The sequence below is a fragment of the Allorhizobium borbori genome (genome assembly GCF_014196535.1).
In the GTDB taxonomy this organism is placed as follows: domain Bacteria; phylum Pseudomonadota; class Alphaproteobacteria; order Rhizobiales; family Rhizobiaceae; genus Ectorhizobium; species Ectorhizobium borbori.
The window spans coordinates 1-55,820 of the sequence record NZ_JACIDU010000011.1 but is presented as its reverse complement, the minus strand read 5'-3'; the positions used below and the strand labels follow the sequence as shown (position 1 = coordinate 55,820).

Genomic DNA, 55,820 nt, shown 5'->3' with positions numbered 1-55,820 from the left:
CGACAATCAAAAGGGCGGAGGCCGCCGGTCTCTGGACCGAAAGCGGCACACGCAGAGGACCAGCAGGAAACACAAGACCATTGCCCACGCCGCGCCGGGCATCCGCGACAATCAACGCGTAATCGATGGCGATGCGGGCGCTCTGGAAGCCGTCATCCATGAGAATGAGGTCGACCCCCCGCTCGGCAAGCAGGCGTGCACCTTCCACCCGGGTGCGGGAGATGGCCGTCAGCGCGACACCGGCCAGAAGCAGGGGTTCATCTCCCACATCCGCTGCCGTGTAGCGGGCGGAATCGACCAGAACCGCCGTACCGATGCTTCCGCCATAACCGCGCGACAGAAAGCCGGGGGTGAGGCCCATGGCCTTCGCGGCCTTGGCGAGCGCCAGCGCCGTCGGCGTCTTGCCAGCGCCGCCAAGCGTGAAATTACCGATGCAGAGAACCGGAACGGCAGCCGGAAAACCGCGCGCCTGGCGCACGCGGTAACCGGAGACGAGGCCGTAAATGGCAGCGATGGGAGCAAGGCACAGGGCCTGCCAGCCGGGTTTCGTCCACCAGAATGACGGAGGTGCGGCCATCATCGGCGTTGGCTCCCTCCAGAAACGCCCGCTTTCCCGGCAAAGCCGCTCACTGGGCGGCAGCCCTCGGCTCCAGCCGCGCTTTCATCGCCAGCGGGTTGACGTGGGGTTCCAGCGCCCGCAGCGTGGCAGACAAAGCACCGCGCATATCCTGCACCGTGGCCTGCCCTGCATCGATCATCCGCAAGCGGGCGATATCATTGGTGAGAAGGTAATGCACTGCCTTCGCCAGCACTTCCACATCCTTGACGATGCGGGCGCCGCCATTGCGTACCAGCTTCTGATAGGCATCGCGGAAATTCTCGACATGAGGGCCGGAAAGAACGGCGCAACCGATGCTTGCCGGTTCCATCGGGTTCTGGCCGCCCGTTTCCGTCAGCAGCGAGCGACCGGCGAAGGCGAGATCGGTGAGGCGAAGGTAAAGGCCCATTTCGCCGATCGTGTCGCCGAGGAAAATATCCGTTTCCGGCGTTATGGCATCACCACGGCTGCGGCGCGCCACCTTCAGGTCCTTTTCCAGCAGCATCGCTTCGATTTCGTCGCTCCGTTCGGGGTGACGCGGTACGATGATGGTAAGCTGGTCGTTATGGGCCTTCAGCGCGCGATGCACCATGGCGGCGGCCTTTTCCTCACCATCGAAGGTGGAAATCGCCGCCCAGGTCTTGCGGCTGCCAATCTGCTGGCGATAGCGGGTCAGCTCGGCCTGATTGACAGGCAAAGGCTCGGCATCCCCCTTGAGATTACCGGAGACGACGACAGGCCACGCGCCCAGATCGCGGTAACGCTCGCCATCGATGTCCGATTGCGCCACGACCAGTGAAAGCTTGGAAAACAGAAGCTCGGCCATGGACTGATAGCGCATCCAGCGGCCAAACGAACGATCCGACATGCGGGCATTGACCCGCACCTGCGCAATATGGCGGGCCTGAAGCTCCACCATGGTCGTCGGCCAGATTTCCGATTCCGCCATCACCGCCACATCCGGACGCCAGTAATCGAGGAAGCGGCCGACGGCCGGCTTCAGATCGAGGGGCATGTATTGATGGATGACGTCGGCACCAAGCCGCTCGGCCGCCACCTGCGCCGAGGTGACCGTGCCCGTGGTGAGAAGAACCGCGATATCGAGGCGACGAAGCTCACGCACCAGCGCAATCACGGAAAGCATTTCGCCGACGCTTGCTGCATGAATCCAGATCAGCGGTCCCTGCGGACGGGCCGCTCCGGCATAACCGAACCGCTCGGCCTTGCGCTTGCGGTCTTCCTTGCCCTTGGCGGTTCGCCAGAGCAGGTAGAACGAGGCCAGCGGGTAGGCGCAGACACCAAGGCCGCGATAGGTCATCAACGCGAGACGGGCCATGGCATTGCTCATGACTGTCGCTCCCGACGGGCCAGACCCGTCATTCCAGATGCCCGTCGATCCGCCTTTAAGGGCGTTGCTGCTGCCACCGCAATATCCTTATTTTCTCCACTCGCCCTTTCGCGAAGAGCGCGTGTTGATGACCCCGGAATGCGTCGAAATTTAAGCGGCGGAGCCTTCGGCCCGCTCGCTTTTTCGTGATGTTACGGCGCCAGAAGCTTGTGCATGTGAACGATGAAGTAACGCATGTGGGCGTTGTCCACCGTCTGCTGGGCCTTGCCCTTCCAGGCGACAAGCGCGCTGGCGTAATCCGGGAAGATACCGACGATGTCGAGCTTGCTCAGATCCTTGAACTGGACGTCTTCGAGATGTTCCAGTTCGCCGCCGAACACCAGATGCAGCAGTTGCTTGTTCTTGTCGCTATCCGTCATCTTACAGTCTCTTCCATTGTCTGACTTCGTTCATTCATCTGCTGGATTCCGGGCCAAACGTCAACCTTTGCCGGGCCAGGAAAAGTGCCGCAGGAGAGGCTCCTGAAGGGGTTTGGCCACCGCGCACAGAAAGCCGTGCGAAACCACCGGGCGATTGTAGGCTACCGGCTTTGCGTTGCAATCCGAAAGAACCCCGCCAGCGCATTCAAGCACAAGTTCTGCAGCCGCAATGTCCCAGTCATGGGCGTTGGGCTTCACCAGCGTCGCATCCAGCCGTCCGTCGGCCACCATGGCGAGCCGATAGGCGAGCGATGGCACATGCGGCGCGCGCTCGACCCGGGCTGCAAACCCTGAGTCGAAGTGGCCGAGCATGTCCTTGGCACAGGCGATTTTCAGCTTTGCCGCAGGCTCGGCACCCTTCACGGTGATCTGCTTGCCGTTCTTCAACGCCATGCCATCCGCCACCGCCGAGAACTCCTCGTCCATGACCGGCGCATAAAGCACGCCCGCCACCGGACGCCCGCGATGGACGACGGCGACACTGACGACCCAGGTCGGTTCGCCGGCGATGAAGGCGCGGGTTCCATCGATGGGATCGATCACGAACAGCGTCTCGCAATCCAGCCGCGCCGGATCGTCGTCGCTTTCTTCCGAAAGCCAGCCATAGCCGGGGCGCGCGGCCCGCAGGCGTTCGTCCAGAAGCCGGTTGGCGGCGAAATCGGCCTCGGTTACCGGCGAATGGCCGCCATTCTTCCAGGTGACTTCCGGCTCCTTGCGAAAATAGCCCATCGCCACCTCGCCCGCCGCCCGTGCAGCCTGCGAAAGCAGCGCCAGATCGTCGTCCCAGGGGCCCGGATTTGTCGCGTGGAGCCGGGTCATGTTCATCGGCCCGCCAGCGTCATGCCTTCGATGGCAAGCGTCGGCGCGGCAACGCCGAAGGAGCGGTCGATATCGTTCGCCGGCGTCACCCGCAGGAACATTTCCTTGAGATTGGAGGCAATAGTGATTTCCGACACGGGAACCGTGAGTTCGCCGTTCTCGATCAGGAAGCCGGAAGCGCCGCGGCTATATTCACCCGTCAGCATGTCGACGCCGTGGCCGATCAGTTCCGTGACGTAGACACCCTTGCCGACCGAGCGGATCAGATCCTCCGGCGAAACGTCACCCGGCTCCAGCGCCAGGTTGGTGGAGGCGGGCGACACCTGATTGCCGCCGCGCACGCCGCGTCCGTTGGTGACGAGGCCGAGTTCGCGGGCGGTGGAGGTGGAGAGGAACCAGTGCTTCAGCACGCCGTCCTCGATCATCGTCAGCTTTTCGCCCTTCACGCCTTCGCCATCGAAGGGGCGCGAGGAGGAGCCGCGGCGGATCAGCGGATCGTCGGTGATCGAGAGGCCGGATTTCAGCACCTGCTCACCCATGCGGTCACGCAGGAAGGATGTCTTGCGGGCGACGGATGCGCCATTGATGGCGCCGGCAATGTGGCCGACGAAGCCGCGCGCCACGCGCGGATCGAAGACGACGGTCACATTGGCCTGCGTATCGAGCCGCTGCGGGTTGAGGCGCTTCACCGCGCGCTCGCCGGCAAGGCGGCCGATTTCGGCGCTGCCGCGCAGATCGGCGAAATAGAGCGTGGAATCATAGTCGTAGTCACGCTCCATGCCCGTGCCTTCGCCAGCAATGGCGCTGACGGAGCGGCTGAAACGGCTTGCCATGTAGCTGCCGGAAAAGCCGTGCGAGGTGACGAGCACGAGACCGCCCATGCCGGCACCGGCGGAAGCGCCGCCGCTGTTCGACACCCCCTTGACGGCGAGGGCTGCGGCTTCGGCCTCAAGCGCCGCCTCGGTCAGTTCCTCCGCCGAAACGGTGGTGCCGTCGAAGAGGTCGAGATCGGGAATGTCACGGGCGAGCATCGCCTCGTCGGCAAGCGTCGCGAAGGGATCTTCCGGCGAAACCTTGGCCATGGCGACGGCGCGTTCAGCGAGCGCCTTGAGATCGAAGCCGGGATTGGCGGAAACGCTGGCCACCCTGTTGCCGACGAAGACACGCAGCGAGAAATCGTCGCTTTCCGACGATTCCGTGCCCTCCACCTTGCCCAGCCGGACGCTGACGCCCGTGGAGCGGGAGCGCACGATGACGGCGTCGGCCCGGTCGGCGCCAGCCTTGCGGGCAAGATCGACCAGTTCGCCGGCACGGTCGGCAAGCGTCGCGGATTGAATCGTATCGGTCATGAAATCGGCCTTTCGTTGCCTTTCATTTATTGCCCGAGAATGGCCGCATCAAGCCCGAAAGCGGATGATTGTGCAATGCAGCATCACGCTTTCGCATGGGCTTCGAATGCGCGGTCCAGTTCGCGCTTCAACTCGTCGCGAACGCTGGCGGTCGCATCCAGCACTTCGCCAACCTTGAGGAAGTCCAGGACGCGGAACCGGTTGACCGGCGGACGCAGGAAAATATGCGGCGGCGCGATCTTCAGTTTCAGGGCCACATTGGCCTGCATCATGAGCTGGCTTGCCCCGAAAAGGCTGTCGAGCCGGTTGGGAACATGCGTTCCGTCGCCTTCCGGCGCACCGACCACATCGACGCCGATGACGATATCGGCCTTGTCCATCAACGGCTCATAGGGAATCGGGTTGAAAACGCCGCCATCGATCAGCACCCTTCCGTCGATCCTCACCGGCATGAACAGCGCCGGCAGCGCCGCAGAAGCGGCAATCGCCTTGCGCAGCGGCCCGCTTTCGATCAGCGCCTCGCACTGGCCGTAATAATCGGTGGCGGCGATGATAAGCGGCAGCACGAGTTCGTCGAAATCGGCGGGAATACGGTCCGGCAGAAAGGCCTTGAGAACACGCTCGAGATTGAACTGGCCGAGCCGGAAGCCACCCAGCGTCTCGCGCATGGTGTTGGGACGGATACTCCAGAGCTTGGCGAGAACGAGCCCGCTATTGCCGAGCGTTTCCACGGTGAACTCGCGGATCTCCCGCCCGCTCATGCCGGCGGCAAGGCCCGCCCCCATGATGGCGCCGATGGAGGCACCGGAGACAGCCACCGGTTTCAGGCCCAGCTCATCCAGCACCTCGATGACGTGGATATGCGCAAGCCCGCGCGCACCGCCGCCGCCAAAGGCAACGGCAATGCTGGGTGTGGAGGTGTCAGACATGGCAGGCAGCGCGTTCATCGTCATGGCCCGCCCTCGCCTTACGCCGGCGTATAGCGATAGAAGTGCATCTTCGTGTCGCCGAAGGCGCGGGTTTCGAGCCACTTGAAGGCCGTATAGACCTGCGGCTCGACATCGGCGCTTTCTTCCAGAATGGCCAGCGCCCCCGGCTCCAGCCAGCCGCCTTCATGGGCTGCCCTGAGCGCCTGTTCGCCAAGACCCTTGCCATAGGGCGGATCAGCGAAAATCAGGTGGAAGGGTTCCAGCGCGCCGATGGCGCCCAACCGGGTTGCATCGCGCCTGAGAATGCGGGTGCGCCCGTGCAGGCCGAGCGTATCGATGTTTTCCCACAAAAGCGCCCGGCCTTCGACGCCGTTTTCCACGAAAAGCGCATTGCGGCAGCCGCGCGACAGGGCTTCCAGCCCCACCGCACCGGTGCCGGCGAACACATCCATCATGCGGGTGCCATCCAGCGCTTCCGGATAGGCGTGCATGAGAATGTTGAACAGGCTTTCGCGCGTCCGGTCGATGGTCGGCCGGATGGCGCTGGATTTCGGGGTCGCCAGCGCGCGCCCCCGGAAGTCTCCACCTACGATCCGCACGATGCCTTACCCCTTCCTGCCACGACCACCGGCGGGCTTGCCGCCGCCTGCGCCGCGCGGCTTGCCGGAAAACGGCTTGCCACCGCCACCCGCGCCACGCGGACCACCGAAGGACTTGCCACCCTCACCACGCGGTTTTCCACCGAAGGATTTTCCGCCCCGGGGCTTGTCACCGAAGGGCCGATCACCGCCAGCGCGCTCGGGACGGCCCTCGCGGGGCTCGAACGAACGTCCTTCACCACGAGGCTTGTCACCGAATGCGCGCTCTCCCCGCGGCTTGTCGCCAAAAGGCCGGTCGCTACGCGGTTTGTCACCAAAGGAGCGCTCACCACGCGGGGCGCGTTCGGGGCGGCCTTCGCGGTCGCCGCGCGGCTTGTCGCCGAAATCGCGCTTGCCGCCGCCAAAACCCTTGCGCGCCGGACGATCGTCGTCGTCACGCGAACGGCGGGCGGGCGCGGCCTCGCTGGCGCTGATCCACTCGTTCTCCTCGCCGCTGCGGCGAATGGTGGAGGCGACCGAGGGCATGTCCGACACTGGACGATAGGGCGCGGCTTCCGCACGCGGACGCTCCCCCTTGGCGGCCTTCTTCGCGCCAACCGGACGGGCGCCTGGCGCCATCCAGATGTTCGCCGTGCGGCTTGCGCCCGGCTTCGGGCGCTTCGGACGGTCGTCGTCCTGATCGGCATCGCGGCGGGGCTTGTCGAAACCGCCACGGGCAGGCTTTGCGCCCTTGTCGAACCTGTCGCCCTTGTCGAAGGGCTTGCGCTCGCCGCGCGGCCCGGCCTTGGCCTCATCGCTGCGGCGGGCGGGCTTGGCGGGTGCCTCGTCCTCGTCCTCATCCACCGAAGTGGTGAAGATGGGCGCATCGAAATTGGCGCCGGATTCCTCGATAAGACGGGGGCCGAGCTGATCGCGCAATGTGCGGCCGCGCACTTCGAGGACAGCCCCTTCCGGCAGTTCCCCAAGCTGGAACGGTCCGTAGGACAGGCGGATGAGGCGGTTCACCTCAAGGCCGAGCGACCCCAGCACGTTTTTGACTTCGCGGTTCTTGCCTTCACGAAACGCCATGGTGATCCAGACATTGCCGCCCTGCACACGGTCGAGCGTCGCCTCGATGCCGCCATAGAGCACGCCATTGACGGCAATACCGTCCTTCAGCGTGTCGAGATCGGACTGTTCCACCTTGCCATGGGCGCGCACGCGGTAGCGGCGCAGCCAGCCGTTCTTCGGCAACTCCAGCGTACGGGCAAGGCCGCCATCGTTGGTCAGCAGCAGAAGGCCTTCGGTGTTGATATCGAGACGACCGACCGACAGCACGCGCGGCAGTTCTGCCGGCAGGTTGTCGAACACGGTCGGGCGGCCTTCCGGATCGGAATTGGTCGTCACCAGACCGGCGGGCTTGTGATAAAGCCAAAGGCGCGTGCGCTCCGGCCCGCGGATCGGCTTGCCGTCCACTTCGATCGTATCGGCGAAGGTGGCGTTGAGAACCGGCGTCTCCAGCACCTTGCCGTTAACGCTGACACGGCCTTCCATGATCATGCGCTCGACATCGCGGCGCGATGCCACACCGGCACGGGCCAGCAGCTTGGAAATGCGTTCCGGTTCGCCCGGCGCGCCTTCGGCAGCAGGCTTCGGACGGGGCGTCTTCGCCGCGAAACTGCGGGCGGGCGCATCATCGCGCTGAACGCGGTCACGGGTCGGCTTGCCTTCAAAGCGGCTCTTGCCATCGCGCGGACCATCCTTCGGCCCGCCCTTGTTGAAGCCGCCCTTCGCAGGGCCGCCCTTGGCAAACTTGCCCGGCCCGCCGGCCGGCTTGCCACCCTTGAACGTCTTGCCACTGCCGGGACGCTTGTCGCCGGATTTTCCAGATTTATCGTTGAAGCTCATATAACCATTTTGCCTGAAGCTGGCGACGATGGACAGGACAAGATCGCCCGCGCCCGAAACCGCATCGCACTTTTTGGAGACATGCTCTATCAGGTGAGGCGTTCGGGGTTAAGGGGCATATCGGAGGAAATTGCCGCATGGACGGTCAAAATCGCTATATGGCAGCCGCTCTTGAGGAAGCAGAGGCCGCCGCACGGCGCGGAGAGGTGCCTGTGGGGGCCGTTATCGTGCGCGATGGCGCGATTCTGGCGCGGGCCGGCAATCGCACGCGCGAGCTTTGCGACATTACCGCCCATGCCGAAATCCTGGCCATTCGCGCCGCCTCGGCCGAACTGGGCGACGAGCGCCTGACGGGCGCCGACCTTTATGTAACGCTGGAACCCTGTGCCATGTGCGCTGCCGCCATTTCCTTTGCCCGCATCCGCCGGCTCTACTACGGCGCGGAAGACCCGAAGGGCGGCGGCGTCGATCATGGCGGGCGGTTTTATGCACAGCCCACCTGCCACCACGCACCGGAGGTCTATTCGGGGATCGCCGAGGTGGAAGCCGCGCGCATTCTGACGGATTTTTTTAAGGGGCGACGGTAGGGCAAGGCGGGAAATCCCGATCTCGCCGCGGTTTCGTGGCAAGGGTACGCCTCCGGCATTCCCCCTCGCCTACGAAAAACCCCGGACACGTCGCCGTTCCGGGGTTTTCGAAGATGCTGTCAGACCTGCCTCAGTCGAAGGGGTTCCACCAGTTGGACCCCTTGCCGCTGGCGGCCTGGGCTTCCTTGCGGCGGCGCTTTTCCTTCTTGTCCTCGCTTTCGCCAAGCTCATCGGCATTGGCGGTGGCGGCGGGCTGGCGGAATTCCGGTGGCGGATCGGAGAGATAGCGGCGGCGCTGCAGAGCGGCGGCCGGGCTCATTTCAGCCTTGGCCTTGCGGAATTCTTCCCACTTCTGCTGTTCCGTCAGCGTTCCGGCCTGACCGCGACCGGCCAGAAGCGGCGAGCGGTAGTTGGGATTATCGGCATTCGCATCGGCTTCCAGCTTCAGGCGATCGCGCATTTCCTCGGGTGTTTCGGCCCAGTTGGGATTGCTCTTGCGGTCGTTCAGCGCGGTCTGCGGCTGGACGAGGGCCAGCGGCTGGCCCTTGACCGGCGCGACAAGACCCGGACGCGGCGCATATTTCGGCGCTGGCCCGTCCTTCTTGTTGCTCAGCGAGGCGGCAGAACCCAGATCGGAGAAAAGCTGCTCGGTCGAGGTCTTGTCCGTTCCATAGGTCGGCCCGCTGGTGCAGCCGGAAAGCCCCAGGCACCCGGCGATAACGCCCGTCATCACGGCGCTTACTCGAAACGCATGCGTCTTTTTCATGAGACCCCTTCCGCCGGTCGCATGATCGCGACCGCAACAGTCTTGCTCTTCCCGATGCCCGGAAATTCCGGCCAATTTCAGGCAGCGTTGTACCGGATGACGCCATCAAGCGCAATTCATCCGGCACAATCCCGTCATACGGTGATGCCGAGCGCCTTGAGTTCGCGAAGAGCCGCCGCATCACGGGCGGACACTTCCGGGAACTCCGGATCGGAACCGACATCCGCCGTGATCCTCCACGAGCGGGCGCACTTTTTGCCCTCCGCCAGCTTCGGTTCCACTGCAACGCCAGCGACTTCATTGAGGCGGAACGCTTCCGCCGGACCGTCATCGCCCACGACCGAAACGGCGGAGGTGATGCAGATTTCAGCGAAGTCCTGACCTTCGAGCGCGGCCAGCAGCGTCTTGTCGGCAACGTGAACGACCGGTGCGGCCTCCAGCGAGGAACCGATGCGCTTTTCGCGGCGTTCGATTTCCAGCGCGCCGGTGACGACCGAACGCACCTTGCGGATCTTTTCCCACTTCTCGGCCAATGCCGGATTCAGCCATTCGGCCGGCACTGCCGGGAACTGTTCCAGATGCACCGAAACCGCATCCGGCTTGAGCGACAGCCAGGCCTCTTCCGCGGTAAACGGGATCATCGGCGCCAGCCAGGTGACGAGGCACTCGAACAGCTTGCGGATGACGGCGAGCGAAGCCCGGCGCTTCAGCGAGGACGGCGCGTCGCAATAGAGCGTGTCCTTGCGCACGTCGAAATAGAAGGCCGACAGCTCGACGTTCGAGAAGTCGATCAGGCTGCGGGCGATCTTCTTGAAATCGAAGGCGTCGTAACCTTCGCGCACCAGTGTGTCGAGTTCGGCCAGCCGATGCAGCATCAGCTTTTCGAGTTCCGGCAGATCGGCATAGGCGACCTCTTCGCCCTTGTCGTGCGCCAGCGTGCCGAGCATCCAGCGGATGGTGTTGCGCAGCTTGCGATAGGCGTCGATATTGGTCTGGATGATCGTCTTGCCGAGGCGCTGATCTTCCCAATAATCGGTGTTCATGACCCACAGGCGCAGGATATCGGCACCCGATTCCTTCATGACGTCCTGCGGCGTCACCGTGTTGCCGAGCGACTTCGACATCTTGCGGCCGTCCTCGGCCATGGTGAAGCCATGCGTCACGACCGCCTTGTAGGGCGCGTGGCCACGGGTCGCGCAGCTTTCCAGCAGCGAGGAATGGAACCAGCCACGATGCTGGTCGGAGCCTTCGAGATAGACATCCGCCGGCCACTTGAGATCGGGGCGATCTTCCAGCGTAAAGGTGTGCGTCGAACCGCTGTCGAACCACACGTCGAGAATGTCGCGCACCTGCTTCCACTGGACGGCATCGTACTTGCCGGCAAGGAAGCGCTCGGCGGCACCTTCCGCGAACCAGGCGTCGGCGCCTTCATTTTCGAAGGCTTCGAGGATGCGGGCATCCACCTCGTCGTCGCGCAGGATGTTCCCGGCCTCGTCAGCGAAGACGCAGATCGGCACGCCCCAGGCACGCTGACGCGACAGAACCCAGTCCGGGCGCGTTTCGATCATGCCGCGCAGGCGGTTCTGGCCGCTGGCGGGAACGAAGCGGGTTTCATCGATCGCACCCAGCGCACGCGAACGCAGCGTCGAGCCATCGCCGAGTTCCTTGTCCATGTAGACGAACCACTGCGGCGTGTTGCGGAAGATGACCGGCTTCTTGGAGCGCCAGGAATGCGGGTAATCATGCTTGATGCGGCCACGGGCGAAGAGGTTGTTGGCATCGATCAACGCCTTGATCACGCGATTGTTGGCATCGCCCTTCTTGCCGTTGTCATCCATGACGCGCGCGCCATCGAAGCCCGGCGCATCGCTGGTGTAGAAGCCGGCATCGTCAACGGTGAAGGGAATGCGCGAGGAGATGCCACGGGCTTCCAGTTCGCGGGCCGCGGCCATCCAGGCGTCAAAGTCCTCGCGACCGTGGCCGGGCGCCGTGTGCACGAAGCCCGTACCGGCATCGTCGGTGACGTGATCGCCATCGAGCAGCGGAACGGGGAAATCATAGCCGAGAGCAGCCAGTGGGTGGGCGCAGGTGATGGCGGAGAGTTCCTCAGGCGTCACATCGCGGAGCAACTTCAGCGTCACCTTGGCCTTGGCGGCGGCTTCATCGGCCAGACGCGTGGCGAAGATCAGCTTTTCACCCGGCTGCGGACCGAAATCGTTCGTGGCGCTTTCCACTTCGTAGAGACCGTAGGGGAAGCGCGAGGAGAAGGAGATGGCACGGTTGCCGGGGATGGTCCACGGCGTGGTGGTCCAGATAACGACGAAGTTGCCCTTGAGGTCATCCCCACCTTCCGTCACCGGGAACTTCACCCAGATCGTGTCGCTTTCGACCTCGTGATATTCCACTTCGGCTTCGGCGAGCGCCGTGCGCTCGACCACCGACCACATGATCGGCTTGGAACCGCGATAAAGCTGGCCGGACTTGGCGATCTTCAGCAGTTCGCCGGCAATGCGGGATTCGGCATGGTAGGCCATGGTCGTGTAGGGATGATCGAAGTCGCCCTCGATGCCGAGACGGCGGAATTCGGCCGACTGCACGTCGATCCAGCCCTGCGCGAATTCGCGGCATTCACGGCGGAATTCGTTGATCTCCACCTCGTCCTTGTTCTTGCCCTTCTCGCGGTACTTTTCCTCGATCTTCCACTCGATCGGCAGGCCGTGGCAATCCCAGCCGGGAACGTAGTTGCTGTCGAAGCCGCGCATCTGGAACGAGCGGGTGATGACGTCTTTCAGGATCTTGTTCAGCGCGTGGCCGATATGGATGTTGCCGTTGGCGTAGGGCGGGCCATCATGCAGAACGAACTTCTCGCGGCCCTTGGCGTCGTCGCGCAGCTTCTTGTAAAGGCCCATCTCCTGCCAGCGGGCCGCCATTTGCGGCTCCTTCTGCGGCAGGCCGGCGCGCATCGGAAACTCCGTCTGCGGCAGGTAGAGGGTGGCGGAATAGTCTTTCTTTTCAGTGGCGTCGGTCATGGTCTTGCCAATCAATGGGGCGCTGGCCATCCAGCCGCCCGGAAAACGGAATGCGTGAAAACGTGATGCGCGGCAGCGATGCAGCGCCAAAATCCCGGACCTTCTGGCGACCTCGCAAGGTGCCTCAGAAGGCCGGGCCAATAATTCGGGACGTAATCATCAACCGGTATTGGGACATGGAAGCGGTGTTTATGTGTTTTTACCGCAAAAAGGAAGGGGGGCCGCCGAGGAATATGCTGCGCCGGTCCCCCTTGTCTCTCAGGCCTTGGCCGAGGCGCCGAGCGTGGCCAGCGTATCCTCGATGCAGCGCTGCAACCAGGTTGCGGGCGCATAAAGCTCCACCCGGTTCCGGCCCGAATGCTTGGCGTGGTAAAGGGCGTTGTCGGCTTCGGCAATCGTCTGGTCGATGGCCCAGACGCCGGCCCTGAAGGTGCTGAAGCCGCAGGAAATCGTAAAGGGCATGGAGCCGCCCTTCGGAGAGACCACATCCAGCCGCTCGACATTGGCGCGAAGCTGCTCGAGGACCAGCATGGCGGCCGTGACGTCATAGCCCGGCAGACAGATCGCGAATTCCTCGCCGCCGGTGCGGCCGAACACGGCGTCGGCGGGCAGCGTGGCTTCGGCGCAGCGGGCAAAGGCGCGCAACGCATCGTCTCCGCCCTTGTGGCTATGGGCGTCGTTGATCTTCTTGAAGTTGTCGAGATCGATCACCGCCATGGAACCGTCGCGTTCGCTGAAGGCGGCAACGCTGTTGTAGAAGGCGCGGCGGTTCAAAACGCCGGTCAGCATGTCGCGGGTGGCGAGATAGCGCTGGCTTTCGGTAGCGCGCTCCAGCTTCAGAACCAAAAGGATGACATAGGTCGCCGCATTACAGATGACGAGTGGAATGACGCAGTATTCCAGCCACACGGCATGGGGCGCGCCATCGAGAAAGAGGATGGGGTAGACAAAGGCGAACGGCGCAATGCAGAAATTGCCGAGCGCATAAACGCCGGTGACGAGAACCGCAAGCGAGCGCGACGGCAGGGTTTCGCCCGCCTTGCCCTGCCAGATGACGAGCATGGTCATCAGCAGGTTGGAACCGGAGCCGACATAGAGAAGCCAGACGCCATCATAGACGCCGTCCGTCAACAGGCGCGACAACACGATGCCGATGCTGGCGACCAGCGCGACTGCCACCGCTTCCCACCATCGATAGGCGATGCCGAAGAATTCCTTGAAGCCGAGCAGGAGGAAGCCCATCGACGTCATGTAGACGAAGCCGCCGACATAGCCGGCGATGAAATAGGAAACCCTGTCACCCACCGCCATGATGCCGCTGCCGATGACCATGAGCCAGGCGGCCAGCAGCCAGAATTTCATGTCGTCCCGCCCCCGGCTGCGGAACCAGCCGATGGTGACGGCGGCCACCGTGCAATAGTTGATGACGGCTGAGTAGAGAAAGACAGTCTTCAGTTCCAGCATTACGCACTCGCATCGGCAAGGTGGCGGATGGAGGCATTGAAGCAGGAAAGCTCAAAGAAAGACTGAATCCGGCAGCCTGTTCTTGCCGCAAGCCAAAATATATTGGCCGTCAGAAGCAGATCAGGCGATCGATTTCACCCAGCGGCCTGACGCCGGAGAGAAGCGCGCGGGCTTCCTCGCAATCCCTGTTCATCTGCGCTACCAGCGGCTCCAGCCCGTCGAACTTCAGTTCATCGCGCAGATGACCGAAAAAGGAGACGGAGCACACTTCGCCGTAGAGGCTGTCGGAAAAATCGAAGACGAAGGTTTCGAGCAGGGCCTCGCCATTTTCCGTCACGGTCGGGCGGTGGCCAAAGCTTGCGACCGCATCACGAAGCGTGCCATCGGCCCGACGCAGGCGCACCGCGTAAATGCCGGGCTTCAGCGCCGTTTCAGGCGGCAGCGCCATGTTGGCGGTCGGAAAACCAAGCGTGCGGCCGAGCTTCTGCCCGCCAATCACCTCAGCCTCGACCGTGTAGCGATAGCCGAGAAGCCCGGCGGCTTCCGCCACATCGCCCCTCTCCAGACAGGTGCGGATGCGGCTTGACGACACCACTTCCGTCGCCTCGTCGCGGAAGGCATCGACCAGCGTGACACCGAAGCCATGCCGCTTGCCGGCCTCCATGAGGAAGGCCGGACCACCTTCGCGCCCCTTGCCGAAGTGGAAATCAAACCCGGTAACGACTTCCGCTGCACCCAGCCAGTCCACCAGAACCGCGTGGACGAAATCCTCTGCCGAGCGACCGGCAAATTCGCGGTCGAAGGGATATTCGACGACAGCGTGAAAGCCGGCGGCTTCCAAAAGGCGCGCCTTGATCGGGGCCGGCGTCAGACGGAAGACTGGCGCTGACGGATTGAAGACAGTGCGCGGATGCGGCTCGAAGGTCAGAACCAGTGCCGGGCGGCCATGGGCTTCCGCCAGGGCCTGCGCCTTGCCGAGTACGCTCATATGGCCACGATGCACGCCGTCGAAATTGCCGACCGCAACGACGCCGCCCCGCAGGTTTTCCGGCAGCGGACACTTTTTTTCATTGCGATGGAAAACGGTCATTGCAGCAATCTCGGGGCATTCGTCTCAGGAAAGTTTCGGCATCCAGTAACGGGGCGCGGCGTTCTCGCGCTTCAGCCAGGCATTGACGAGCGCATCGTCCATCTCGCCGTTGATCGTATATTCGCCCGCATGGATACCGCCCCCGATATAAAGCAGGTCGAGGCCGAAATCGAGCGCGCCGCGCACATCGGTCGGCATGCCATCGCCGATGGCGAGAACCCGGCTCATGTCGAATTCGCCGCGGATTTCCCGCGCTGCTGCCAGCGACGCCTCGTAAATCGGGCGATGCGGCTTGCCGGCGATGCGGATCGTGCCGCCGAGCTGCTCGTAATAGACCGCAAGGGCACCCGCACAGGGAATGAGCCGGTCGCCACGCTCGACGATCAGATCCGGATTGGCGCAGATCATCGGCACATTGCGGGCCTGCATGGCCGTGAGCATGTCGCGGTAATCTTCCGGCGTTTCCGTTTCGTCATCGAACAGGCCGGTGCAGACGACCGTTTCCGCATCATCCGCCGCGACAAGCTCGACATCCAGCCCCTCGAAAAGCGGCAGGTCACGCTCGGGGCCGAGCAGGAAGGCCTTCCGGGGACCGGAGGCGATAAGATCGCGCGTCACGTCGCCGGAGGTAATGATGCGGTCATAGGCTTCCGCCAGAACGCCGATGGCGCCAAGCTGGGCGATGACGCCAGCCCGCGGGCGCGGCGAATTGGTGATGAGCACCACCGTCTTACCAGCCTTTCGCGCGGCGGCAAGCGCATGCGAAGCCGGCATGAACGGGGCAACGCCGTTGTGCAGCACACCCCAGACATCACAGAGGATTACATCGTAATTGTCCGTGATCTCATCGAAGGCGCCAATCAAAGCGGCCATGTGCGTCAGCTCCCAACCTTATTTCGTCTGGGTGACATCGCAAAGGAAATCGCCCGTGGCAAGAAAATTTCCCGAAGCGTGCGCTAAAAAGATACGGCGCTGACACATGCCCGCCCAAAACGATCAGTAAAGAAAAAGGGCGCACCGCCTTCGAGGCCGTGCCAACGCCCGTTCACCATTTTTCGTGAAATTTTTTCGAGGCGCCGTCCTTGACTCGTCCGAAGGGCCTGCTTATCTCAACCCCGCTGGCACTCATCAAAGCCGAGTGCTAACACCCATTCACGATGGCCCCTGAGGGCCGTCATGTGTCATTTGATCGAGGGATTAGACAATGGCAAGCACCAACTTCCGCCCCCTTCACGACCGCGTCGTCGTTCGTCGCGTTGCGTCCGAAGAAAAGACCAAGGGCGGCATCATCATTCCGGATACCGCCAAGGAAAAGCCGCAGGAAGGCGAAATCGTCGCCGTCGGCAATGGCGCCCGCGATGAAAGCGGCAAGGTCGTTGCGCTTGAAGTCAAGGCTGGCGACCGCGTTCTGTTCGGCAAGTGGTCGGGCACCGAAGTCAAGGTCAACGGCGAAGACCTTCTCATCATGAAGGAATCCGACATTCTCGGCATCATCGGCTGATTGCCGGTTTCGTTCGGAAACGTCTCACCCTATTCCAATTGACTGATGGGCTTTTGAGCCCGGGAGTTTAAGAAAATGGCAGCTAAAGAAGTCAAGTTCGGCCGTAGCGCTCGCGAAAAGATGCTGCGCGGCGTCGATATCCTCGCTGACGCCGTGAAGGTTACGCTCGGCCCGAAGGGTCGCAACGTCGTTATCGACAAGTCCTTCGGCGCTCCGCGCATCACCAAGGACGGCGTTTCGGTCGCCAAGGAAATCGAACTGGAAGACAAGTTCGAGAACATGGGCGCCCAGATGGTCCGCGAAGTTGCTTCGAAGACCAACGACATCGCCGGTGACGGCACCACGACCGCCACGGTTCTGGCCCAGGCCATCGTTCGCGAAGGCGCCAAGGCTGTTGCCGCCGGCATGAACCCGATGGACCTGAAGCGCGGTATCGACCTCGCTGTCGCCGAAGTCGTGAAGGATCTCCAGGCCAAGGCCAAGAAGATCACCACCCCGGAAGAAGTTGCCCAGGTCGGCACGATCTCCGCAAACGGCGAAAAGCAGATCGGTCTCGACATTGCCGAAGCCATGCAGCGGGTCGGCAACGAAGGCGTCATCACGGTTGAAGAAGCCAAGACCGCCGAAACCGAACTCGAAGTCGTCGAAGGCATGCAGTTCGACCGCGGCTACCTGTCGCCCTACTTCGTGACCAACGCCGAAAAGATGGTGGCCGACCTCGAAGACGCCTTCATCCTTCTGCACGAAAAGAAGCTCTCGAACCTCCAGGCCATGCTGCCGGTGCTCGAAGCCGTCGTTCAGACCGGCAAGCCGCTCCTCATCATCGCTGAAGACGTCGAAGGCGAAGCTCTTGCCACGCTCGTCGTCAACAAGCTGCGCGGCGGTCTGAAGATCGCTGCCGTCAAGGCTCCGGGCTTCGGCGATCGCCGCAAGGCCATGCTGGAAGACATCGCCATCCTCACGGGCGGCACCGTCATCTCCGAAGACCTCGGCATCAAGCTCGAAACCGTCACGCTCGACATGCTCGGCCGTGCCAAGAAGGTTGCGATCTCCAAGGAAAACACGACCATTGTCGACGGCGCTGGCGCCAAGTCCGACATCGAAGGCCGCGTTGCCCAGATCAAGGCCCAGATCGAAGAAACCTCTTCCGACTACGACCGCGAAAAGCTGCAGGAACGTCTTGCCAAGCTCGCTGGCGGCGTTGCCGTGATCCGCGTTGGCGGCTCCACGGAAGTCGAAGTGAAGGAACGCAAGGACCGCATCGACGACGCTCTGAACGCGACCCGCGCTGCTGTTCAGGAAGGCATCGTCCCCGGCGGCGGTATCGCCCTGCTGCGTTCGTCCACCAAGATCACCGTCAAGGGTGAGAACGACGATCAGGAAGCCGGCGTCAACATCATCCGCCGCGCGCTGCAGGCTCTGGTTCGCCAGATCTCTGACAACGCCGGTGATGAAGCTTCGATCGTTGTCGGCAAGGTTCTGGACAAGAACGACGACAACTTCGGCTACAACGCCCAGACCGGCGAATATGGCGACATGATCGCCATGGGTATCGTCGACCCGGTCAAGGTGGTTCGTACGGCTCTGCAGAACGCAGCTTCGGTTGCTTCGCTGCTGATCACGACGGAAGCCATGATCGCCGAACTGCCGCGCAAGGAAGCCCCGGCAATGCCGGCTGGCGGCATGGGCGGCATGGGCGGCATGGACTTCTAAGAAGTCCTGTCATCAGCCTCAATTGCGGAAGGGCGGTCGAAAGGCCGCCCTTTTCCTTTGCGCTCGACACCACGCGACGAGGCCTTTGCCGACACGTCACCGGAACAATATGAATTGTTGCGCGCGACGGTATTGCGGCAACGCGAAAGGTGAGTGATGCTCCCGTCATGACGTTGACGATGGGAGACGCCGCATGGACATTTCGACGCTTGCCGCCTTTGCCGCCGCCTTTTTTGTGTTTGCGGCCAGTCCCGGCCCCGACAACATGACTATCATCGCCCGGACGATCTCCAACGGGGCGGCATCCGGCATCGCCTATGGGCTTGGTACTGTTGCCGGCATTCTCATCTTCCTCGTCCTTGCCGCCGTTGGCTTGTCACTGGTCGCCACCGAAATGGGTACGGTGATGACGGTGCTCCGTTATGGCGGTGCGGCCTATCTCGTGTGGATGGGTATCAGGCTGTGGACGGCAGAGCCCACCGTGCCGCAATTGCGCCCCGTCAGCGGGCGCCGCGATCTCCTCGCCGTGTTCGCGACGGGTGTTGCGCTCAACCTCGGAAATCCGAAAATGCCGCTCTTTTATGTGGCGCTTCTGCCGAATGTCGTCGGCGCCGACCTCACACCGGGGCATATTGGTCTGCTCGCGGCTGTCATTCTCATGGTCGAGACCATGGTCATCGGTGGACATGTGCTGGCGGCGACAAAGGCGCGGCGGCTGCTTTCCAGCCCAAAGATCTTGCGCCGGGTAAACCGGATGGCAGGCGGCGTGATGGTCGGCGCGGGCGTGACAGTGGCCGCCACCCGCTGAATCGCTCCCTGCCCTGGCGGCGAAATGCTCCCCCGGTGGGGAATATTGTGCCGAAGCGAGCGCTGATAGGCTGCGGGCTCCATGCCGAACAGGAGCCGTCATGTCCTTCGCCCGTCCGTCCCGCATCGCCCTGGCCACCCTTGTCTGCCTTATGGCCGTTTCCACGTCCGCAAAGGACAAGGAGGGGTCGAAGGATCATCCGCTGATCGGACGCTATGCCGGTTCCGAGATCACCGCCTACAAGGTGGCGGAATTCAATGAACAGCGCTTCGTCAATGCGCCGCTCGACATTCGCGCCGATGGCGAGACCTTCACCGAGGCCAACAGCTTCAAGGTCGAGGGCAGGATCACCGACATCCGCTACGATGCACCGAAGGACCGTTCGGCGCTCGAAATCATGCGCAATTACGAGGAATCCCTGAAGTCCAAGGGGTTCGAAGCGGTCTATGCCTGCGCCAATGAAAGCTGTTTCAAAGGCAAGACGAGCGTCTACCGCTTCAACTTCGTGGCCGGCGACGGGCCGATCAATTATCGGTACGATACCGGTGTCCGCTATCTACTGGCCAAGGCTACGCGTCCGAGCGGTGATGTCTATGCCGCCATCGTCATCGGTGAAAGCAAAGGCAATCCACTGGTGCATGTCATCGCAGCCGATCTGAAGCCTATGGAGACCGGCCAGATCGCCTTTATCGATGCCAGCGCCATGGCGCAGTCCATGGCCGCAAACGGGCGCGTGGCGCTCTACGGCATCCTGTTCGATTTCGACAAGGCCGAGATCAGGGCGGAATCGCGTCCGACGCTGGACGAGATCGCCAAATTCCTGAAGGCATCGCCCGCACTTTCCGTGGTGGTGACGGGGCACACCGATTCCAAAGGCGCGTTCGACTATAATGTCGATCTTTCGAAGCGACGCGCGGCCGCCGTCGTAGCGGAACTTACGAGCCGCTACGGCATCGCCGCCGCTCGGTTGACGCCATTCGGTGCCGGCATGGCTTCCCCCATCGCTCCCAACGAGGACGAGGCGGGCCGGGCCAGGAACCGCCGCGTCGAACTGGTAGCGCGCTAGAAGGCGCGATCCATCACGCTGGCTTTCCAATCTCTCTGGTAAGATGGGGGATCTGGCGCTCGAGCGCGCGGGCGGCGGCGTGGAATTCGCCAGCTTCCAGGGCATCGGCCCGGGCGCGCCGGATGGCTGCCGCATCCAGCGCTTTCACCAGCGCTTGCGGGTCGACATCAATCGCGCCCGTTCGCCCAAGGATGAGATCAAGGCTGCGGTCCCGCCTTCCCTCCGTTTCGGCAACGGTGCGGATTTTCAGCACGATTTCGCCAAGGCCATAGATTGCAAAGCCGCGATCGGCCGCAGCGGCCGTACCCAGTCCGGCTTTTTCACCAAGCTGCACGAGGCGCAGAAGCCGGTGATGCAGGCGGGCGCGGCGCACCCGGGCGTTGAGCGGCCGACGGGAAACCGCCATGTCCTTCAATTCCGCCAGCATCGCCTGCACCAGCATTGCATCCCGGCGCCGTGCGTCGACCGGCATGAGGCGATAGGCGCAAAAGGCCACAGCCGGCGCCGCCAGAACCGCAGCGCCCATGCCCAGCGACTGAGTGAACGTGCCGTGAAGCGGCAGGGCGGGCTGAAGCAGAAGCAGCATGACCATATTATAGTCGAAGCCGACAAGGCGGGTGCGGCCATGCGCCATGACGAGCGCGCCGACAAGAATGAAGGGTATCATCGCCAGGGTCAGCGAAAGCGTGGAACCATCGACCAGCGGCCAGACCAGCCAGCGACAGGTCAGCGCACCGGCCACACCGAGGCACTGGCCAATCATGACATTGCGCATGAAACGCGCCGGATTCTCGAAAGTGGAGAAGAGCGAGATCATGATGGAAAGACCGAGCAGCAGGAAGGTCCCGCCGTGCCAGCCGGTGAACGCCCAGACGCCGCCGACGGCCAGCATGACGAGAAGCGCCCTCAGGGCCGCGCTTCTCGCGCCGCGCAGGTCGGCATGGAGAATGACGAGCGGGGCGGCGGCACTGTTGCGGCTGGCAGGGCGCTCGGGTGCGTCCATATGATCGGCAAGGGCCATGTGCAGCCCGGCGATACGGGATTGCCACTCGTCTTCCTGGCCAGGCAAGGCGGCAGCGGCAAGAGCGGAAAGGGCTTCTTCCTCTGCACGCTCGCGGCTCAAGGCATTGGCGGCCCGCGCCAGTGCGATGCTTTCCTCCGGGGTAAGCGTGGTCCGGTCCGGCCCCCGCAGACGCAAAAGGATATCGACCTCTGCAATGAACAGCGCGCGCGCGGTGACGACAAACCTGTGGGCCTTGCGCGACCCCGCCGCATGCGGTTCCAGCTTGCCTTCAAGCTCCGCAATATCCGCGAGCAGCCGCCGCGTTTCCTCGCGAATGCTTTCCTCGCTCCTGTTGCCGGCATCCGCCATCAGCGCCAGCAGACGGGCCGTAACCTGATGGATGACCTGGGCGAGCGCGCCTGGGCCGCCGGCCGGCGCAAAAATGAGGCCAATCACCAGTGCCACGGCGACACCGGTGGCAATCGTCAGGAAGCGATCTATACCGAGACCGACGACCAGCGCCGGGTCGCCATTGTCAAGCAGGGCGACCATCGAAGCCGAATAGCCGGAGAGGATGACGCCATAGACCAGGAAGCCGCGCACGAGATGGCCAAGCGCCGTACAAAACGCAATCCATAACGCCAGACCGACCACGAGCCATGCGACGCTGCCATTGGCGGCGAGGACCATGAGGACGCCCGCGATGACACCGACCAATGTGCCGGCAAAGCGGTAGAAGCTTTTTTCCAGCAATTGTCCGCGCACCGGCTGCGACGCGGCCCACACCGTCATGGCCGCCCATTGCGGATGCTCCAGCCCCAGCGCCAAGGCAAGAAGCAGGGCCGCACAGGCGCCAACGGCCGTTCGCACGGCAAACGCGAGCACCGCAGGATCGAGCGATCCGCCAATCCGCTTCAGAAAGCCGCTCATCACCGCTCTCCTTTCTGCATCGAATGAAGCCGGGCCTCGATACGACCGAAGACGGAGAAAAGATGCTCCACTTCCTCATCCGTGACGTCGCCCAGCATTTCGGCTTCAAGCATGGCGAGCCTGCGGTCCAGCGTCTCGAAAGCGGCCCTGCCCCGCTCGGTCAGAAACAGGCGCTTGGCGCGGCGATCCTCGGGGTCCGGCCGCCGCTCGATTTCGCCCTTGGCTTCAAGGATATCGAGAAGACGAACCAGGCTTGAGGTGTCGATTTGCATCCGTTCGGCCAGTTCCTTCTGGCTGACGTCATCACCACGACGCGCCAGATAGGAAAGCGGCGTCCAGGTCGCATCGCTGAAGCCGACCGTGGCCAGATGATCGTCGAGTGTCTGACGCCAGTGGCGCGCCAGCACCGTGAGGCGCATGCCCAGGCGAAAACGGGAAATCGCGGGATCGTTATTCATGTTTCCATCAAAATAATTTGTATGCCAATTATGTTAATAAAATGAAACCCGGCCTTTTGCAAGACCGGGTTCGCATGGCTGGCCTGCGCTGTACGCAGATTTACGCGCGCGGCGGAACGTTGAGGCCCCTGGCAGCGGCAGGCCGCTCGGAAAGGCGCTTTGCCCAGGCTTCGGTCTTCGGGAAGTCGGTGAGGTTCAGGGCCTCGGCAGCGCCGTAGCCGGTCGTCAGGCTCCGCACCCAGGGAAAGATGGCGATATCGGCGATCGTGTATTCCTCATTGACGAGGAACTGACGGTTCGCGAGACGCTCTTCCAGAATGTCGAGGAGACGGCGCGTTTCGTTGCGATAGCGCTCGGTCGGATAGGGATTGTTGGCCACCTTGTCGGCGGCATATTTGTAGAAATGGCCGAACTGGCCGAACATCGGGCCGACCCCGCCCATCTGCCACATCAGCCAGCACAACGTTTCATAGCGCAGCGCCGGGTCCTTCGGCAAAAGCTTGCCGGTCTTTTCCGCCAGATAGATGAGGATCGCACCGCTTTCGAACAGGCCGATCGGCTTGCCATCCGGACCATCCGGATCAACGATCGCGGGAATGCGGCCATTGGGATTCAGCGCCACGAAGTCCGGATGCTTCTGGATATCCGTGGAAATATCGATCTTGTGCACTTCATAGGGAAGGCCAAGCTCTTCCAGGGCGATGGATACTTTCACGCCATTCGGCGTTGCAAGCGAATAGAGTTGGATCACATCGGGGTTTTGCGCCGGAAACAGGCGCGAGACGGGAAAGGCGGACAGATCGGCCATGGCATTCTCCTTGATTGGATGCCCATTAAATAGGAAAAGGAGTGAACCATAGAAAGAGCCGGGCGGCTGCGGCTCCGGTGCAAAAAATTTGCCCGCCATCAAGTTTTATTGATAGTCAAATACTGAACAATATGTAAACCGCCGTTCGTCTTTTAAAGACAATCAAAAACAGGCATATCTAGGGCCGAAACGAGCACTCCTCCCGCAATAGCTCGTACGGAGAGACCCAATGACCACTGCCCAGAATGCGCTCGTCCTCGTCGGACGCATCCTTCTCGCCTACCTCTTCATCACCGCCGGCTTCCCCAAGCTCATGGACCCGAGCGGCACGGCCGGCATGATTACCGGCGCCGGCATGCCCGCCGCCACGCTTCTGGCCTATATCGCCGGCACGTTTGAGCTTCTGACCGGTATTGCCGTTCTCGTCGGCTTCCAGACGAAGCTCGTATCGCTTGCCCTGGCCGTGTTCTGCGTCTTCACCGCGCTCGCTTTCCATTCCGGCACGGTTGCCATCGAAGGCTGGCCGGCTGGCGCGCTCGGCTGGATCAACACGCTGAACGGTATCATGCTCGTCAAGAACTTCGCACTGGCCGGTGGCTTCCTCGTGCTGGCTGCCTTTGGCGCGGGTGCCTATTCGGTCGACGCCAAGCGCGGCGCATAATTCAGACTTCCACCGCCTGAACGAAAAACCCGCCGGATCGCTCCGGCGGGTTTTTTGCGTGACCGGAATGCCGGAAACTCAAAGCGCGGCGCGGACAGCGGCGACAATGCGCTCCACGGTCGGGTTGCCCTCGTGCTCCGGCTTGCGGGCGCGCACGAAGCAGGCTTGCGAGCGCAGGATTACACCATCCGACAGGATCTTCAGGTGGTTGGCGCGCAGCGTCGAGCCTGTGGAGGTGATATCGACAATGATATCCGCCTGTCCCGCGGCCGGGGCACCTTCCGTAGCGCCGAGGCTTTCGACGATGCGGTAAAGCTGGATGCCGTGCGAACCGGAGAAGAACTGCTGCGTCAGCCGCCAGTATTTGGTGGCGATGGCCAGACGCCGGCCGTGGCGGGCGCGGAACTCCGCCGCCACATCACCCAGATCGGCCATGGTTTCCACGTCGAACCAGATATCCGGCACGGCAACGATGACATCGGCATGGCCGAAGCCAAGGCGGGCGGCGAATTCGACACGGGCATCGGCATCCGCCAGCCCCTCGCGCACCAGATCCTCGCCGGTCACGCCGAAATCGACGGTGCCTGCGCCCACTTCGCGGGAGATTTCAGACGCCGAAAGGAAGGCGATTTCCACATCGTCCCAGCCTTCGACCCGGCCCCGGTAGGACCGGTCATTGCCGACGGCAACGATCTTCATGCCGGCGCGCTCGAAGATCGCGGAAGCGTCTTCCTTCATGCGACCCTTGGAGGGCAGAGCGATGGTAATCATGAAGAGGCCCTCGCCTTTTCGATGCGGTCCAGCCACAGCGCAAAGCCAACGGCGGGAATGTGATCCTGCGCGCCGAGCAGCGTCAGCATGCGGTCGTAGCGGCCACCGCCGGCCAGAACCGCGTGATCGCCGCGCGCCGTGATTTCAAAGACGAGGCCGGTATAGTAATCCAGCGGGCGCCCGAAGGCGGCCCGCCAGGTGATGTCGGCCAGCGGCGCACCGGCATTGGCGAAGGCGGCGACGCGTGCATCGAAACCGGTAATGGCGGCATTGAGCGGCAGGCTGGCGGCCCTGGCGAAATCGGCCAGCACGCCCGGCGCATAGCGCAGGCTGACATTCAGCGACAGGAATTCCTTCAGCGTATCGAGCTTGCCGGCATCGAGCGAGGCAGCGGCCAGAAGGCGCTTTTCCTTGAGACGGCGCACGATATCGGCAGGCGAGCGGCTGGCATTGGTGAGATAGCCGGTCTCGTCCATACGCGCGGTGATGAGCGTTTCAAGGGCGGCATCGTCGCCCTTGTCCAGCAGCGTTTCCACCTCCGGCGTCAGGCCGGCCATGGCTTCCGGCCGCGCCAGACGGGCGATCATCTTTTCCAGAAGCTCGGTCTGGCCGAAGGCACGCACAAGACGGCGCTGCCAGCCGACCGGCAGGCCAAGGGCGGCAACGACGGCCTCGAACACGGCCTGATCGCCCATCGTCACGGCGAAGGCGCGACCCGGCAGGATCTTGCCGAGGCAGGCCAGCGCATCGGCCACGACGCGCGCATCGGCGCTCGCCACATCCTTGTCGCCCAGATCCTCGATCCCGGCCTGATAGAACTCGTTCTCGCCCTCGCGGCGCTGGCGGAACACCGTGCCAAGATAGGCGTAGCGCTTCGGCGTGCCGGTGGCCTTTTCGATGTGGCGGCGGCAGACGGGAATGGTGAATTCCGGACGAAGGCAGAGGCTCTCGCCCCGCTCGCTCTCCGTCAGGAAGATGCGGCGGCGTAGGTCTTCACCGGCAATATCGAGAAAGGGTTCGGCAGGCTGAATGATCGGCGTATCGACGCGCTCCGTGCGGCGCGCGGCGAAGACATCGAGCAGCTCGCCGGAAAAGCCCGGCAGATCGGTCATCGGCATCAGTTCGCCCGCCTGCGGTCCTCGGCCTGGGCGGCGAGGATCTCCTTGACCTTTTCGACCAGCTCGGCCTCCGGAACGACGATCTGCGCCACGCGGGCTTCACGCCAGGAGGCGTTATCCTCGATCTCGCCGGCGAGGCGCTTGCCCTCGATCAGGTCCTTGATCTGCACCACGCCCTCGGCCCGCTCATCGCCGCCCTGAATGATGGCAACGGGGGCACCGCGACGGTCGGCATATTTGAGCTGGTTGCCGAACTTCTTCCAGTTGCCCTGATACATTTCCGCGCGAATGCCTTCGGCGCGAAGCTGCTGTGTAAAACGCTGGTAACGGCCCATGGCTTCGGCATCGCCATCCATGACGGTGACGAGAACGGGGGCAAGCACCTCGTCCTGACCGAGCTTGCCGAGGTTCTTCAGCGCCGTCATGAGACGCGAGACACCGATGGAGAAGCCGGTGGCCGGCACAGGCTGGCCCATGAAGCGCGACACGAGGCCATCATAACGGCCACCGCCGCCGACAGAGCCGAACACGACCTTCTCGCCCTTCTCGTTGGTCACGTCGAAGGTGAGTTCGGCCTCGTAGACCGGGCCGGTGTAATATTCGAGGCCGCGGACGACGGAGGGGTCGATCTTGACGCGACCGTCATTATAACCGGCGCCCGTGACCAGCGCGCCGATGAGATTCAGTTCCTCGACACCTTCGCCGCCCTTGGACGTGCCGGCCACGAGCGCCGCGAGGTCGGCTGCGCTGGTCGCGTAATCCTTGATGCCGACGAAGAACAGCACCTTTTCGATCTGGCTGTCATCCAGCCCCGCGCCCTTGGTGAAGTCGCCGGATTCATCCTTGCGACCGGGGCCGAGCAAAAGCTTGACGCCTTCCGGGCCGAACTTGTCGAGCTTGTCGATGGCGCGCAGAACGTTGAGACGGCGGGCGGCATTGTCGTCGCCTCCGAGGCCGATGGCCTCCAGCACGCCATCAAGAACCTTGCGGTTGTTGACGCGGATGACGTAATCACCGCGCTTGATGCCGAGCGCTTCCAGCGTGTCGGCCATCATCATGCACATTTCGGCATCGGCCTGCACGCCGGGCGCGCCGACCGTATCGGCATCGAACTGCATGAACTGGCGGAAACGGCCCGGACCCGGCTTCTCGTTGCGGAACACCCAGCCATTGCGATAGGTGCGATAGGGAAGCTGTATCTCGTTGAAATTTTCCGCGACATGACGGGCGAGCGGCGCGGTGAGGTCGTAGCGCAGGCTCATCCACTGGTCGTCATCATCCTGAAGCGAGAAGACGCCTTCGTTGGGGCGGTCGCTATCGGGCAGGAACTTGCCGAGCGCATCGGTAAACTCGATCAGCGGCGTTTCCACCGGATCGAAGCCGTAGCGCTCATAGACTTCGCGGATCTTCGCGGTCATTTCGTTGACGGCGCGAATATCGGCGGCGTTGCGGTCCACGAAGCCGCGCGGCAGGCGGGCTTTCGGCTTTTGCGGTTTCTTCTGCTTGTCACTCATTGCTTCAACCATTCGGCAGAAGGCCGGCCGCAAGGGGCGGCAGGCGCTTGAAAATCGTGGCCGTGTCTTAGAGGAACGAGCGCCTTGCGGCAAGCCGCAAGCGCGCTCGCGATTGGCAGGCGGCGGCTGATTCTGCTATCGAGCGGCATGCCTGCTGTTCCAAACGATTCCCTTGCCGCCTGGTTTACCGTCGCCTGCCCGTTCTTCCATGCCGGGGCGCGGGTGTAACATGCTGCTCGAAGCCCTGAATTATGCCGCCACATGGCCGCAGACCACGCCGGAACACCGGCCCTTCATCCGCTCCTCCGTAAATCTGTGGGCGCGTGCGGCACGCGTTTCCAGGGCGTGGCGCGACCATGAGGACAATTGCAAGCGCGCCGTGCTGTTCAAGGCGAAAGACCTGAAGATGCGCCGCACCGCCGTCATTCTCGGTTCCGGCCTTCTCCGCGATGTGCCGCTGGAAATGCTGGCGCGCGCCTTCGATACCGTGGTGCTGGTGGATCGCGTGCATCTGGCCTCCGTGCGCCTGTGGCTGGCCGCAAAGAAGCTGCCCAATGTGAAGCTCGTGGAACGCGACCTTTCCGGCTATGACGACCTGAAAGCGGGCAAGGAGCCCGAACCCTTCGCCTTCCTTCGGCTGGTGCCCTATCTCGATTTCGTCGTTTCCGCCAATCTTGTCTCGCAGATCGGCATCGGCGTGGCGCGGCGGCTGGAAAAGGAAGCGCCGGGCGCGATGCCCGCCGATACGGTCCACCGGCTGATTGCCGCGCATCTCGACGGGTTGAAGGCCCTGCCCTGCGACACCTGCCTGCTGACCGATATTTCCTTTTCCGTGATTGACCGCAACGGCCATACCCACGAGCAGCAGGATCTTCTGGCGGGCATTTCTCCACCGCCTTCCTTTGCAAGCTGGGACTGGCCGGTGGCGCCGATGGGCGAGGAAAGCCCGGATTATCAGGTGATGCACCGCGTCATCGCGACGTGAGGCCGCAGTGCGAATGCTGCCTTGCTTCCGCCCAGAAGGTGGTTAAGCTGATGGCCATGCGTTTCATTACACTCGCCGCCATGTTCATCGCCTGCCTCGTCTACGGCTTCATGCCGGCTCAGGCGAGCGTGAGCATGAATGCGCCTGTGACGGTGAGCGATGTGCACGCCGGCCATCATGACATGGAAATGGGACAGACCCACATACGGCCCTACAGCGACCCCTGCCCGCATCGCGGCGGACCGGTTCACGGCTCCTTCTGCGCCGCTTGCCTTGCAATCGTGCCGCAGCCGGATCTTGCGCGTGACGGACGCCCGCCCTTTTCCTGGCCGCGCCCGGATGCGGGTCGCGAACTGGTGGCCGAGGCACCCGCGCCTGCGGACCCGCCTCCCCGCGCCTGAAGACAGACCTTCCAGATTACCAAACCGCCGGAATTCCGGAAAAATCTAACCCTTTCAAGGGAATGGAATATCATGTCTATCAGAACCGCAATTGCCCTCACCGCCCTTCTCATCGCAGCACCGGCCTTCGCGCAGGATGCCCACAAGACCCATGACATGGGCGGCATGAAGATGAGCGACGACGTCGTCATTCAGGCCTACGAAAAGGCCAATGCCAAGATGCACAAGGACATGGCCGTCAAACTGACCGGCGACGCCGATGTCGATTTCGTCCGCGGCATGATCCCCCATCACCAGGGCGCCATCGACATGGCCAAGGTGGTGCTGGAACATGGCAAGGACCCGGAAATCCGTAAGCTGGCCGAAGGCGTCATCAGCGCCCAGGAGGGCGAGATCGCCTTCATGCAGGACTGGCTGAAGAAGCACGGGAAGTAACACGGGTGGCCCGCCCCCTTCATCCTGGGGGCGGGCCTTCCCTTTCACCCGTCGCACTCCGCTTCAAACTGCGGTAAAATCGCGCCATCGAAATCCACAGGGTGTTTCGCGCATGGCCCGCCAACTAACCACCATCGGCCTCGATGCCGACGATACGCTCTGGCAGAATGAGCAATATTACCGGCTGACAGAAGAGCATTTCCGTGGACTGCTGGCCGATTACGCCACCGGCGACGATGTTTCGGCCCGGTTGCTGGAAGCGGAAAAGCGCAACCTTGCCCATTACGGTTTCGGCATCAAGGGCTTCACGCTTTCGATGATCGAGACGGCATTGGACGTGACCGAGGGCCGTGCGCCCGGCGCCGTGATCGGCGAAATTCTCGCCATCGGACGCGATCTGCTCAGCCATCCGGTCGAAACCATGCCGGGCGTCGGCGATGTGCTGGAAAGCCTCGCCGGTTCCCATGCGCTCGTTCTCATCACCAAGGGCGACCTGTTCGATCAGGAGCGCAAGCTGGCGCAATCAGGGCTGGGCGATTTCTTCCACGCGGTCGAGATCGTTTCCGACAAGAACGCCGCCACCTACCGGCGGCTGTTCTCCAGGCATGCCGATACGCCCGAACAGGCGATGATGGTGGGCAATTCGCTGAAATCCGATGTGGTGCCGGCGCTGGCGGTCGGCGCCTGGGGCGTTTTCATTCCCCATGCGCTGACGTGGATTCTCGAACATGTCGAGAAGCCTTCAGATGCACCGCGCTTTCGCGAATTGCCGGAGATCGCCGACCTCGTGCCGCTGATCCGCGATATCGACCAGAGTTAGACGGGGCGGACGAATTCCATCCGCAGCCGCTCCACCTTCGGCCGGCAATGGCAGCCTTCGATGTGGTCGTTGACCATGCCCATGGCCTGCATGAAGGCATAGACGGTGGTCGGGCCGACAAAGCTCCAGCCGCGCTTCTTCAAATCCTTCGACAGCCGCACCGAGGCGGGCGTGGTGGGATTGGCGCGCAGGGTTTCCCAATCGAACACCACCGGGCGCTCCTCCGGCTTCGGCTCGAAGCGCCAGAAATAGCGGGCGAGCGAGCCGAACTCGGCCTTCATCTCCACGGCGCGGGCGGCGTTGTTGATGGTGGAGCGGATCTTGCCGCCGTGGCGCACGATACCCTTGTCTTCCAGCAGGCGTTCCACATCGCGGTCGTCGAAGCGGGCCACCGCCTCGAAATCGAAACCGGCAAAGGCCGCGCGGAAATTGTCGCGCTTGCGCAGGATGGTGAGCCAGGAGAGGCCCGACTGAAACCCTTCGAGGCAGATCTTTTCGAACAGGCGGTGATCGTCGGTGACGGGACGTCCCCATTCCTCGTCGTGATAATGCCGATAATCCTCGAGATTGCCGTGCCAGAAACAGCTCACGATGCCATCCTCGCCCGTAATCAAACCCGTCTTCTTCTCTTCCACCATGTGCGAATCTCCGTTTGCGGGCATGTTTACCATTTGTTCACCCATTTTCCAAACGGGTTGCTAACCTTGCCAGACGGTTTACGGCAGGCGCCGCCTTTTAATGAACCGGCGTTTACCATTCGGATGGGGTGAAGTGCGACGATCCCACCAACGGGGCATGAGCGACCTGCTTTTGGTGCCCCCATTTCGGTGAATGTAGCGAGTCGATCCGATGAACAGATCTTTCCTTCTTCTTGCCGCCGGCCTTGTGGCCGGTGTCGCCCAGCCGGCGCTGGCCAATGACCGTTACGGTACCCGCCCGCCGGTGATCGTGAATTCCGAACTGACCGCGCCCTGGGTCAACCAGCTCGGCGGTGGCGGCATTCGCCCTCAGGTCTATGCGCCGCCGCGCCGCGTGCAGCCGCAGGCACAGTATTACCAGCAGCAGCAGGTTCAGCCCTACTACCAGCAGCGTCAGACCTATCAGCAGCGCCAGCCCGCACCGCTTCCGGGCGTTTACGGCACGCAGCAGCCCCGCGCCGCCACCGTACAGCAGGCCGCCGTGCGCCCGAACGCGCCGATCGGCGGCATCGAGCCGCAGTTCCTGCCGCAGACCGTGTCCTATCAGACCACCGAAAAGCCCGGCACGATCGTCATCGATACCAATAACCGCTTCCTCTATCTGGTGCAGGAAGGTGGCCAGGCCAAGCGTTATGGTGTCGGCGTCGGCAAGCCCGGTTTTGAATGGGCCGGCGTCCACAAGGTGACGCGCAAGGCCGAATGGCCGAGCTGGCATCCGCCGGAAGAAATGCGCTCGCGCGAGGCTGCCAAGGGCCACATTCTGCCTGTGAAGATGGAGGGCGGGCCGGAAAACCCGCTCGGGGCGCGGGCCATGTATCTCGGCTCCACGCTTTACCGCATTCATGGCACGAATGCGCCCTGGACGATCGGCAACGCCGTATCCTCCGGCTGCATCCGCATGCGCAACGAAGATGTCACCGATCTCTATGAACGGGTCAATGTGGGTACCCGCGTCATTGTCCAGTGACGGCACTACCACCGGACGATGATGCGAGGCGGGGAGGATGGCGAAAGCCACCTCCCCTATTTTTTGGTGTTCAATCACAGGTGGTTTGACGAAAACCGCTCGTGTTCGTAGTGTTTCGACCTGTTTCAAACTTGGGGGATGGATAACTGATGAAGAAGGCATGGATGGCCGCGGGGGCGGCAATTGCAATCATGACGGGTCTGCTGTCGGCGGGAACCGCTTCGGCGCTCGATTACCGCACCAACGACCGGGGGCAGGTGATCCTGCCCAAGGGCGCGGAAAACAAGCCGGTGGCCGACAAGTATAATCGCAAGGCCGTGCGCCTCGTGACCACCGAAAAGGCCGGCACGGTGATCGTCGATACCAACAACCGCTTCCTCTACTACGTCGAAGGCGGCAACAAGGCGACGCGTTACGGCATCGGCGTTGGCCGCGAAGGCTTCGGCTGGTCGGGTGTGACCCGCGTCGGCCGCAAGTCGGAATGGCCGGAATGGATTCCGCCGAAGGAAATGATCGCCCGCGAGCGCAAGCGCGGCCACATCCTGCCCGACCGTCAGGCCGGTGGCCCGGACAACCCGCTCGGTGCCCGCGCGCTCTATCTCTACAAGCCGAATGGCGGCGACACCGGTTTCCGCATTCACGGCACCAACCAGCCGTGGTCCATCGGCCAGAACCTGTCGTCCGGCTGCATCCGCATGATGAACAAGGATGTGGAGCACCTCTACAAGCGCGTGCCGGAAGGCTCCAAGGTCGTCGTCATCGGCCCTGGCAACAAGCAGGGCCAGGTGGTTCTCGAAGATCGCGGCACCGATTTCCTGCGCTCGCTGTTCGGCGGCTGAGGATGAGGGATTGTGACGGCAGCCACAGAAGGCTGCCGTCCGCTCCCCTCATCCCGCTGCCGCGACCTTCTTCCCGTCGGGGAGAAAAAGGAAGAGCGACCCCTCCCACTCCATTCCTGTCGGCAGAGGGCGCCGTTCAGCCCTCCCTCACCCTTTTACTTTCGTCCGCGCCGCCAGCAGTTTCTCCAGCTTCTCCGGCGTATCGCCGCCATAAGCCCAGTCGAGCAATTCGACAGTGTGGATGACCGGCAGCGCCGTGCCGGAACCGATCTGGGTGATGCAGCCGATATTGCCGGCGGCGACAAGATCGGCCTTGGTCGCCTCGATGTTCTTCACCTTGCGGGTCTTGAGTTTTTCGGAAATCTCGGATTGCAGCATGTTGTAGGTGCCGGCCGAACCGCAACAGAGATGGCCTTCCGCCGGATCGCGAACCGAAAAGCCGGCCTTTCTCAGAAGCGCCTTCGGCTGTACCGTCACCTTCTGCCCGTGCTGGAGCGAACAGGCGGAGTGATAGGCAACCGTCAGCCCGAGCGGCTGGCCTTCCGGCAGATCCAGTGTGGCGAGGTACTCCGTTACATCCTTCGCATGAGCCGAGACCCGCGCCGCCTTTTCGGCATAGGCGGGGTCGTTGCGCAGCATGTGACCGTAATCCTTGATCACCGTGCCGCAGCCGGACGTGGTGATAAGGATGGCGTCCAGATCACCGCTATCGATCTCGGCGGCCCAGACATCGACATTGCGGCGGGCGGAGGCAAGGGCAGCCTCTTCCTTGCCCATGTGATGCGTCAGCGCCCCGCAACAGCCTTCGCCTTCCGGCAGTGAAACCTCGATGCCGAAGCGCGTCAGGAGACGGATGGCCGCCGTGTTGATGCCGGGATCGAGGACCGGCTGGGCGCAGCCTGTCAGCATCACTACCCTGCCTCTCGGTGCATCGAGGGTCACATGGGTGCATGGCCGCGTGAACGGCGTCGGTTCATGCGCCTTTTCCGGAGCAAGCCTGAGCATGGCGGCAAAGGGTTTCAGCTTCGGCGACCGGTCGAGCAAACCGGCCAGCGGGCGTGCGAGATTGGCGAGCTTCAGCGCGGCGCGGAACCGTTTGGGATAAGGCAGGATGGCCGCCAGAAGAAGCCGCGTCAGCCGGTCCATCGGCGGGCGCTGATAGGTCTCCTCGACGTGGACGCGGGCGTGATCGATGAGGTGCATGTAATCGACGCCCGAGGGACAGGTGGTGGTGCAGGCCAGACAGGAGAGGCAGCGGTCGATATGCGTCACCACCTCCTTGTCGGCAGCGCGGCCATTTTCCAGCATGTCCTTGATGAGGTAGATGCGCCCGCGCGGGCTGTCCAGCTCATTGCCAAGCGTCACATAGGTGGGACAGGTGGCCGTGCAAAACCCGCAATGCACGCATTTGCGCAGGATCTTTTCCGCTTCGGCCACGCGGGGATCGGTGAGTTGTTGCGGGGAGAAATGGGTCTGCATCGGATCACCCCATCAGGCCGGGATTGAAAATGCCGTGTGGATCGAGACTGGCCTTGATCCGGGCGGAAAGGGCGGCAACGGCAGGGCTTTCCGGCTCGAAAGCCGGGATGGCCTTGCGCAGATGTTTCGGCGCGCGCACCAGCGTGGCGTGGCCGCCGCCGAGTTGCTTTATGGCGCGGCGCAGGAAATCGGCTTCCGGATCGGCCTCCATCTGCAGCCAGATCAACCCGCCCTGCCAGTCGTAGAAGGCATCGACACCAGTGTGAAGGCGAAGCGCATTCATGAGCTGATGGCCGGCGGTAGGTGCGACGGAGACACGCCAGAGCGGCTTGGCACGGGCGCTCGCATAGGGCGTGGCATCGCGGATTTCCCGCCACAGGACATGGCTTTCCGGTTCACCCAGCCAGTGGATGGGCCCGAAGGCGGACAACGCGGCCGTGAGCTTTTCCGTGCGTGCGGCCACCGAATGCGGCAGTCCCTCCAGCCGAAAGACCGTCGCCGCCCCTTCCGGCAACGCGCCGGAGAGGAAGCGCCCCACCACGGTGAACGGCAGATGGGCAGCGCCGGACACCTCGACCGGCAACGACATGGCGGTTGCCATGGCCGCCGTGGCGTGGGCATCGTCCAGGCCGGCAATCACGACGGTTTCGGTGGCACGCGGCACGGGCAGCACACGGAAGGTGACTTCGGTGATGAAGCCGAGCGTGCCGCGCGAACCGGCCAGAAGCTTGACCAGATCAAGCCCCGTGACGTTCTTCATCACCCGCCCGCCGGCCTTGACCACATCGCCCAGACCGTTGACGAAGGTGATGCCAAGCAGGCTGTCGCGGGCAGCACCCGCCGTCAGCCGCCGAGGACCGGAAACATTGGCCGCAAAGACGCCGCCGATGGTGGGTTCGCCCGTGGTTCCCAGAACCGGGCGGTGATCCATCGGCTCGAAGGCGAGCATCTGACCATTGGCGGCAAGCACCGCCTCGACCTCGGACAGCGGCGTGCCGGCCTGTGCAGTCATGACCATTTCCGCGGGATTATACGCGGTGATACCGGTGAGCCCCGTGGTGGAAATCGCGGTTTCGGCAACGCTGTGATCGGCGCGGGTGCCGCCACCCTGCGGCGCGATCGACATGCCGGCCTCGGCGGCCGAGCGGATGATCGCCACCACTTCCTTGAGGTTTGCGGGAAAGCGCTGGCTCGTCATGCGTCACGTCCTTCCAGCGGGAAGACCTTGGAGGGATTGAGCAGCCATTGCGCATCGAAAGCGGCGCGCACCGCCATCTGTTGACGCAGGTCGACCTCGGTATATTGATGGCGCATCAGGTCGCGCTTTTCGATACCGACCCCATGTTCGCCGGTAAGACAGCCGCCCGCATCGACGCAGAGCCGCAGAATATCCATGCCCGCCGCTTCCGCCTTCGCGGCATCTTGCGGGTCGTTGGCATTATAGAGGATCAGCGGGTGCATGTTGCCATCGCCGGCGTGGAAAACGTTGGCGACGCGCAGGCCGTAGCTGTCGATGATCTCCGCCGTACGCTTCAGGACGTAGGGCAGTTGGGAGAGAGGCACAGTGCCATCCATGCAGATGTAGTCGGCGACGCGGCCCGTGGCGCCGAAGGCGGATTTGCGGCCTTTCCAGATCGCCGCCGCTTCCATGGCAGACTGGCATTCGCGCACCACCTTCACGCCATGCCGGCGGGCAATCTCGACAATGCTTTTCAGCATGGCGTCCATATCGTCTTCCGAACCCTCGACTTCGACGATCAGAAGGGCCGCGACATCCAGCGGATAGCCGGCCTGGGCGAAGGCCTCGCAAATGTCGATGGCCGGCTTGTCCATGAACTCGATGGCAACCGGCACGATGCCTGAGCCGATAATATCGGCCACGCAGGCGCCCGCCTCTTCCGAGGTGTCGAAACCGAACAGCACGGGCCGCGCACCCTCCGGCTTGGCAATGAGGCGCACCGTCGCTTCCGTCACGATGCCGAGCTGGCCCTCCGACCCGCATATGAGGCCGAGAAGATCGAGCCCCGGCGCATCCAGCGCCTTGCCGCCGACATCAATCACCGTGCCATCGACCAGCACCATCCTGACGCCCAGCAGGTTGTTGGTGGTGACGCCGTATTTCAGACAGTGCGCGCCGCCGGAGTTCATGCCGATATTACCGCCGATGGTGCAGGCAAGCTGCGAGGACGGATCGGGTGCGTAGAAATAGCCCTCGGGACCGGCCGCATCGGAAATGGCAAGATTGGTGACACCCGCCTCCACCGTTGCCGTTCGGTTGGCGTAGTCGAGATCCAGTATGCGCGACATGGCGGAAAGACAGAGCACAACCGCATCTTCCTGCGGAATGGCGCCCCCCGAAAGCGAGGTGCCCGCGCCACGCGGCACCACGGGCACGCCGTAGCGATGGCAGTATTTCATCACCGCCGCGACCTCGGCCGTGTTGCGCGGCAAAACCACGGCGAGCGGCAGGCGACGATAGGAAATGAAGCCGTCCGTTTCGAACGGCACCAGCCGGCGCGGTTCGTGAATAAGTGCATCGGGCGGCAGGAAATCCGCGAGATCTTCGATGATCGTCTTGCGGCGCTCGATGACATCGGCGCGCGGCTCCAGAAACTCAATCGCTCCACTCATGACGAATTCCTCCTCGATGCTTTTCCTACCCGTTTTCGCGGCCCATAACAAATGCTAAGCACTTGTGACAGAAAAGGAAAGAATGGGCGGTTTTGTTTCCAGGACAGCCCTCTCGGGAAGCGTGAAATGACCAATCTCGGCGATCTGGAAGTCTTCGTGCGCGTGGCGGCCTGCAATTCCATGTCGACGGCGGGACGAGCGCTCGGCCTTTCCCCCGCCGTGGTCTCCAAACGCATCAAGCGGCTGGAGGACCGGCTGGGAACGCGGCTTTTGCAGCGCACGACGCGGCAGATCGCACTGACGGAAGCCGGACAGGGCTTCTTCAACCGGGTGCAGTCCATTCTCTCCGGCATCGAGGAGGCAGAGGCCTTCGTTTCCGGCCGTTCGGCCAAGGTGCAGGGCACGCTGAAGATTTCCGCACCGACCTCCTTCGGGCGCATGCATGTCGCGCCGCATCTCAACGCCTTCATGGAAGCCCATCCCGATCTCATCGTGCAGCTTGAGCTTTCCGATGACTTGATCGACATTGTCGGCGGCGGTTACGACTTGGCCATCCGCATTGCCGATCTCTCGGATTCCTCGCTGGTGGCGCGCAGGCTGGCGCCGGTACGCCGCATTCTCTGCGCCTCGGCGGATTACATTGCCCGGCATGGCATGCCGGTGACGCTGGAGGACCTCAGGCACCATGTCTGCCTGCCGGCCCATAACCACGATAGCTGGCGGCTGGTTGGCCCCGGCGGCCCGGTCATGCTGAAGCCACAGGGGCGGCTCGTCACCAATTCCAGCGAAGTGATCCGCGAGGCGGTGATCGCCGGCCTCGGCATTGCGCTGCGTTCCACCTGGGATATTGGCGAGGAGCTGAAATCCGGCCAGATCCTTCAGGTTCTGCCAGGTTACGAAAGCGGGCGCGGCGTTTCACTCTCTGCCGTTTATCCAAGCCGCGAGTTTCTGCCGGCGAAGGTGCGCCTCTTTATCGATTATCTCGCCGCGCTTTATGGTCCGACACCCTATTGGGACCAGTAAACTGCCAGTCAGGCTTACAGCTTCGCGTCACACCCCCCATATAAAGTGTGTGCTTAGCCGAAGGGCGCACTTGCACGCCGGATAAGGCTGCGGCACGATTCAATCTCTTGATTTGCGGATATGAGTGCCGCGAAAGGATGGCCACGACTTGACCTTGCTCGAACGGATCGCTTCCAACGTGAAACTGATGGTGCAGCGCCCGCCGCGCCAGCAGTATGGCGCGATCTGTTACCGGATGACGACAAGCGGCGTGCCGGAAGTGCTTTTGCTGACGAGCCGCGACACCGGGCGCTGGGTCATTCCCAAGGGGTGGCCGATGGCATCGAAACCCTCCCACGAGGTCGCAGCCCAGGAGGCTTTCGAGGAAGCCGGCGTGCGCGGCACCGCAAATGCGGAACCGGCGGGTTCCTATCTCTACACCAAGGTGCTGGACAACGGCCTGCGCATTCCCTGCCGGGTACAGGTGCATGCGCTGAAGGTGGAGGAAATGCTGGACGACTTCCCGGAGAAGGACTGTCGTCATCTGGAATGGGTTTCCTTCGACGAAGCGGCGAAGCGTGTGCGGGAATCGGAGCTGAAATCCCTGCTGCGCCGCTTTCCGGCCTGGCTGGCGGCAAAGTCCAAAACGGCCTGACTTTCGTCGCACCGGCCATTCTTCCGTTGCAATGCAAATGGCATCGTGGCACTCGACCGGATTGCGCGTTTCCGTTTCGCCCATGTCACGAAATCGCGCCATCAATAGACTCACGCAGGGCTAGCGTGACAGGAAGCGCATGGAACAGACAACGCGGCCGGCCGGCAAGCCGACCCTCGACAAGGATCTCGACCGGGTGACGCTGAACGAACAGGCGGCGCACCATGTCACGCGCGCGCTCGTTGCCCCCGGCATCGGCCTTCTCTTTCTTGTCGTCGCCATGCTGATTGCCGGTTTCACCGTGTTCCACGAGCCGGGTTCGCTCGTCATCATCGCCGCTTCGGCGATTGCCGCCTACATGGCCATGAACATCGGCGCCAATGATGTGACCAACAATGTCGGCCCCGCCGTCGGCGCCAAGGCGCTGACCATGGGGGCTGCCCTGTTGATGGCCGCCTTTTTCGAAACCGCCGGTGCTTTACTTGCCGGCGGCGACGTGGTGACGACCATTTCCGACGGCATTGTTTCCCCCGAAGTGCTGACAAACGGGCCAATGCTGATCCGCGTCATGCTGGCCGCGCTTTTATCAGCCGCCTTTTTCGTGAACATCGCCACCTGGGCCAATGCGCCGGTTTCAACCACACACACGGTGGTCGGTGGCGTGCTGGGCGCCGGTATCGCGGCGGCGGGCTTCGATGCGGTGAACTGGACCTCCATGGCGGAGATTACTGCGACCTGGGCGGTTTCACCGCTTCTCGGCGGCGCCATCGCCGCCGGCATTCTCTACATGGTCAAGGAAACGATCATCTACCGCGAGGACAAGATCGCCGCCGCGCGGATCTGGGTTCCGGTGCTGATCGGCGTGATGATGGCGGCCTTTTCCACCTATCTCGCCTTTATCGGCCTCAACAAGCTGACCACGCTGTCGCTCGGCATGGCGACGCTCGTCGGGCTTCTTGCCGGCGTCCTTGCCTGGCTCGCGGCCATTCCCTTCATTCGCCGGCAGTCCGAAGGGCTGGAAAACCGCAACCAGTCGCTGCGCAAGCTGTTTCGTCTGCCGCTGATCTTCACCGCCGCCATCCTCTCCTTCGGCCATGGGGCCAACGACGTGTCCAATGCGGTGGGGCCGCTTTCGGCCATCGTGGAGGCAACGCGCGCCGCCAATGTCGGCGACCTCGTAACCATCCCGTTCTGGGTAATGCTGATCGGCGGCATGGGCATTTCCGTCGGCCTGCTGCTGTTCGGGCCGCGCCTCATCCACCTCGTCGGCGAGCAGATCACCAAGCTGAACCCGATGCGGGCCTTCTGCGTGTCGCTCTCCACCGGCCTGACCGTGAACCTCGCCTCCTGGCTCGGCCTGCCGGTTTCCACCACGCATATCGCTGTCGGCTCAGTGTTCGGCGTCGGCTTCTTTCGCGAATGGTATACCCGCAATTCCGCCCGCCGCCTCGCCTATATGCAAGAGAAATCCGGCAAGAAAGCCAAGGCGAAGGCAGGAGAGAGCAATCCCGACGAGATGCGCCGCCGTTTTCTGGTGCGTCGTTCGCATCTGATGACGATCATCGCCGCCTGGATGATCACGGTTCCGGCTTCAGCGATCATTTCGGCGGCCCTTTACGGGCTGATGTCACTGTTTTTTTGAGGAACCGCCATGCGCGCCAATTTCCGCCTGCAACGGCTTCACATCGAAGATGCGCTTCATGCCGGCGCGGCGGTCGCCGCCAATGCCGACCAGTTCAACTACCTCGCCAATGTGCTGCGGCTGGAAGACGGCGCCGAAATCCTGCTGTTCAACGGCCGTGATGGCGAATGGCGGGCAACGCTCTCCTTCCCGACCCGCAAGAAGATCGTGCTGATTGCCGCCGAGCAGACGCGGGCACAGACGCCGATGCCCGACCTGCACTATCTCTTCGCGCCGCTGAAGACCGGGCGCATGGATTATATGGTGCAGAAGGCCGTGGAAATGGGCGCTGGCGTGATGCAGCCGGTCATGACCCAGCATGTGCAGGGCAAGATCACCAGCATGGAACGGTTGCGCGCCAATGTCATCGAGGCGGCGGAACAATGCGGCGTCATTTCCGTGCCTGTGCTGGAAGCTCCGGTGAGGCTTCGCGACCTTCTCGACCGCTGGGATGCCTCGCGGCGTATTCTCTTTTGCGACGAAGGCGAGGCGACGAACAATCCCCTGCCCGTGTTGCAGGCGCTGAAGGGCACGCCGGTGGCGCTGCTCATCGGCCCCGAAGGCGGCTTTTCCGAAGAGGAACGGCTCTGGCTGCGTGGGCTTTCCTTCGTCACCGCCATTCCGCTCGGAACGCGTATTCTCAGAGCCGATACCGCCGCCGTTGCCGCCATGGCGCTGGTGCAGGCGGCCTGCGGCGATTGGAATTGACCCCACAGCCATAGAAATTTTTTCGCGCGCATTGCCGGTTGGCAAGGCAATCCCCACCTGTTCGTCGGCGGGGCTGGGAGATTGTTTTTTTGAACGATCTCCAAAAGAAATTCACTTGCCTCTGAACAATTTCCAGTCCAATCACTCCAACGAACACAAAATAGACCAGACAAGGCAGGTTTCATGGCCCGCGATACGACCGACGATACGCCGCTCTCCGCGCATTCCGAGCTGACTGCCTATATGGAATCCGGCTGCAAGCCAAAGGAGCGGTTCCGTCTGGGGACCGAGCATGAAAAATTCGCCTTCTACACCGACGGCAACCGGCCTGTCCCCTATGAGGGGGGCATCGAGGCGCTGCTTAACGGCATGCGCGACCGGTTGGGCTGGGAACCGATCGAAGATAACGGCAAGATCATCGGGCTCGCGGAAGCGACGGGCATGGGTGCCATTTCCATCGAGCCCGGCGGCCAGTTCGAGCTTTCCGGCGCGCCGCTTGCCAACCTCTTCGAAACCGCGGGGGAAGCGAAGGCCCATCTCGATGCGCTCCACGCCGTTGCGGAGCCGCTCGGCATTCGCTTCCTCGGCATTGGCGGCAGCCCGAAATGGACCTTCGATGAAACGCCGCGCATGCCGAAATCGCGCTATGACATCATGACGGCCTATATGCCGAAGGTCGGCAGCCATGGGCTGGACATGATGTATCGTAGCGCCACCATTCAGGTGAACCTCGACTATTCCAGCGAAGAAGACATGGCGCGCAAGATGCGCGTTTCCATGAAGCTGCAGGCCATTGCCACCGCGCTGTTTGCCGCCTCGCCGTTTACCGATGGCAAACCGAACGGCTACCAGTCCTGGCGCGGCGAAATCTGGCGCGATACCGACAATGCCCGTGCCGGCTGCCTGCCCTTCGTCTTCAGGCCGGATTTCGGCTTTACCGACTATGCGGAATGGGCGCTCGACGTGCCCATGTATTTCGTCATTCGCGACGGCCGTTACATCAATTGCACGGACATCACCTTCCGCCAGTTCCTGAACGGCGCGATGAAGGGCCGCATCGATGCCTGGCAGCCGACGCAGGGCGACTGGACCAACCATCTTTCCACGCTCTTCCCCGATGTGCGGCTGAAGAAGTTCCTGGAAATGCGCGGCGCCGATAACGGTCCGCTGTCGCACATTGTCGCCCTGCCCGCCTTCTGGGTCGGCCTTCTCTATGACGATGGCGCGCTGGCCGATGCCGAGGCGCTGACGGCCAACTGGACCTTTGCGGATGTGGTCGCGCTGCGCGACGCCGTGCCGACCCAGGGTCTTGCCGCGGCTATCGCCGGTCATTCGGCGCTCGATATCGCCCGCGAAGCCGTCGCCATTGCCAGCAAGGGCCTCAAGGCACGCGGCATTCGCAACAAGGCCGGCGATGACGAAAGCCTCTTCCTCGCCCCGCTCGACACCATTCTTGCGCGCAGGTCGACGCTGGCCGAAGACATGCTGGCGGCTTTCCATGGCGAATGGAACGGCTCGGTGGAACCGGTGTTCAGCGCCTACCAGTATTGATGTTTGAGAGGGCTTCGACCCCGGCCCTTACGGCCGCGGTACGACGCCCGTCATGTAGAGCGAACCGGTGACCAGCACCCATTGGCCACTGAGCGCCGCCGTTTCCAGCGCCTGCGCATAAGCCTTGAGCGGGTCGGCAATCACCGTGCAGCTCAAGCCCACCTTTGCCGCGATATCGGCCAGTTCCTGCGGGTCGCGCGAACGATCCGTGGCGTGGGTAAAGATGGCGGTGGCGCCCTCCTTGGCCAGAAGGCCGAGCAGGCCCTCCGCATCCTTGTCGCGGGCAATCGAGACGACCGCAAGACACGCGCCGGTGTGATCCGGCGTCAGGCGGAGGTCAGCCAGCACGGCGGCAAGGTTGAAGGGTACATGGGCGCCATCGAGCACGACATGCACCGTACGGGCCTTGTCGCCCTTCCCCACCTCCACATCGAAAAATTCCATGCGGCCCGGCAGGCGGGCGGCCTCCAGCGTGGCGCGATCCAGCAGCCAGGCGCCAAGCGGCTTGCCGGCGGCGGCACCGCCCTTGGCGCGCACGCCGCGTTCGCCGAGCGCCTCCAGCGCTGCCCCCACAATGCGGGCATTGCGTTCGGAAATCGTCGTGATATCCGGCAGCACCGGCACGATCAACGCCGCACCCAGTTCATCGGCACGGGCTGCGATCACCGCACCCGCTTCATCCGAAGCCGGCAGCGGCGTGATGGCGATGCGGGCGGGCTTGATGATGCCGGCCTTCTCAAAGGCGATCTTGGCGCGCGTCTTGCCCAGAACTTCCGTATGTTCCAGCTCGATATTGGTGATGATGGCAACATCGCTCGGCACGACGCTGGTGGAATCAAGCCGCCCGCCAAGGCCGGTTTCGACCACGGCCCACTCCACCCCGGCATCGCGAAACAGCACGAAGGCGGCGATGGTCAACACATCAAACCAGGTGGCGTGGGCGGCGGCGGTGTTATCGGCACGGGCGGCTTTCAGCGCCTCCATGGCCCGCAGGAGAGCGGAGGCCATCAGCGGTTCGGCGGCGGGGTGCCCGTCCAGTGTCATGCGCTCGCCGAAATATTCCACATGCGGCGAGGAATAGCGCCCCACCCTGAACCCGGCGCGACAGAGGGCGGCCTCCAGCAACGCGCAGGTGGAGCTTTTGCCCTTGGTACCGGCAACATGGATGGAACGGAAGCTGCGTTCGGGATGCCCGAGCCGGGCGGCGAGATCGTGAATAGGATCAAGCCCGACCCGCATGCCATCGCGCGGGCGGCTTTCCCAGTTGGTCAGGCCGTCAAGCTCGGCCAGAACGTCGATCAATTGCTGGTCGCGGACATCCCGCATGGTCGGCACCTTCGTTCCAATTTCGATCGGTGCCCAGGCGCGCGGCAATGCAAGGCGCAGCGCTTCCCGATGGTTGCCCATCTATGGAGCCGTTCCGGACGCAAAATCGTATCACACGTTTGCTGGAATGCTCTCGTCGCCAGTCACGCAGCGGCGACGGTATAGCGCCCCGCCCGGATGGACGCAAGCGGGCATAAAAAGACCCGGCGACGGGGGTCGACGCCGGGTAAAGGCGGAGCGCATTGGCGATCGCTCCGCGGGGAAAATCGGGAGATCAGTAATGCGTTTTCGCAAAACGTCGCCAGGCGCGGGCACGCACGCTGCGCGCCAGATCCGGCGTCGGATCCTCAAACCTGCCGGTAACGGCAAAGGCCCTCTGCACATCAGACCGCGTCAGGCCGATATCGTCCAGCATGTGGTCGTCAAGTTCACGCAGGCCGCCGGCGTCGGAACGGTTCAGGAGGGCGCGCACAAAGCCGGAAACAGAGGCGCGCACGGCGGAAAAGGGCGTTGCGAAAGAGCGGGCCCTCGGCGCAGACGTGAGGCTGTGGCCGGCGGCGGCGTTGAAACTGATCTCCTTGATGCTGGACATGGGGGTCTTCCCGTTGGGTTCCGTGTTCGGGCGATACCCGTCTGGCTTCGCCTCGTGACGGCAAAATGCTGAAAAGCTATTGATCAGTCCAGCGAATGTTTTTAATGTGTATCATCAACCTTTCTTATGGATACTCCCCATGTCCGCGCCGCTCGACATCGACCAGCTTCACACCTTCATCGCCATTGCCGATACGGGCAGCTTCACCCGGGCGGCGGACCGCATTTTCAAGACCCAATCGGCCGTCTCGATGCAGATGCGGCGGCTGGAAGAACGGATCGGCAAGCAGCTTTTCACCAAGGACGGACGCGGCAACCGGCTGACCGCCGAGGGCGAAAAGCTGCTGAACTATGCGCGACGCATTATCCGCCTCAACAACGAGGCCATCGCCGCCTTCGACGACAACCGTCTGGAGGGCACACTCCGGATCGGCACGCCGGACGATTACGCCGACCGCTACATGCCGGAAATCATTGGCCGCTTTGCCAAGACACACCCCAATGTCGAGCTTTACATCGTCTGTGAACCGTCAACGAGCCTGACGGAAAAGATGCAGAAGGGCGAACTCGACATTGCGCTGGTGACGCATAATCCGCGCGAGCGCCAATCGGATGTGGTGCGCACTGAGCCGCTGTGCTGGGTCGCTTCCGCCAACCACCCGCTGCGCGACAATGCGCCGGTGCCGCTGGCCGTGGGCCGGCGCGACTGCTGCTGGCGCCAGCTCGCCTGTTCGGCGCTCGATGCCGATGGACGCGACTACCAGATCCTGTTCACGAGCTGGTCGTCCACCGTCGTGACCGCCGCCGTTCTGGCTGGCATGGCGGTGTCGGTCCTGCCGGAATCGGCACTCAGGCCGGGTATGAAGGTGCTGACCTCGGCCGATGGCTTCCCGCCCCTGCCGCCGGTGCAGATCGGTCTTATGAAGCGTCCGGGCCTTTCGGTTTCCCTGATGAGCGCCATTACCGACCACATTGCCGCCTGTCTGGATAATATTTCCATCGCCTCGGCCTCCTCCGTGCCGGACGATCTGGATGGCGATGTCAGGAGCTTTGCACCACGCCCGCCACGCCACCGCCCCGGCCACCTCATGCCCGGCTGGTGAGCCAGGCCAGCGCCGCCATCATTTCCCCTTGCGCTTTCCGGCGCAGGCGATAAGTCTTGCCTATCATGCTGACCATTCGACAGATGCGCTATTTCGATGCGCTGGCCACGACCCGCCATTTTGGCCGGGCGGCGGAACTCGCCAATGTAACCCAGCCGGCCCTTTCCACGCAGATCATGGAAATGGAGAACCATCTGGGCGTAAAGCTGGTGGAACGCGCCCGCGGCGCGACGCTTCTGACCGCCCGCGGCGAGGAGGTTCTGGCACAGGTCCGCGCCATTCTCGCGCAGATCGATACGCTGGAACAATCCGCACAGCAAAGCCAGGGACTACTGGACGGCAAGGTCCGGATCGGCATCATCCCCACCGTCGCGCCCTATCTCGTGCCGCATCTGGTGCCCTATCTGCGAGGCACCTATCCCGATGTGCAGATCGAATTGCGGGAAGCCGTGACCGATCACCTGATTGCAGATCTTGGCGAAGGGCGGCTCGATGCTGTCGTCGCAGCGCTGCCCATCGAAGCGGCCTTCCTGCGTTCACGCCCGCTCCTGACCGACCGGTTCTTCATGGCGATGGCGGAGAACGACCGCGACGTGATCCTCTCGCCGCTGACGGAGGCCGAGGTCGATCCCGAACGGCTGCTTCTGCTGGAGGAAGGCCATTGCCTGCGCGATCAGGCGCTTGGTGTGTGCGGTGTGGCGGAAAAGCGCAGCCTCGTGAATATCGGCGCGACCTCTATGACCACGCTTTTGCAGATGGTGGCCTATGATATGGGCATGACGTTGATCCCGGAAATGGCGATTCCGACCGAAGCCGCCCGCAACCGGTTGACCATCGTTCCCTTCAGGGACCCCGCCCCTTCGCGACAGATCGCACTGTTCTGGCGGGCAAGCGACGCGCGGCTTTCGGGAATGGGGGCGCTGGCTGAGGCGATCATGGCCTGCGCGCCGAGAGTGGACGCATAATCGCCTGCCTTGCGGGCATCGCCGGAAGAGTGGAACCTGCCCGATGGCCGGAGGGGGCGCTTTCCGCGCCCCATCCATTGTTCAAAGCTTACGCGGCGAGATCCACGACGATACGTCCGTCGATCTTGCCCTCTTCCATGCGGTGGAAGATCGCGTTGATGTTTTCCAGCTTGTCCCAAGAGAAGTGGGCAGCCACCTTGCCCTCACCGGCGAAGGTCAGCGCTTCCTCCAGATCCTGCCGCGTGCCGACGATGGAGCCGCGCACCGTGATGCGCTTCAACACGGTTTCGAACACCGGGATGGAAACGAAGCCCGGCGGCAGGCCGACCAGCGCCATCGTGCCCTTGGAGCGCAGGAAGCCATAGGCCTGTTCCATCGCCTTGGGCGAAACGGCGGTGACGAGCGCGCCATGGGTGCCGCCGGTGGCCTTCTGCACCTGGGCGATGGCATCGGCATCACGACCATTGACGGTGATATCGGCGCCGAGCTTCTTTGCCAATTCCAGCTTGTCGTCGAAGATATCGGCGGCGACGACATGCATGCCCATGGCCTTGGCATATTGCACGGCCATGTGGCCGAGGCCGCCAATACCGGAAATGACCACCCATTCGCCGGGACGCACTTCCGTTTCCTTCAGCCCCTTGTAGACCGTCACCCCGGCGCACAGAACCGGAGCCGCGGGGCCGAATTCGAGATTATCCGGCAGGCGGCCGACGAACTTCGGATCAGCAAGGCCGTATTCCGCAAAGGAACCGTTGACGGAGTAACCGGCGTTCTTCTGGCTCGGGCACAGGGTTTCCCAGCCGGTGCGGCAGGGAATGCAGCAGCCGCAGGCGGTGTAGAGCCAAGGCGTGCCGGCGCGGTCGCCTTCCTTGATGCCGGTGACACCGGCACCGATCTTCGCGACATAGCCCACGCCCTCATGGCCGGGAATGAAGGGCGGATTGGGCTTTACCGGCCAATCGCCGGTGGCGGCGTGCAGGTCGGTGTGGCATACGCCGGTGGCCTTGTAGTTGATGAGAATTTCACCCGGACCCGGATCCGGGATCGGAACTTCCTCGATGGTCAGCGGCTGGCCGAAGGCCCGCACGACAGCGGCTTTCATTGTCTTTGCCATGGGTCGTCTCCCGTTTGTCTTTCCGTTTGGCGGTGCGTTTCGTCGCCATGACGAAACAACCGCGCATAGAAAAACAGGCCGGAACGGCGCATCCAAGGATCTGGATCAAACACACGCAAATTGTGAAGCCGACCTGTATCGGAAACGCGACAGGGCGCCCATAAACATGACTTATTTAGTAAAGTTATTACGTTACGTCTTCGGTTGCAGTTTGCGCAGCACCGTGAAGCGCAGCACGAAGATCGCCGACAGCGACAGGCCGATGAACTTGAACGCTGTCAGCCAGGGCGACAGGTCGAGCATCCAGACCGGCGGCTCCGGCTGGTCGAGCATGCCGAAGAAAACGGCGTTCTCGGCATAGTCGGCCAGCACATAGGTCAGCGGCTGGACCAGAACGATGGCCTTCATCGGGCCGCCGACCGGGTGGTTGAACATCTGCGCACCATTCGAAACGCGCAGGAGCAGCAGAAACAGGAAGACGGCGAGAACGAGCGGGAGATAAAGCTCCGGCCCGGTCAGCATGTTGTGAAACAGGGCGGTGGCATCCGGTTGCCCGGCCAGCGCGCGGAAGAATGCCGCGACGCTTTCACGGGCGTGATCACCGATCGCGAGATCAGGCAACGCCACATTCGGCAGAAGCGCCGAAAGCGGCTGACGAAACCCGACATAGGTCCAGCCGAACAGGGCGGCGGAGGCCGCCCCGGTCAGCAGGATAATGCGATCGACCGGATGCAGCGCCATGGTCAGGCAGCGCCCGGATAGTTCGGGCTTTCGCGGGTGATCGTCACGTCATGGGCGTGGCTTTCGCGCAGGCCGGCACCGGAAATGCGGACGAAGGTCGCGCGTTCCTGGAATTCCGGGATCGTCGCACCGCCGACATAACCCATGGCGGCGCGCAGGCCACCGGCGAGCTGGTGCAGCACGCCGGAAACCGGGCCCTTGTAAGGCACCTGGCCTTCGACGCCTTCGGGAACGAGCTTGAGGGTATCGCGTACTTCCGCCTGGAAGTAGCGATCCGCCGAGCCGCGCGCCATGGCGCCGACCGAGCCCATGCCGCGATAGGCCTTGAAGGAACGGCCCTGATAGAGGAACACCTCGCCCGGGCTTTCGTCCGTACCGGCGAGCAGCGAACCGATCATCACAGCGGAGGCGCCGGCAGCGATCGCCTTGGCCAGATCACCCGAGAACTTGATGCCGCCATCGGCGATGACCGGAATGCCGGCTTCGTTGGCGGCTTCGACGGCCGCCATGATGGCCGCAAGCTGGGGAACGCCGACGCCGGCGACGATGCGCGTGGTGCAGATGGAACCCGGACCAATACCGACCTTGACGGCATCGGCGCCGGCATCGATCAGCGCCTTGGTGCCTTCGGCGGTGGCGACATTGCCGGCGATGATGCGAACGGAGTTCGACATCTTCTTGACGTGGGCGACGGCATCGAGCACGCGCTGCGAATGGCCGTGGGCCGTATCGACCACGAGAATGTCCACGCCGGCGTCGATCAGGCGTTCGGCGCGGTCAATGGCGTCTGCCCCCACCGAAATGGCGGCGGCGGCGCGCAGGCGGCCCTGAATATCCTTCGTCGCATTCGGGTTGAGCTGCGACTTCTCCATGTCCTTGACGGTGACGAGGCCAACGCAATGGCCGTCCGTATCCACCACCAGCAGCTTTTCGATACGATGCTTGTGAAGCAGGCGACGGGCTTCGGTCTGCTCGACGTTCTCCTTGACCGTGACGAGGTTCTCGCGGGTCATGAGTTCGTAGACCTTCTGGTCCGGATCGGAGGCAAAGCGCACGTCACGGTTCGTCAGGATACCCACCAGACGACCGGTCTTGTGACCGCCGGAGCCGCCGTTCTCGACCACCGGAATGCCGGAAATGCCGTGCGCCTTCATCAACGACAGCGCGTCGGACAGCTTGGCATCCGGGCCGATCGTGACCGGGTTCACCACCATGCCGCTTTCGAATTTCTTCACCTGACGCACTTCCTCGGCCTGCTCGGAAGGGGTGAGGTTACGGTGGATGACGCCGATGCCGCCGGCCTGGGCCATGGCAATCGCCAGACGGCTTTCGGTCACAGTATCCATGGCGGACGAGATGATCGGCAGATTGAGGTCGATGTCGCGGGCGATGCGCGTTGCGACGTTCACCTGACCCGGCATGACTTCCGAATGGCCGGGCTGGAGAAGAACATCGTCGAAGGTCAGCGCTTCGGCGCCGGTTGCGGTTTGCAGGATGCGAGCCATGCCAAGTTCCTTCAGTTAAAAGAAGGCCATGCCGGCGGAGGGGGACCGGAGGCTGGTCTTCGGAAATGGGAAGTTGGCGAGGGCTGGTACCACGGTTTTCACGGTATGGGAACAGCCGGACCGGGCAAAAACGCCCTGTCCGGCATAATTTCACAGCTCCGTCACGTTTGGTTCCTCAATTACGGGCGACGCAACGCTGGAAGGCCGGCAGGTGATTGTTGTCAGAGGCCGCACTCAGCCGCTCGAAAACCGTCGCGATATCGGCATGGCCGGTCACGGCGGGTAGAAGCTCCTTCCGGTAGAGATCGCGATTGGCAATCTCGGCCGCAACGCCCATGCGACAGGCCTCGCCAAGCGTCGCCGGCACGGCGGCCTTCATTTCGGCAGAACCGATCTGCCGGTTTTTCGGGACATTCAGGTCATAGGTCTTCATGGCATCGGCGAGCATGGACGCATGCCGGCGCTCGGCTTCGATAATATTGACGAAGGGGCGGACCTCACCGAACTTCGCCATCACGGCATCATAAAAGGCTTCGGCATGGTACTCATCCTCCAGCGCGCGCTGGAGCGCCGCCTCGGCCGGCTTTTCAAGGGCGCCGGCGACAGCGCTCAAAGGCAGCGCCACAGGGACGACCGCAAGGATCAGGGCGGAAATGGTTTTGTTCATGGCGTGTCTCCTGATGGGGCTTACAGGGAGACACTAACATCACATATTATTTTCACTATGTGATTCAGATCAATATTACCAATTTCTAATCCGCATTAACGTCCTGTAATATAATAAATATAACCATTTCACTCAGGTTGCGTGCCCTCTCTTGAGGCACCCTCTCCTCATCGGGAGAGGGTGTAGTCACATCTTTCTTCAGACGTCGAACTGATAGGACTTCGGCACGAAGCGGTAACCGGCCTCGTGCTTTTCCACATAGCCCACCGAGGGGAAGGGCATGTGATAGCCAAGGAAGGCGAGCCGGTCGGTGGCGATCATGTCGAACACCTTCCTGCGTGTTGCGGCAGCGGCGGCCTTGTCCATATCGAAGCGCACTTCCCAGTCCGGCCTTTGCAGCGACAGCACGTAGTGGTTCGCCGTGTCCGCCGTCAGGATCAGTTTTCGGCCTTCGGATTCAAGCCCGTAGATCATGTGGCCCGGTGAGTGGCCGAAGGCGGCCATGGCGCTGATACCGGGCACGACTTCACCGCCATCGGAGAGGAAGGTGAACTTTTCCGCAAATGGCTTTACCTTGGCGAGAACGCCCTGTTGTCCACCCTCGGCCGGCGTGCCGGCACGGGCCGGATCGACCCAGAAGTCATATTCCACCTGACCGGTGACGTAGCGGGCTTTCGGGAAGGTCGGCTGGCCCTTTTCCGTCATGCCGCCGATATGATCGCCATGCATGTGGGTGAGAACGACCACGGTCACGTCATCAGGCGTGTAGCCGGCAGCGGCCAGACCGTCGAGCAAACGCCCGCCGCCCCATTCCCGCCCGGCCTCGCCGAGCCCGGTATCGAACAGGACCACTTCCGATCCGGCCTTCACGAGCACGGGGGCAAAGCTGTTTGCAAAGACATTCGGCGGCAGGAAATTATCGGTCAGCAGCCGGGCGACATCCTCCGGCTTCTGGTTGATGCCGAAGGTTTCGTTCGGCTGACCAGACGGCCGCGCACCATCCTTGATGACCGTGACCTCGAAGGTCCCGACATTGAAGCGGTGAATTTCAGGGGGCAAGGCCGCTTTCGTCATCGTTTCCGTCTTGCTCTCCTGGGCGGTGGCGCGGCTTGCGCCAAACACCGCGGGTGCAGCCAGCGCCGCCGCACCGGCACCGAGCAGCAGGCGTCTGTTGAAAATCACTTCGTTCGACATAATGTCCTCCTTTGCCGTGATCTCCAACATAGGATGGGACTGTGACAAGGAAAGTCGCCTCACGCAGACTTGAAGTCGGCGTGGGAGGAGCTATTTCATGAATGCGTGATTGGCTCGGACCAAATCTCGGTTTACAGACAATCGCAAACGCTATCGCCGCACGTCCGCCAAGGCCCCATGAACCGCATCGTTCCACTCATCCTCGCCGTCGCGCTCTTCATGGAGCAGATGGATTCCACCGTGATCGCCACGGCGCTCCCGGCCATCGCCGCCGATCTCGGCGTTGGTCCGATTACGCTGAAGCTGGCCGTGACCGCCTATCTCGTGGCGCTGGCAATCTTCATTCCGGTCAGCGGCTGGATGGCCGACCGCTTTGGCGCCAAGCGGGTGTTCCGCCTTGCCATCATCGTCTTCATTCTCGGCTCCATCGCCTGCGCCTTTTCAGGCAACCTGCTGCAATTCGTCTTTTCCCGCTTTTTCCAGGGCATGGGCGGCGCCATGATGATGCCGGTCGGCCGTCTCGTTTTGTTGCGAACCACCAAGCGCAGCGATCTGGTGTCGGCCATGGCCCTGCTCACCATTCCAGGCCTCGTCGGCCCATTGACCGGGCCACCCATCGGCGGCTTCATCACCACCTATTTTTCCTGGCACTGGATCTTCCTGATCAACGTGCCCTTCGGTGTCGTCGGTTACATCCTCTCCGGCATCTACCTGCCGGATGTCGAGGCGGATGCACCGCCGCCGCTGGATGTGCGCGGCTTCCTGCTTTCAGCCACCGCCGCCGGCGGTATCATCTTCGGTCTGTCCGTGATGAGCCTGCCGGCGCTTCCCCCCATCATCGGCGTCGTGACCACGCTCATCGGCGCGGGGGCCTGCCTTGCCTATGTCGCGCATGCCCGGCGCACGCCCTCGCCCATCCTGTCCCTGTCGATTTTCTCCAACCGGACGTTTCGCACGGCAATCGTTTCCGGCACCCTGTTTCGGATCGCCAGCGGCGCCATTCCCTTTCTCATGCCGCTGATGCTGCAACTCGGCTTCGGTCTGTCACCGTTCCAATCAGGCATGATCACGTTCGTCGGCGCCATCGGCGCAATCACCACCAAGTTCATCGCCCGGCGCGTGCTGGCCTTCGCCGGCTTCCGCACGGTGTTGATCTGCTCCGCCATCGTCACCACGATCGTTACCGCGGCCAACGGCTTCATGACGCCTGAAACGCCCTATGCGGTGATCTTCTTCTTCCTGCTGATGGCGGGGTTCATGCGCTCGTTCTTCTTCACAGCCACTAATACGCTTTCCTACTCCGACATCGAAGATGCGCAGGCAAGCCAGGCGACATCCATCGCGTCGGTCGCACAGCAGATCAGCCTTGCGCTCGGTGTTGCCACCGCCGCATCCATTCTGGAGATCAGGTCCCTGTTTTCAGGGTCGCATCTGGCACTCGGCGATTTTCATGTCGCCTTCTTCGTGGTTGCCGCGCTTTCGCTGGCCTCGCTGCCGCCGCTTTTCGGCCTGCCGAAAAACGCGGGCGCTTCCGTTTCCGGACACCGGGCAAAAGCAGAGATCGAAGCCTGATGGTCCGGGAAGCCCCGCTCAGGCCTCGTCGTCCTCTTCCACTTCATCGACTGCAGCCGCTGCTTCATCGGCAACGTGCTTCTGGCCCTTGAACCCCTTGGCAAGCAGGAACATTTCCACGGATTCGGCACGCGATGAGCCCGGCTTGATGTGAATGACCTGCCTGAAATTCTGTTTGAGCAGGTTCAGGAGATCACGCTCCGTACCGCCCTGGAAGGTCTTGGCGAGGAAGTGACCGCCTTCGGCCAGAACCGAAACGGCGAAATGGGCGGCAACCTCGCACAGGTGCATGGTGCGCAGGTGGTCGGTCTTCTGGTGGCCGGTGGTGGGAGCGGCCATATCCGAAATCACCAGATCCGGCGTGCCACGCAGAGCGTCCATAATGGCGCGCGGAGCATTGTCATCCAGAAAGTCCATCTGCAGGAGGGTCACGCCCGGAATGGGCGCAACTTCGAGAAAGTCGATACCGACGACGCGAATATCCTCTTCCGTCGAATTCGTGACCTTGGCGGCGATCTGCGACCAGCTTCCGGGTGCGGCCCCCAGATCGATGATGCGGCGCGCGCCCTTCAGGATGCCGTGCTTCTCATCGATTTCCAGCAGCTTGAACGCGGCGCGGGCGCGGTAACCCTCAAGCTTCGCGCGCTGCACATAGGGATCGTTGATGTGGCGTTCGATCCAGCGTCGCGACGACGCCTTCAGCTTGCCCTTCTTGACCTTCTGGCCGATCTTGCGGCCGGTGCGATTGCTGCCGCTCGGTGTCTTGACCATGGCTTCACCCGTCTTTCTGCGTGTGTTTGCCGCGCCCGGACCGGCGCGGCCTCTGGCCCATGCGCCGCCAGACGCCGTCTTCCATCATCATGTCCGTCAAAAGCCCTTCGCGCAGGCCGCGATCGGCAACGCGCATGCGCTTCGACGGCCAGCGGCGGCGAATGGCCTCCAGAATGGCGCATCCCGCCAGAACCAGATCGGCGCGATCAGGCCCGATGCAGGGATTGGCGGCCCGGCCGTCGAAATCCCAGGACAGGAGCTTGGCCTGCATGGCCGAGACTTCCGCATCCGAAAGCCACAATCCATCCACCCGCCGGCGATCATAACGCGGCAGACCGAGATGGACGCCAGCAAGCGTCGTGACCGTGCCCGACGTGCCGATCAGGTGGAAGTCATCGGGAATGCCGCCGTTTTCCGCGCCCGGCACCGGCGGGCAATCGAAGCGCGCCAGCATGCCATCCACTTCCGACACCATGGCATCGAACACGGTCGGCGTCACGTCGCGGCCACCGTGGCGCTCAGACAGCGTAACGACGCCGACGGGCAGCGAGGTCCAGTGGGTGATGTGATTGGCAAGACGCCCACCCGCCCGGTGGCGACCGAGGCGAATCATGGCAATTTCCGAGGACCCGCCGCCGATATCGAACAGGACGACCGAGCGGGCTTCCGCCTCCACCAGCGACGAGCAGCCCGAAACCGCCAGCCGTGCCTCCGTCTCGCGGTCGATGATCTCGAGATCGAGCCCGGTTTCTTCCGTCACGCGCGCCAGGAATTCCTCGCCATTCGCAGCCGCGCGGCAGGCTTCCGTCGCAATCAGCCGCATGCGGCGAATGCGGCGGGCCTGTAGCTTGGCGGCGCAGACACGCAAGGCCTCGACAGCCCGGTCCATCGCATCCACCGAGAGACGACCACTGCCGCCCAGGCCTTCGCCAAGCCGCACGATGCGCGAGAAGGCATCGATAACGCGGAACTGGCCGGGACGTGTGGGCTGCGCCACCAGAAGGCGGCAATTATTGGTGCCGAGATCAAGCGCGGCGTAAAGATCGTTATGACCGGCAGACGCAGTTGCAGGGGCAGCGCCCCCCTCCCTTTGCGGCGCACGGCGCGGCTCGGCGTGGCGCTGTGTGTTCACACGCTCGCCGCCCTCCGCCGTACGGTTTTCCGCATGGGTGACCGCACCCGCAGAACGGTTGCCACCCGCGCCGAGCGGCCTGCCCTGAGGACCCCGTTTCTGGTGATGGTTGCGATGCTTGTGGCGAGCCTTGCCGCTCTGCGGCGCTGGATTTGCGCCCGTCCGGCTGCCCGAGGGCTCAATTGCAGCCCCCTGTCCCTGCACCACAGCAGGTGCGTTCTGGCCCGCAGATTTCGACCGGCGGCGACGCTTTCGCTTCTTGTGAGACAATTCGCCCGCGCCCGCCAAAACGGGGTGCGCAGGCGGACCGGCGGTCGAATCCGGTCCGGCATCGACAGGCTTGGCTGCGCCGCGGTTGCCACCGCCACGTCTACCCTTGCGGCGCCGAGGGGATTTCACCTCCGAGCGCCCAACCGCCGACACCCCGTCTTCGGACGGCCGATGGCCGTTTTCGGGGTCTTTCACGTCAATGTCCTATACGCCGCGCAAGGCCTTGAAGGCGTGCTGCTGGCATTAAATGCTACGTTGCCCTGAACATACCAGTGGCCGCGCTATTCTCCAAACTGTTTTTGGGACCGCCGCCGCGACCTCAATCTGTGCATTTTTTTCGAAAACCCAATTGCATTCGCCGGTGATTTGTTTATAAGCCCGCTCATCGGACGGCAACGCCCGCCCCTGCTGGGGAATAGTTCAATGGTAGAACGACGGACTCTGACTCCGTTAATCTTGGTTCGAATCCAGGTTCCCCAGCCAATTCTCCCTTAAAGCACTTAATTCCTTGATTTTCCAGTCGTGCCGGATATCGTTTTGGCATCATTGGCGACCTGATGCCCAGAGGTGATGCCCACGCGAAACAGACGCGATGGACATCTCGGGGACAAGACAGGGCATTCGTGTTGATTGCCACTGAGAACTGACCCGGCGTTTCCACCGAGAATTGACCCGCGTGTTAGGTATGTTTCGGGTCTGCGGTCGTGGTCAAGTTCCTC

Annotated in this window: 52 protein-coding genes, 1 tRNA gene and 1 riboswitch (1 of these 54 running past the window's edge); of the genes, 21 read left to right on the top strand and 32 right to left on the bottom strand. The window is 62.9% G+C overall.

Going from position 1 to position 55,820, the window contains the following annotated elements; genetic code table 11:
• The 8 genes from lpxK to GGQ66_RS14045 form a co-directional block, all read right to left on the bottom strand.
• On the bottom strand, window positions 1-580 hold the 5' portion of the coding sequence (gene lpxK / locus GGQ66_RS14080) for a tetraacyldisaccharide 4'-kinase (RefSeq protein WP_183793362.1). The gene continues 443 nt to the left of window position 1, outside the view; 580 of the gene's 1,023 nt are visible here — the first part of the coding sequence; its start codon is at window positions 578-580; its stop codon lies off the left edge, out of view.
• Between the two features lie 46 nt (window positions 581-626).
• Window positions 627-1,946, bottom strand: coding sequence for a lipid IV(A) 3-deoxy-D-manno-octulosonic acid transferase (waaA, locus tag GGQ66_RS14075; protein ID WP_183793361.1), 1,320 nt, complete (start codon window positions 1,944-1,946; stop codon window positions 627-629).
• 191 nt (window positions 1,947-2,137) lie between these two features.
• The gene (locus tag GGQ66_RS14070; RefSeq protein WP_183793360.1) at window positions 2,138-2,365 is read right to left on the bottom strand and encodes a DUF4170 domain-containing protein; all 228 of its coding nucleotides are present in this window, start codon (window positions 2,363-2,365) and stop codon (window positions 2,138-2,140) included.
• Between the two features lie 60 nt (window positions 2,366-2,425).
• A complete protein-coding gene (locus tag GGQ66_RS14065) occupies window positions 2,426-3,244 on the bottom strand; it encodes a 3'(2'),5'-bisphosphate nucleotidase CysQ (protein ID WP_183793474.1) in 819 nt (272 codons plus the stop codon).
• A 2-nt stretch (window positions 3,245-3,246) separates the two neighbouring features.
• Complete coding sequence (locus tag GGQ66_RS14060) at window positions 3,247-4,593, bottom strand: TldD/PmbA family protein (RefSeq protein WP_183793359.1); 1,347 nt, start codon at window positions 4,591-4,593, stop codon at window positions 3,247-3,249.
• Window positions 4,594-4,676: 83 nt separating this feature from the next.
• Entirely contained in the window at window positions 4,677-5,546 is an 870-nt protein-coding gene (locus tag GGQ66_RS14055) for a patatin-like phospholipase family protein (protein WP_183793358.1), read from the bottom strand.
• Window positions 5,547-5,560: 14 nt separating this feature from the next.
• A complete protein-coding gene (gene rsmD / locus GGQ66_RS14050; protein ID WP_183793357.1) occupies window positions 5,561-6,121 on the bottom strand; it encodes a 16S rRNA (guanine(966)-N(2))-methyltransferase RsmD in 561 nt (186 codons plus the stop codon).
• Window positions 6,122-6,127: 6 nt separating this feature from the next.
• Window positions 6,128-8,008: a pseudouridine synthase gene (locus GGQ66_RS14045; protein ID WP_183793356.1), complete on the bottom strand. Its 1,881-nt coding sequence runs from the start codon at window positions 8,006-8,008 to the stop codon at window positions 6,128-6,130.
• Between the two features lie 137 nt (window positions 8,009-8,145).
• Between GGQ66_RS14045 and GGQ66_RS14040 the strand changes: the two genes are divergently transcribed.
• Window positions 8,146-8,595 (top strand): nucleoside deaminase, encoded by a 450-nt coding sequence (locus tag GGQ66_RS14040; RefSeq protein ID WP_183793355.1) that lies wholly within the window; start codon window positions 8,146-8,148, stop codon window positions 8,593-8,595.
• A gap of 130 nt (window positions 8,596-8,725) precedes the next feature.
• On the opposite strand, the gene GGQ66_RS14035 is transcribed toward GGQ66_RS14040, so the two are convergent.
• From GGQ66_RS14035 to GGQ66_RS14015, 5 genes are all read right to left on the bottom strand, one after another.
• Window positions 8,726-9,361 (bottom strand): hypothetical protein, encoded by a 636-nt coding sequence (locus tag GGQ66_RS14035; RefSeq protein ID WP_183793354.1) that lies wholly within the window; start codon window positions 9,359-9,361, stop codon window positions 8,726-8,728.
• A gap of 134 nt (window positions 9,362-9,495) precedes the next feature.
• The gene (gene ileS / locus GGQ66_RS14030) at window positions 9,496-12,390 is read right to left on the bottom strand and encodes an isoleucine--tRNA ligase (protein ID WP_183793353.1); all 2,895 of its coding nucleotides are present in this window, start codon (window positions 12,388-12,390) and stop codon (window positions 9,496-9,498) included.
• A 258-nt stretch (window positions 12,391-12,648) separates the two neighbouring features.
• Window positions 12,649-13,854: a GGDEF domain-containing protein gene (locus GGQ66_RS14025; RefSeq protein WP_183793352.1), complete on the bottom strand. Its 1,206-nt coding sequence runs from the start codon at window positions 13,852-13,854 to the stop codon at window positions 12,649-12,651.
• Between the two features lie 109 nt (window positions 13,855-13,963).
• Entirely contained in the window at window positions 13,964-14,944 is a 981-nt protein-coding gene (locus tag GGQ66_RS14020; protein ID WP_183793351.1) for a bifunctional riboflavin kinase/FAD synthetase, read from the bottom strand.
• Window positions 14,945-14,968: 24 nt separating this feature from the next.
• Window positions 14,969-15,817 carry a TIGR01459 family HAD-type hydrolase gene (locus GGQ66_RS14015; RefSeq protein ID WP_183793350.1) on the bottom strand — a complete coding sequence of 283 codons (849 nt, stop codon included), beginning with the start codon at window positions 15,815-15,817 and terminating at the stop codon, window positions 14,969-14,971.
• Window positions 15,818-16,148: 331 nt separating this feature from the next.
• Between GGQ66_RS14015 and groES the strand changes: the two genes are divergently transcribed.
• From groES to GGQ66_RS13995, 4 genes are all read left to right on the top strand, one after another.
• On the top strand, window positions 16,149-16,445 hold the full coding sequence (gene groES / locus GGQ66_RS14010) for a co-chaperone GroES (protein WP_183793349.1): 297 nt from the start codon (window positions 16,149-16,151) through the stop codon (window positions 16,443-16,445).
• Window positions 16,446-16,520: 75 nt separating this feature from the next.
• Window positions 16,521-18,158, top strand: a complete 1,638-nt coding sequence (gene groL / locus GGQ66_RS14005; protein WP_183793348.1) for a chaperonin GroEL — start codon at window positions 16,521-16,523, stop codon at window positions 18,156-18,158.
• Between the two features lie 193 nt (window positions 18,159-18,351).
• The gene (locus GGQ66_RS14000; RefSeq protein WP_183793347.1) at window positions 18,352-18,966 is read left to right on the top strand and encodes a LysE family translocator; all 615 of its coding nucleotides are present in this window, start codon (window positions 18,352-18,354) and stop codon (window positions 18,964-18,966) included.
• A 100-nt stretch (window positions 18,967-19,066) separates the two neighbouring features.
• Window positions 19,067-20,032: an OmpA family protein gene (locus tag GGQ66_RS13995; RefSeq protein WP_183793346.1), complete on the top strand. Its 966-nt coding sequence runs from the start codon at window positions 19,067-19,069 to the stop codon at window positions 20,030-20,032.
• A gap of 13 nt (window positions 20,033-20,045) precedes the next feature.
• Here the strand turns inward: GGQ66_RS13995 and GGQ66_RS13990 are convergent, their stop codons facing one another.
• The 3 genes from GGQ66_RS13990 to GGQ66_RS13980 all read right to left on the bottom strand — a co-directional run bounded on the left by GGQ66_RS13990 (window position 20,046) and on the right by GGQ66_RS13980 (window position 23,231).
• A complete protein-coding gene (locus GGQ66_RS13990) occupies window positions 20,046-21,965 on the bottom strand; it encodes an FUSC family protein (RefSeq protein ID WP_183793345.1) in 1,920 nt (639 codons plus the stop codon).
• The gene (locus GGQ66_RS13985) at window positions 21,965-22,423 is read right to left on the bottom strand and encodes a MarR family winged helix-turn-helix transcriptional regulator (protein ID WP_183793344.1); all 459 of its coding nucleotides are present in this window, start codon (window positions 22,421-22,423) and stop codon (window positions 21,965-21,967) included. The genes GGQ66_RS13990 and GGQ66_RS13985 overlap by 1 nt, the downstream gene beginning before the upstream one ends.
• 100 nt (window positions 22,424-22,523) lie before the next feature.
• Entirely contained in the window at window positions 22,524-23,231 is a 708-nt protein-coding gene (locus GGQ66_RS13980) for a glutathione binding-like protein (protein ID WP_183793343.1), read from the bottom strand.
• A gap of 229 nt (window positions 23,232-23,460) precedes the next feature.
• Between GGQ66_RS13980 and GGQ66_RS13975 the strand changes: the two genes are divergently transcribed.
• Window positions 23,461-23,892, top strand: coding sequence for a DoxX family protein (locus GGQ66_RS13975; protein WP_183793342.1), 432 nt, complete (start codon window positions 23,461-23,463; stop codon window positions 23,890-23,892).
• A 78-nt stretch (window positions 23,893-23,970) separates the two neighbouring features.
• Here the strand turns inward: GGQ66_RS13975 and hisG are convergent, their stop codons facing one another.
• From hisG to hisS, 3 genes are read right to left on the bottom strand one after another with little or no spacing between them, the layout of a single operon-like run.
• Window positions 23,971-24,663, bottom strand: a complete 693-nt coding sequence (gene hisG, locus GGQ66_RS13970; protein ID WP_183793341.1) for an ATP phosphoribosyltransferase — start codon at window positions 24,661-24,663, stop codon at window positions 23,971-23,973.
• On the bottom strand, window positions 24,660-25,781 hold the full coding sequence (locus GGQ66_RS13965) for an ATP phosphoribosyltransferase regulatory subunit (RefSeq protein ID WP_183793340.1): 1,122 nt from the start codon (window positions 25,779-25,781) through the stop codon (window positions 24,660-24,662). Before GGQ66_RS13965 ends, hisG begins: the two co-directional genes overlap by 4 nt.
• On the bottom strand, window positions 25,781-27,295 hold the full coding sequence (gene hisS, locus GGQ66_RS13960; protein WP_183793339.1) for a histidine--tRNA ligase: 1,515 nt from the start codon (window positions 27,293-27,295) through the stop codon (window positions 25,781-25,783). The genes GGQ66_RS13965 and hisS overlap by 1 nt, the downstream gene beginning before the upstream one ends.
• 229 nt (window positions 27,296-27,524) lie before the next feature.
• Here hisS and GGQ66_RS13955 point away from each other — a divergent pair, with 229 nt between their 5' ends.
• The 4 genes from GGQ66_RS13955 to GGQ66_RS13940 all read left to right on the top strand — a co-directional run bounded on the left by GGQ66_RS13955 (window position 27,525) and on the right by GGQ66_RS13940 (window position 29,936).
• Window positions 27,525-28,280 (top strand): hypothetical protein, encoded by a 756-nt coding sequence (locus GGQ66_RS13955; protein WP_183793338.1) that lies wholly within the window; start codon window positions 27,525-27,527, stop codon window positions 28,278-28,280.
• Window positions 28,281-28,330: 50 nt separating this feature from the next.
• Window positions 28,331-28,681 carry a hypothetical protein gene (locus GGQ66_RS13950; protein ID WP_183793337.1) on the top strand — a complete coding sequence of 117 codons (351 nt, stop codon included), beginning with the start codon at window positions 28,331-28,333 and terminating at the stop codon, window positions 28,679-28,681.
• 72 nt (window positions 28,682-28,753) lie between these two features.
• Window positions 28,754-29,116: a CopM family metallochaperone gene (gene copM, locus GGQ66_RS13945; RefSeq protein WP_183793336.1), complete on the top strand. Its 363-nt coding sequence runs from the start codon at window positions 28,754-28,756 to the stop codon at window positions 29,114-29,116.
• A 112-nt stretch (window positions 29,117-29,228) separates the two neighbouring features.
• Window positions 29,229-29,936, top strand: a complete 708-nt coding sequence (locus GGQ66_RS13940) for an HAD family hydrolase (RefSeq protein WP_183793335.1) — start codon at window positions 29,229-29,231, stop codon at window positions 29,934-29,936.
• Here the strand turns inward: GGQ66_RS13940 and GGQ66_RS13935 are convergent.
• Window positions 29,933-30,574: a DNA-3-methyladenine glycosylase I gene (locus GGQ66_RS13935; RefSeq protein ID WP_183793334.1), complete on the bottom strand. Its 642-nt coding sequence runs from the start codon at window positions 30,572-30,574 to the stop codon at window positions 29,933-29,935. The two genes, GGQ66_RS13940 and GGQ66_RS13935, sit on opposite strands and share 4 nt — an antisense overlap.
• 211 nt (window positions 30,575-30,785) lie before the next feature.
• Between GGQ66_RS13935 and GGQ66_RS13930 the strand changes: the two genes are divergently transcribed.
• Complete coding sequence (locus GGQ66_RS13930) at window positions 30,786-31,601, top strand: L,D-transpeptidase (protein WP_183793333.1); 816 nt, start codon at window positions 30,786-30,788, stop codon at window positions 31,599-31,601.
• Between the two features lie 149 nt (window positions 31,602-31,750).
• The gene (locus tag GGQ66_RS13925; protein ID WP_183793332.1) at window positions 31,751-32,440 is read left to right on the top strand and encodes a L,D-transpeptidase; all 690 of its coding nucleotides are present in this window, start codon (window positions 31,751-31,753) and stop codon (window positions 32,438-32,440) included.
• A 147-nt stretch (window positions 32,441-32,587) separates the two neighbouring features.
• Here GGQ66_RS13925 and glcF read toward each other — a convergent pair whose 3' ends face one another.
• Genes glcF through GGQ66_RS13910 form a run of 3 tightly spaced genes read right to left on the bottom strand, consistent with a single transcriptional unit; the run spans window position 32,588 to window position 36,550 of the window.
• Window positions 32,588-33,919, bottom strand: a complete 1,332-nt coding sequence (gene glcF, locus GGQ66_RS13920) for a glycolate oxidase subunit GlcF (protein ID WP_183793331.1) — start codon at window positions 33,917-33,919, stop codon at window positions 32,588-32,590.
• A 4-nt stretch (window positions 33,920-33,923) separates the two neighbouring features.
• Window positions 33,924-35,117 (bottom strand): FAD-binding protein, encoded by a 1,194-nt coding sequence (locus GGQ66_RS13915; RefSeq protein ID WP_183793330.1) that lies wholly within the window; start codon window positions 35,115-35,117, stop codon window positions 33,924-33,926.
• Window positions 35,114-36,550 (bottom strand): FAD-linked oxidase C-terminal domain-containing protein, encoded by a 1,437-nt coding sequence (locus GGQ66_RS13910; protein WP_183793329.1) that lies wholly within the window; start codon window positions 36,548-36,550, stop codon window positions 35,114-35,116. The genes GGQ66_RS13915 and GGQ66_RS13910 overlap by 4 nt, the downstream gene beginning before the upstream one ends.
• Window positions 36,551-36,676: 126 nt before the next feature.
• On the opposite strand from GGQ66_RS13910, the gene GGQ66_RS13905 reads away from it, so the two are divergent.
• The 5 genes from GGQ66_RS13905 to GGQ66_RS13885 all read left to right on the top strand — a co-directional run bounded on the left by GGQ66_RS13905 (window position 36,677) and on the right by GGQ66_RS13885 (window position 42,147).
• Window positions 36,677-37,573 carry a LysR family transcriptional regulator gene (locus GGQ66_RS13905; RefSeq protein ID WP_183793328.1) on the top strand — a complete coding sequence of 299 codons (897 nt, stop codon included), beginning with the start codon at window positions 36,677-36,679 and terminating at the stop codon, window positions 37,571-37,573.
• A gap of 148 nt (window positions 37,574-37,721) precedes the next feature.
• Entirely contained in the window at window positions 37,722-38,207 is a 486-nt protein-coding gene (locus GGQ66_RS13900) for an NUDIX hydrolase (RefSeq protein ID WP_183793327.1), read from the top strand.
• Window positions 38,208-38,346: 139 nt separating this feature from the next.
• Window positions 38,347-39,849: an inorganic phosphate transporter gene (locus GGQ66_RS13895; RefSeq protein WP_183793326.1), complete on the top strand. Its 1,503-nt coding sequence runs from the start codon at window positions 38,347-38,349 to the stop codon at window positions 39,847-39,849.
• A gap of 9 nt (window positions 39,850-39,858) precedes the next feature.
• Window positions 39,859-40,596, top strand: a complete 738-nt coding sequence (locus GGQ66_RS13890; protein WP_183793325.1) for a 16S rRNA (uracil(1498)-N(3))-methyltransferase — start codon at window positions 39,859-39,861, stop codon at window positions 40,594-40,596.
• Between the two features lie 183 nt (window positions 40,597-40,779).
• Complete coding sequence (locus GGQ66_RS13885; protein WP_183793324.1) at window positions 40,780-42,147, top strand: glutamate--cysteine ligase; 1,368 nt, start codon at window positions 40,780-40,782, stop codon at window positions 42,145-42,147.
• A gap of 27 nt (window positions 42,148-42,174) precedes the next feature.
• Here GGQ66_RS13885 and GGQ66_RS13880 read toward each other — a convergent pair whose 3' ends face one another.
• Together GGQ66_RS13880 and GGQ66_RS13875 are read right to left on the bottom strand one after the other, a co-directional pair.
• Window positions 42,175-43,473, bottom strand: a complete 1,299-nt coding sequence (locus tag GGQ66_RS13880; RefSeq protein WP_272872534.1) for a bifunctional folylpolyglutamate synthase/dihydrofolate synthase — start codon at window positions 43,471-43,473, stop codon at window positions 42,175-42,177.
• A 24-nt stretch (window positions 43,474-43,497) separates the two neighbouring features.
• Window positions 43,498-43,630: riboswitch (ZMP/ZTP riboswitch) on the bottom strand.
• A 117-nt stretch (window positions 43,631-43,747) separates the two neighbouring features.
• A complete protein-coding gene (locus GGQ66_RS13875; protein WP_183793323.1) occupies window positions 43,748-44,065 on the bottom strand; it encodes a DUF1127 domain-containing protein in 318 nt (105 codons plus the stop codon).
• A gap of 139 nt (window positions 44,066-44,204) precedes the next feature.
• On the opposite strand from GGQ66_RS13875, the gene GGQ66_RS13870 reads away from it, so the two are divergent.
• Together GGQ66_RS13870 and GGQ66_RS13865 are read left to right on the top strand one after the other, a co-directional pair.
• Window positions 44,205-45,167, top strand: coding sequence for a LysR substrate-binding domain-containing protein (locus tag GGQ66_RS13870; RefSeq protein ID WP_183793322.1), 963 nt, complete (start codon window positions 44,205-44,207; stop codon window positions 45,165-45,167).
• Between the two features lie 65 nt (window positions 45,168-45,232).
• A complete protein-coding gene (locus GGQ66_RS13865; protein WP_183793472.1) occupies window positions 45,233-46,132 on the top strand; it encodes a hydrogen peroxide-inducible genes activator in 900 nt (299 codons plus the stop codon).
• A gap of 88 nt (window positions 46,133-46,220) precedes the next feature.
• Here GGQ66_RS13865 and adhP read toward each other — a convergent pair whose 3' ends face one another.
• The 5 genes from adhP to GGQ66_RS13840 form a co-directional block, all read right to left on the bottom strand.
• Window positions 46,221-47,249: an alcohol dehydrogenase AdhP gene (gene adhP, locus GGQ66_RS13860; RefSeq protein ID WP_183793321.1), complete on the bottom strand. Its 1,029-nt coding sequence runs from the start codon at window positions 47,247-47,249 to the stop codon at window positions 46,221-46,223.
• Window positions 47,250-47,441: 192 nt separating this feature from the next.
• Window positions 47,442-47,990, bottom strand: coding sequence for a hypothetical protein (locus GGQ66_RS13855; protein WP_183793320.1), 549 nt, complete (start codon window positions 47,988-47,990; stop codon window positions 47,442-47,444).
• A gap of 2 nt (window positions 47,991-47,992) precedes the next feature.
• Window positions 47,993-49,495: an IMP dehydrogenase gene (gene guaB / locus GGQ66_RS13850; protein WP_183793319.1), complete on the bottom strand. Its 1,503-nt coding sequence runs from the start codon at window positions 49,493-49,495 to the stop codon at window positions 47,993-47,995.
• A 175-nt stretch (window positions 49,496-49,670) separates the two neighbouring features.
• A complete protein-coding gene (locus tag GGQ66_RS13845) occupies window positions 49,671-50,162 on the bottom strand; it encodes a ferritin-like domain-containing protein (protein WP_183793318.1) in 492 nt (163 codons plus the stop codon).
• A 198-nt stretch (window positions 50,163-50,360) separates the two neighbouring features.
• Window positions 50,361-51,356 carry an MBL fold metallo-hydrolase gene (locus GGQ66_RS13840; protein ID WP_183793317.1) on the bottom strand — a complete coding sequence of 332 codons (996 nt, stop codon included), beginning with the start codon at window positions 51,354-51,356 and terminating at the stop codon, window positions 50,361-50,363.
• 177 nt (window positions 51,357-51,533) lie between these two features.
• Between GGQ66_RS13840 and GGQ66_RS13835 the strand changes: the two genes are divergently transcribed.
• Window positions 51,534-52,928 (top strand): MFS transporter, encoded by a 1,395-nt coding sequence (locus GGQ66_RS13835; protein WP_183793316.1) that lies wholly within the window; start codon window positions 51,534-51,536, stop codon window positions 52,926-52,928.
• An 18-nt stretch (window positions 52,929-52,946) separates the two neighbouring features.
• Here GGQ66_RS13835 and GGQ66_RS13830 read toward each other — a convergent pair whose 3' ends face one another.
• Window positions 52,947-53,699, bottom strand: a complete 753-nt coding sequence (locus GGQ66_RS13830) for an RlmE family RNA methyltransferase (RefSeq protein WP_183793315.1) — start codon at window positions 53,697-53,699, stop codon at window positions 52,947-52,949.
• Window positions 53,700-53,703: 4 nt separating this feature from the next.
• Entirely contained in the window at window positions 53,704-55,296 is a 1,593-nt protein-coding gene (locus GGQ66_RS13825) for a Ppx/GppA phosphatase family protein (RefSeq protein ID WP_183793314.1), read from the bottom strand.
• A 214-nt stretch (window positions 55,297-55,510) separates the two neighbouring features.
• Here GGQ66_RS13825 and GGQ66_RS13820 point away from each other — a divergent pair.
• A tRNA-Gln gene (locus GGQ66_RS13820) sits at window positions 55,511-55,584 on the top strand.
• Window positions 55,585-55,820 lie beyond the last annotated feature (236 nt).

Excerpts from the sequence above, each read along its gene's own strand:
- waaA (WP_183793361.1), bottom strand. The coding sequence starts at position 1,946 with ATGAGCAATGCCATGGCCCGTCTCGCGTTGATGACCTATCGCGGCCTT.
- GGQ66_RS14070 (WP_183793360.1), bottom strand. The coding sequence starts at position 2,365 with ATGACGGATAGCGACAAGAACAAGCAACTGCTGCATCTGGTGTTCGGC.
- GGQ66_RS14065 (WP_183793474.1), bottom strand. The coding sequence starts at position 3,244 with ATGACCCGGCTCCACGCGACAAATCCGGGCCCCTGGGACGACGATCTG.
- GGQ66_RS14060 (WP_183793359.1), bottom strand. The coding sequence starts at position 4,593 with ATGACCGATACGATTCAATCCGCGACGCTTGCCGACCGTGCCGGCGAA.
- GGQ66_RS14055 (WP_183793358.1), bottom strand. The coding sequence starts at position 5,546 with ATGACGATGAACGCGCTGCCTGCCATGTCTGACACCTCCACACCCAGC.
- GGQ66_RS14045 (WP_183793356.1), bottom strand. The coding sequence starts at position 8,008 with ATGAGCTTCAACGATAAATCTGGAAAATCCGGCGACAAGCGTCCCGGC.
- GGQ66_RS14040 (WP_183793355.1), top strand. The coding sequence starts at position 8,146 with ATGGACGGTCAAAATCGCTATATGGCAGCCGCTCTTGAGGAAGCAGAG.
- GGQ66_RS14035 (WP_183793354.1), bottom strand. The coding sequence starts at position 9,361 with ATGAAAAAGACGCATGCGTTTCGAGTAAGCGCCGTGATGACGGGCGTT.
- ileS (WP_183793353.1), bottom strand. The coding sequence starts at position 12,390 with ATGACCGACGCCACTGAAAAGAAAGACTATTCCGCCACCCTCTACCTG.
- GGQ66_RS14025 (WP_183793352.1), bottom strand. The coding sequence starts at position 13,854 with ATGCTGGAACTGAAGACTGTCTTTCTCTACTCAGCCGTCATCAACTAT.
- GGQ66_RS14020 (WP_183793351.1), bottom strand. The coding sequence starts at position 14,944 with ATGACCGTTTTCCATCGCAATGAAAAAAAGTGTCCGCTGCCGGAAAAC.
- GGQ66_RS14015 (WP_183793350.1), bottom strand. The coding sequence starts at position 15,817 with ATGGCCGCTTTGATTGGCGCCTTCGATGAGATCACGGACAATTACGAT.
- groES (WP_183793349.1), top strand. The coding sequence starts at position 16,149 with ATGGCAAGCACCAACTTCCGCCCCCTTCACGACCGCGTCGTCGTTCGT.
- groL (WP_183793348.1), top strand. The coding sequence starts at position 16,521 with ATGGCAGCTAAAGAAGTCAAGTTCGGCCGTAGCGCTCGCGAAAAGATG.
- GGQ66_RS14000 (WP_183793347.1), top strand. The coding sequence starts at position 18,352 with ATGGACATTTCGACGCTTGCCGCCTTTGCCGCCGCCTTTTTTGTGTTT.
- GGQ66_RS13995 (WP_183793346.1), top strand. The coding sequence starts at position 19,067 with ATGTCCTTCGCCCGTCCGTCCCGCATCGCCCTGGCCACCCTTGTCTGC.
- GGQ66_RS13990 (WP_183793345.1), bottom strand. The coding sequence starts at position 21,965 with ATGAGCGGCTTTCTGAAGCGGATTGGCGGATCGCTCGATCCTGCGGTG.
- GGQ66_RS13985 (WP_183793344.1), bottom strand. The coding sequence starts at position 22,423 with ATGAATAACGATCCCGCGATTTCCCGTTTTCGCCTGGGCATGCGCCTC.
- GGQ66_RS13980 (WP_183793343.1), bottom strand. The coding sequence starts at position 23,231 with ATGGCCGATCTGTCCGCCTTTCCCGTCTCGCGCCTGTTTCCGGCGCAA.
- GGQ66_RS13975 (WP_183793342.1), top strand. The coding sequence starts at position 23,461 with ATGACCACTGCCCAGAATGCGCTCGTCCTCGTCGGACGCATCCTTCTC.
- hisG (WP_183793341.1), bottom strand. The coding sequence starts at position 24,663 with ATGATTACCATCGCTCTGCCCTCCAAGGGTCGCATGAAGGAAGACGCT.
- GGQ66_RS13965 (WP_183793340.1), bottom strand. The coding sequence starts at position 25,781 with ATGCCGATGACCGATCTGCCGGGCTTTTCCGGCGAGCTGCTCGATGTC.
- hisS (WP_183793339.1), bottom strand. The coding sequence starts at position 27,295 with ATGAGTGACAAGCAGAAGAAACCGCAAAAGCCGAAAGCCCGCCTGCCG.
- GGQ66_RS13955 (WP_183793338.1), top strand. The coding sequence starts at position 27,525 with ATGCTGCTCGAAGCCCTGAATTATGCCGCCACATGGCCGCAGACCACG.
- GGQ66_RS13950 (WP_183793337.1), top strand. The coding sequence starts at position 28,331 with ATGGCCATGCGTTTCATTACACTCGCCGCCATGTTCATCGCCTGCCTC.
- copM (WP_183793336.1), top strand. The coding sequence starts at position 28,754 with ATGTCTATCAGAACCGCAATTGCCCTCACCGCCCTTCTCATCGCAGCA.
- GGQ66_RS13940 (WP_183793335.1), top strand. The coding sequence starts at position 29,229 with ATGGCCCGCCAACTAACCACCATCGGCCTCGATGCCGACGATACGCTC.
- GGQ66_RS13935 (WP_183793334.1), bottom strand. The coding sequence starts at position 30,574 with ATGGTGGAAGAGAAGAAGACGGGTTTGATTACGGGCGAGGATGGCATC.
- GGQ66_RS13930 (WP_183793333.1), top strand. The coding sequence starts at position 30,786 with ATGAACAGATCTTTCCTTCTTCTTGCCGCCGGCCTTGTGGCCGGTGTC.
- GGQ66_RS13925 (WP_183793332.1), top strand. The coding sequence starts at position 31,751 with ATGAAGAAGGCATGGATGGCCGCGGGGGCGGCAATTGCAATCATGACG.
- glcF (WP_183793331.1), bottom strand. The coding sequence starts at position 33,919 with ATGCAGACCCATTTCTCCCCGCAACAACTCACCGATCCCCGCGTGGCC.
- GGQ66_RS13915 (WP_183793330.1), bottom strand. The coding sequence starts at position 35,117 with ATGACGAGCCAGCGCTTTCCCGCAAACCTCAAGGAAGTGGTGGCGATC.
- GGQ66_RS13910 (WP_183793329.1), bottom strand. The coding sequence starts at position 36,550 with ATGAGTGGAGCGATTGAGTTTCTGGAGCCGCGCGCCGATGTCATCGAG.
- GGQ66_RS13905 (WP_183793328.1), top strand. The coding sequence starts at position 36,677 with ATGACCAATCTCGGCGATCTGGAAGTCTTCGTGCGCGTGGCGGCCTGC.
- GGQ66_RS13895 (WP_183793326.1), top strand. The coding sequence starts at position 38,347 with ATGGAACAGACAACGCGGCCGGCCGGCAAGCCGACCCTCGACAAGGAT.
- GGQ66_RS13890 (WP_183793325.1), top strand. The coding sequence starts at position 39,859 with ATGCGCGCCAATTTCCGCCTGCAACGGCTTCACATCGAAGATGCGCTT.
- GGQ66_RS13885 (WP_183793324.1), top strand. The coding sequence starts at position 40,780 with ATGGCCCGCGATACGACCGACGATACGCCGCTCTCCGCGCATTCCGAG.
- GGQ66_RS13880 (WP_272872534.1), bottom strand. The coding sequence starts at position 43,473 with ATGCGGGATGTCCGCGACCAGCAATTGATCGACGTTCTGGCCGAGCTT.
- GGQ66_RS13875 (WP_183793323.1), bottom strand. The coding sequence starts at position 44,065 with ATGTCCAGCATCAAGGAGATCAGTTTCAACGCCGCCGCCGGCCACAGC.
- GGQ66_RS13870 (WP_183793322.1), top strand. The coding sequence starts at position 44,205 with ATGTCCGCGCCGCTCGACATCGACCAGCTTCACACCTTCATCGCCATT.
- GGQ66_RS13865 (WP_183793472.1), top strand. The coding sequence starts at position 45,233 with ATGCTGACCATTCGACAGATGCGCTATTTCGATGCGCTGGCCACGACC.
- adhP (WP_183793321.1), bottom strand. The coding sequence starts at position 47,249 with ATGGCAAAGACAATGAAAGCCGCTGTCGTGCGGGCCTTCGGCCAGCCG.
- GGQ66_RS13855 (WP_183793320.1), bottom strand. The coding sequence starts at position 47,990 with ATGGCGCTGCATCCGGTCGATCGCATTATCCTGCTGACCGGGGCGGCC.
- guaB (WP_183793319.1), bottom strand. The coding sequence starts at position 49,495 with ATGGCTCGCATCCTGCAAACCGCAACCGGCGCCGAAGCGCTGACCTTC.
- GGQ66_RS13845 (WP_183793318.1), bottom strand. The coding sequence starts at position 50,162 with ATGAACAAAACCATTTCCGCCCTGATCCTTGCGGTCGTCCCTGTGGCG.
- GGQ66_RS13840 (WP_183793317.1), bottom strand. The coding sequence starts at position 51,356 with ATGTCGAACGAAGTGATTTTCAACAGACGCCTGCTGCTCGGTGCCGGT.
- GGQ66_RS13835 (WP_183793316.1), top strand. The coding sequence starts at position 51,534 with ATGAACCGCATCGTTCCACTCATCCTCGCCGTCGCGCTCTTCATGGAG.
- GGQ66_RS13830 (WP_183793315.1), bottom strand. The coding sequence starts at position 53,699 with ATGGTCAAGACACCGAGCGGCAGCAATCGCACCGGCCGCAAGATCGGC.